We start from the raw sequence: 50,424 nt of genomic DNA, 5'->3' as shown, positions 1-50,424 counted from the left end.
CCAGGGGAAAAGGGCTCTGGATGTAACGGGCTACCTGGGAGGTCGCGTATGCTGTACAAGCTAGCCTTAGGCGCTGGCCTGTTAGGACACGCGCGGCGTAAACGCGACGAAAGTAGAGATGCACTTATGGGACGATGGGCGGGTTGACACGGCGTTGGGGTAAACTATGGCATTAGCGCAACTTCGAGAAAGCCAACGTGAGTCCGTGTTAAGTCCGTGTTATCAGGGCCGCCCGCAACACGATTGATGTTGGGAGAACCTTGGCCTCAGGCACTTCGACCAAAGGATAAGAACTCAAGCGTAGCTCGGAAATGCGCCAGGCCTGAAAGGCGGTGAGAATGTTAGACCTCAAACAACATATCGGTGTGGACGATGAGTTGGAATTGCGCGCCACTTGGCGGGCACTCCGGCTCAATACGGCATGCTCACATTGCTCTTCCTGCTGGGCCTGTGGATGACTCGCTGACATTTACCGGTGACCATAGAAGAGATCGAGCTTGTATGTGCGGCTGCTGTAGATGGCTTATGCGGGAAACGCAAGGAGAAGAGGGTGTCCATTGTATCTTTGAAGAGGCTTCGTTAAGCCTCCCCATGTCAATGTGGCCCAGCAATGCAGGCTGTTCAGTTCCCGCTAGCTGCCTCGGTACTCACAGCCGCTAGTGCAAGTTTCATGGATGCGAATCCGGGATAATTCCGGTATCAGCGGCTTCAGTTTGTCCCACATCCATTTCGCCAGGTTTTCGCTGGTGGGGTTCTCCAGGCCTGGTAAATCGTTCAGATAGTTATGATCAAGCTGTTCGTAAATCGGTTTGAAGATCTGCCGTATCTCGCCAAAATCACGAATCCAACCAGCATGCGCGTCGACCTCACCCTCTAGGTAAATGGCGACCCGGAACGAGTGGCCATGCAGCCGACCGCATTTGTGGCCCTCAGGTACATGCGGCAAACGATGTGCGGATTCGAACGTAAACTCTTTGAATATTTCCACTGGCCCATCCGGAAAGGTAAAAATTTCTGTGGCGGCATTTTACCGTTTTGTATCCAGGGTGTCGCAGTGAAACAGATTAAATGGGCTTGCCTATAAAGCCGGATGTCGTGAAGGGTCTTCGATGCTCCAAAGCTTGATCAGCAGCGAGGAATATCAGAGTGACTTTGCTGATGCACCTTTAGTTCTTTGACACCACAGCAGGGTTGCGGCAAATTACCCGACTTTTTATCGGCATTCGCCGTATCGGGGAGTTGAAATGAATGCAGTAGTGGCCGCAGTCGGCATTATGCTGATTCTTAGCCTGTGCAGAGTTCATGTTGTCGTAGCCTTGATTACTGGCGCCATTGCCGGCGGTATGTTGGGCGGGCTAGGGATCGAAGGTAGCCTTGCTGCCTTCAATAAGGGGCTCGGCGGAGGCGCGACGGTTGCGCTGTCCTATGCGCTGCTCGGCGCGTTTGCGGTAGCAATCGGAAAAAGCGGGTTGGCCCATGCACTGGCCGATAAAGCTCTGGCAATCCTAGGGACGAGAGAGGTGCAATCGGGTGGCTCAGTCAAGTGGATGATGATTGGGCTTCTGCTTGTAGTCGCAGTGTCGTCACAGAATATCCTACCGATTCATATTGCCTTCATTCCTCTGTTGGTTCCGCCCCTGTTGTACGTGCTAAGCAAGCTGCAGATCGATAGGCGATTGATAGCATGCGTGTTGGCGTTTGGCTTGATTACGCCTTACATGTTCCTTCCCGTTGGCTTCGGTAATATCTTTCTAACTGAAATTCTGCTCGCCAATGTCGCTAAGAGCGGTGTTGATATTACGGGGATCAATGTAAGCCAAGCTATGCTGATCCCAGCTCTCGGTATGGCAGCAGGCTTATTGATTGCCATGTTTAGCTATCGCAAGCCGCGGGCGTACGTGCTGGCGAAGTTAGATCAGTCGAAAGTGGAAAGCGTCAGCTATAGCCCTCTCACCTTACTGACTGCAGCGTTGGCAGTTGCGGCAGCGTTCATTGTCCAGCTGTGGCTGGACTCGATGATTATCGGAGCTCTGATAGGTTTCGTTATTTTCTCTGCCTCGGGGGTAGTGCGTTGGCGGGAGGCTGATGACCTCTTCACCGAAGGCATGAAAATGATGGCAATGATCGGTTTCATCATGATCGCTGCCGCAGGGTTCGCAGAAGTCATGCGTGAGACCGGTGAGGTGAAAACTTTGGTCGATGCATCTGCAGAGTGGATAGGTAACAGCAAGGCCATTGGTGCTCTGATGATGTTGGTGGTGGGGCTGTTGGTTACCATCGGCATCGGTTCTTCCTTCTCTACGGTCCCAATCATTGCGGCTATCTTCGTCCCGTTAGGGGTGGAGCTCGGATTCAGTCCCTTGGCTATCGTAAGCCTTGTAGGCACAGCGGGTGCGTTGGGAGATGCAGGTTCGCCGGCTTCGGACTCGACACTTGGCCCAACGGCAGGCCTTAATGCCGACGGCCAGCACAACCATATCTGGGATACCGTGGTGCCGACATTCCTGCATTACAATCTGCCCCTTCTTGCATTCGGCTGGGCTGCAGCCATGATCTTGTGACAGAGTGAACACTAGCCTGTATATCTTTCAAACGCCGTCCTCGTAACGGCGTTTTGATTGTTTCTGCTTCATCGCCGAATCGGCACTCCTCGCGGCAATCGCTGACTAATAAACACAGCCGCAGCGAAAGGATGCAGACAGTGAATTCAACCCTTGAGCAAAAAGTGTTTCTTGCGCTGTTGCTCGTCGTCACTATCGCTTTCGGCTGGATACTTTTCCCTTTCTATGGCGCCGTTTTCTGGGCTGTCATTCTTGCCATCATCTTTGCTCCGCTTCAGCGACGCCTGCATCAATATCTGGGCGACAGACGGAATCTGACTGCTTTTATCACCTTGATGGTATGTCTGATCGTTGCGGTGCTCCCGGTTATTCTGATTACCGGGTTGCTGGTTCAGGAGGGTGCTTCGCTCTATAGGCAGATCGAAAGTGGTGAGTTGGATGTCGGCAGCTTTGTTGGAACTGCAAAGGAATTGCTACCCGCGTCATTGGAGCAGCAATTGCAGCGGTTCGGGCTAGGTGATGTCGACCAGATTCGTGAGCGACTCGCAAGCTGGGCGTTAGAAGGCAGCCAGTTTTTGGCGACCAAGGCCTTTAGCTTTGGTCAGGGTACATTCCAGTTCCTGATCAGTTTTTTTCTAATGCTGTATCTGTTGTTTTTTCTCATTCGAGACGGACGAGACCTGGTCGTTCGGATTCGACGAGCGCTACCTCTGAGCGATAATCAGAAGCGTAGGTTGTTCAGCAAGTTCACCCGTGTGGTCAGGGCTACGGTTAAAGGCAACATCGTGGTTGCAGCTATCCAAGGCTTTCTCGGAGGGGCGATCTTTGCAGTACTGGGAATTCCAGCGGCCGCGCTCTGGGGCGTTCTCATGGCATTCCTGTCGTTGCTTCCGGCGGTTGGGGCAGGGCTAATATGGACCCCGGCAGCACTCTATTTTCTGATGAAGGGCATGGTTCTGCAGAGTGTGATTCTTACGCTCTATGGAATCCTTGTAATTGGCTTGGTCGATAACATCCTGCGGCCAATTCTCGTAGGCAGAGACACCAAGATGCCAGACTATCTGGTGTTGATTTCGACGCTGGGCGGGCTCGCTCTGTTCGGCCTGAATGGTTTCGTGATCGGCCCGCTCATTGCTGCCCTTTTTATGTCGACGTGGGGATTGTTCACTTCACCCGAGGGGAATCGCTAGTTGGCCGCGTCCGACCATGCCGGACGCGGCCGCAAACTAAATCACTCGACCGCCATCGTCACGGCTGATTATCACCGTGGCGGAACGTGGCCGGCGTCCCGCGCCATCGGGCCATGTGCTGGTGTACTCGGTGGAGGTTGAACCTTCGCCCGGGTGTTGGATGTTGACGAACAGCGTGCGGAAATCCGGCGTTGCAGTTATTCCCGTCACCTCGGCGCCTTGAGGACCAACAAGGAATCGCTTGGTTTCGCCTGTTCTGGGATCTGATACCAGCATTTGGTTGTTGCCAAACGGCCCCTCGCTCAGTTGGCTGCCGCTCATATCTGTCTGTATCCAAAGCCGCCCGTCGTTGTCGAACCAGAGTCCGTCAGGGCTCGCCAGTATATTTTCCTCGGTCAACGGTTTGCCGCGAGGATCACGGCTGTCGTTTTGTGGGCCGGCGAGAAGATACAAGTCCCAGTGAAACCGAGCGCCGGAGTGGTTCCTTCCCTCTTCGCGCCAGCGAATGATATGTCCGTAAGGATTCGGCGCGCGTGGGTTTGCCGCGTCGGTGTCCCGCCGAGAGCTATTGTTCGTCAACGTGAAATACACCTCGCCCGTGTCAGGGTGTACGGCTCCCCATTCAGGACGATCCATTTTCGTCGCACCGACAATGTCGGCAGCGAGGCGGGTATTGATCAACACCTCGCCTTGGTCGGCAAACTCAACATTGGCGGCAGCACAAGCCTGTTGAAAATCAGCGTTTTCAATGTCAAGCGGCAGCCAGTCACCGCTGCCGTCTGGGTTGAATCGGGCAACGTAAAGTGTTCCTTCATCAAGGAGCTGGCCGTCGCTGCGCAGCGGGCGATACCTATCGCGGCTTACATACTTGTAGATGTATTCATTCTGCGAGTCGTCTCCTGAATAGCAGACCACCGGCCAGCCAGGCTTGACGGGCGCGAACACCAGTCCTTCATGTGCAAATCGGCCGAGTGCGGTGCGCTTTACTGGTGTGGAGTCGGGGTCGAACGGATCGATTTCGACGATCCAGCCAAATGTATTGGGCTCGTTGCGATAGTCGGCTCTGAAATCCTCTGCCGTTGCCGTTGCGTCGAAGCGCTGGAATTCGTCACCCGGAATTGTTTCCCAGCCGTAACGGCTAGCCGAGGGAAGACCGTAGCGCCGCAGGTGGCGGGGCAGTTCAGAATCGCGACTCGCGAAATAGCCCGCCCAGTTTTCCTCGCAGGTCAGATAGGTTCCCCACGGTGTATAGCCATTCGCGCAATTGTTCAACGTTCCTCGCGCAGATGTGCCGCTTGGGCTGTAGCGGGTCTTCATCAGATCATGACCTCGCGCCGGCCCCTCGATCCGCATGGGTGATGCGCCAGTGATGCGCCGGTTGCGGGCTGATGGCAATACCGCCCATTCGCCGCGGGCGTTGCGGCGAATCTCTACAATCGAAACGCCATGAGCGTTAATTTCCTTACGGACTTCATCGGCGTCGACGCGCTTGCCGTTGACGACAGTGGCGCCGTTGCGATGTAGCAACGGTACATCTATGTATTCATGGTTAAGCGCGAGCAAGCCGTGATCGCTCTTGCGGCCCTTGAATTTGGCATCCATAGGGAAGAAATGCATGCCGTCGTGGTGCATGCCGGTCTGCTGTGCCTGGTCTTCCGCGCTGTTGCTGGCGTCTTCGAGATACGCAGGATAGCTTCCGCAAATCGGCGTGCCCCAAGGAATGAACGCTGTTGCGGAGAAACCGGACGGTACGGTCACCGTGTCAGCTCTGGTAATGCTCACCGCACCAAATGGGAGTCGGGTCCGACGTTGGAAGGGCAAGCCACGATCAGTAGCTGGAGCTGCTGCGTTGGTAATCGCAGGTAGACCGCCGAGAAACGCAAGTGCGCCGACTGCCGCACCGGTGGTGAGCACCTTGCGCCGCCCCGCGTTGATGACATCCTGGATATGGGGATTGGCTGAACGATTGCTCGGCAATTCATCACCATTGCCAAACATGAGGTTGTCGTTATTGTCAGTCACGATGCAGCTCCATAGGTAATCGACGGAACTGCGACGCTAGGCTGAACTCGCGACAGATTAATGACAATCCAATAGCGGCCGACAAGCGGTTCGCTTGATGATTTTTTGAACACAAACAAAAAGCCCCGGTATCTACCGGGGCTCGTTTTTACACCAGCTCGGGCCGAAGCCCGAGTCTGAACCGTTCTTAGTGGAACTGGTTCATGGTGTTATCTTTACCGCTTGCCTTCAGAGCTGCTTCGCCAGCGAAGTACTCCTTATGGTTGTCGCCGATGTCGGAGCCAGCCATGTTCTGGTGCTTGACGCAGGCTATGCCCTGACGCAGTTCTTCACGCTGCACGCCTTTGACGTAGGCCAGCATACCCTGGTCTGCGAAGTACCCTTTGGCCAGGTTGTCGGTGGACAGCGCGGCGGTGTGGTAGGTCGGCAGAGTGATCAGGTGGTGGAAGATACCGGCATGAGCGGAACCGTCCTTCTGGAAGGTGCGGATCTTCTCGTCGGCGATCCGGGCCAGTTCAGTTTCATCGTACTCGACGCTCATCAGCTTGGCGCGGTCGTAGGCGGAAACGTCCTTGCCCTCAGCGGCCATGGCGTCGAACACCTGCTGACGGAAGTTCAGAGTCCAGTTGAACGACGGGCTGTTGTTGTAGACCAGCTTGGCATCCGGAATGGTCTTGCGGATTTCGTTGACCATCTCGGCGATCTGGCCAACGTGCGGCTTCTCGGTTTCGATCCACAGCAGGTCGGCACCGTTCTGCAGCGAAGTGATGCAATCCAGTACGCAGCGCGCTTCGCCAGTGCCTTTGCGGAACTGGAAGAGGTTGGACGGCAGGCGCTTGGGACGCAGCAGCTTGCCTTCGCGCTTGATCACGACGTCGCCGTTGCCCAGCTCGGCTTCGGTGATTTCTTCGCAATCGAGGAAGGAGTTGTACAGGTCGCCCAGGTCGCCCGGCTCTTTGGTCACGGCGATCTGCTTGGTCAGGCCGGCACCCAAGGAGTCAGTACGCGCAACGATTACGCCGTTGTCGATGCCCAGCTCGAGGAACGCATAGCGAACGGCCGCGATCTTGGCGAGGAAGTCGGCGTGGGGAACGGTCACTTTACCGTCCTGGTGGCCACACTGCTTCTCATCCGAAACCTGGTTCTCGATCTGGATGCAGCAAGCGCCGGCTTCGATCATGCGCTTGGCCAGCAGGTAGGTGGCTTCCGGGTTACCGAAGCCGGCGTCGATGTCGGCGATGATCGGAACGATATGAGTTTCGTGGTTGTCGATCTGCGACTGGATTTCAGCAGCCTTGGCGGTATCGCCGGCTTCGCGAGCGGCGTCCAGAGCGGTGAACAGCAGGTCCAGTTCACGGCTATCGGCCTGGCGCAGGAAGGTGTACAGCTCCTCGATCAGGTCGGAGACGGCAGTCTTCTCATGCATCGACTGGTCCGGCAGCGGGCCGAATTCGGAGCGCAGCGCGGCAACCATCCAGCCGGACAGGTAGAGGTAGCGCTTGTTGGTGGTCTTCAGGTGCTTCTTAATGGAGATCAGCTTCTGCTGACCGATGAAGCCATGCCAGCAACCCAGCGACTGGGTGTAAACGGACGAATCGGCATCATACTCAGCCATGTCCTTGCGCATGATGTCGGCGGTGTACTGAGCAATCTCCAGACCGGTCTTGAAACGGTTCTGAGCACGCATACGAGCAACGGATTCAGGGTTGATAGCGCTCCAGCTGCTTCCAGCTACTTCTTTCAGAGCGGCAACGGCCTTGATGTCGTTTTGATAAGCGGACATGGTCAATCCTTTCAAAAAATTCGTGTTTGGTTAAGCACCGACTGTTCCCACCGAAACCTACGTGCTAATCGCATGATGATGCGGGCGACACGCGGCAGAGCGTCGAAATACCGACCGGGACGAGGATTGAACCAAGAGAGGAGAGGTGTGCAGTTACGACCGCTGGAAGATTCGGATAGCTGCGGAATGATCGTGGCATTCCGGCACACAGCGGCTTAGGCCGTTGGGCGACTCAGCAGAACTGGCGTCTTCGAGCTGATGCGTTAATCGCTTCCCCGTCCCTCAGGACGACTCGTTCCAGTCGCAACCTCGTCAGTCCGCCTTGTGGGCAGTACAGTCACGGATCGCCTCAGCTGGTTGGCTAAGTATGACCCGGAGGCCCGTGACAGGGCCCCTGATTAGCGGGAGCGGGGCCATGATGCTCCGGCCAAAATGGTTCGTCAATTGTTTTTGTAGTGAAATTTCTAAGGCACTACATTTTTCTACAAATCATCGAATCTCTCTAAGCCGTTCTATTCCAGCATGTCGACTTTGAGTCGTAGCGACAGATTCTGGCGGCCTCCAGTGGAGTAGCGTCGCAGCGTTGCGCTGTCATTGGAGCTGGCGGATTCGTCGATGCCGCCAAGCGATATCCACTCACCGAGGCGTCCGCTTACACGGGTATCGGTTTGCTGGACATTGATCGTATCCGGCCGATAGGCGCTCATCCGGTCGTTATGGCTGCTAACGGTGACCTGCACTTGATCACCATGAACCGTGGCAGTGGCGTAGAAGCCGCGCGTGACATTCCGATATTGGGTCTGCTGATAGATCTGGCCGTAGCCGTCGGCGCCAGTGGTGGTGATAGGCACGCTTTGGCCGACCTGTATCAGAGCAGGGTAGCCCTCGGTAACCTGAATCTGTTGAACGCCTCCGCCTTGGCTGTTGGTGCTGCGACGGATGATGCGGACCTGATCACCGCCTCTGGCTTCCCCGCGCCCGGTTTGGATTTCCACGTCACCGATACGGGCGGAGCCATCAACTCGATAGCCATTGTCACTACTCATCGCCGAGTTTTGCGTATCGACACTGATGAGCAATCGACGGGGCTCAGTATCGATCTGGGACAGCACATCCTGCAGCTCAGCGATTACAGCGGAAGGCGCGTTCACGATCAGCTGATTCCCGTAAGCGTTTACCTTGCCTTGATTGCCGACTACCGATTGCGCGATTGGCAATACGTCTTCGGCCATACGGAATTCGAGAGGGATTACCTGTGTCGCGGCATGAAGCGAGAGGCTGACGAATGCCAGGAACACGGCGAGGAGATAGCGCTTCATAGCAGAAAACTCCGCAGGTCAGGGTCGGACAGGCTGTGGTCCCAGGCGTTATCGAATAATCGCTGTCGCTGGCGGGCGCGACCGGGATCCCGATATAGCGCATGGCCGGCGAACTGGTCTGGCTCAGGACGAACCAGCAGGCCGCAATCATCGGCTATCAGAAAAGTGCACGTTTGCGCCGGATAGTCCAGATGCAATTTGCGAATCGCCAGATTGCTGGTCAATCGGCGCGCCAGCGTAACGAGGCGATGACCTTGCTTGACGGCGCGGGAGGAGTCGCCGACCAGAATGCGCAGGCGATTGCGTGGGTGCGCTAGAAGAAAATTGGAGCAAGCCTGTTGAATACTGCTGTGGTTGTACAGCCAGGGCTCCAGGTCTTGGGTGTAAATACTCAGAGTGCGTCGGGCCTGTTCGATCAGCGCTAGTGCATGCTGACGAGCCTCAACCGCACTGTTGAAAGTCTGAGCTGGGCTGCTACCCAGTAGGAATGGAGCAGGGCTCCATTGCTCCGGGCCTGTTGGCGGTGCCGATGGGTTGCTGATTTCGAAACGACCCGGTGAATGAAAGTCGATATCTGCCAGCTCTGCGGAGGTGGCTGGTCGATCCGGGTCATTGCGATTCATGGTGGATCAGTCGCTCTTTCGAAGCATATCGACGTGGGGCAGGCCCGCTTCCAGGAACTCGTCGCTGATCACTTCAAAACCGAGGCGTTCATAGAACGAGGTGGCATGGACCTGGGCGGTCAGCCGTTGTTCGCGGAGACCACGACGTTCTGCTTCTTCGATCGCGGCCTTCATCAGCGCGCCTCCAACGTGCATCCCGCGCCAGTCGCGTAGCACGGAGACGCGACCGATATGTCCATCATTCAGCAAGCGCGCCGTGCCTATGGGATAGCCACTTTCAAGGGCGAGGAAATGCACGGCCTCGGCATCGTCCGCGTCCCATTCGAGCTCAGGCGGCACCGACTGCTCGGCGATGAAAACGGTCTCGCGAATTCGACGCAAATCGGCGTTGTCCTGCTGCCAGTCGGCGATGCGAACTTCTATATCACTCATCAGCAAACTCCAGACTTCCCTGCTTGACCAACTGCCACACCAGATTACGCCCATCTTCGTCGTTCAGCCACGGTGCGAGGTTTTCCGCATGTATCGCATCAGCCGAGCAGATCAGTTTCAAAAGATCTTTCAAATGCGAAGGCAGCAAGCGGCTCTGGCCGCTGGCGAACAGCAGAAGACCAATGTCGACCTCGCTCCAGGCCAGGCGCGCGCTGAGATTACGGATCAGGACCGCGCCATCTTCCAGCGCAGCGAGTAGCGCATGTTCCTCTATGTCCGGGCCTTGCACGCGTTCCGGATAGCGAGGTTCGGTCATGAACTGACCAAACCAAGTGAGCAGCAGGCGCTCATCGCCCATGTGTTCGGTGAGCATTGCCCGCAGCCGATCGAGCGCGTCGCTCTGGATCTGGTAGGGATCGTCGGTGGGAGCGAGATCAGCGTCGCTATAGCGTTCCTCGTCGGGCAGGAACTGCGCGAGAAAATCGGTGAAGTGTGTCAGGACTTCAGCGGCGCTGGGCGCTCTGAAGCCGAGCGAATAGGTCATGCAGGCATCTTCGGCGGTGCCGAAATGCGCCAGCCGAGGTGGTAGATAAAGCATGTCGCCGGGTTCCAGAACCCATTCATCAGTGCCTTGGAAATCCGCAAGGATGCGCAAGTCGGGGTGTTGCAGCATGGGACTATCGCCGTCACACATCTGTCCTACGCGCCAACGGCGTCGACCCTGAGCCTGCAGGAGGAAGACGTCATAGTTGTCGAAATGCGGGCCGACGCCGCCTCCAGGGGACGCGAAGCTGATCATCACGTCGTCGATCCGCCAGTTGGGCAGGAAACGGAAATGTTCGATGAGCTCGGCGACTTCTGGGACTAGTTGATCGACCGCCTGGACCAGTAGCGTCCAATCGCGCTCCGGAAGATTCTGGTAAGTATCTTCGCTAAACGGTCCGCGGCGCAGCTCCCAAGGGCTGTCGCCATGTTCGATGACCAGGCGCGACTCGACTTCCTCTTCCAGCGATAGGCCGGCTAGTTCGTCAGGCGAAACCGGACTTTCGAACGAGGGAATCGCTTGACGGATAAGCAGTGGTTTTTTTTGCCAGTAATCGCGCAGGAACTCGCGCGCGCTTATGCCGCCGAGAATTTGCAAAGGAATATCGGAAGTCATGCAGGTACCTTGCTCTGCTACAGAGCTGCAAATAAAAACGCCCGGCACAGCCGGGCGTGCAAAAAGAAGGCGTCGTTCAGATCCGCTTGGCCTGGGCGGCCGCGTTGCCGATGTAGTTAGCCGGAGTGAGCTTACGCAACTCGGCTTTGGCTTCGGCCGGTATATCCAGGCTTTCGATGAAAGTTTGCAGAGCCTCGGGACTGATGCCTTTGCCTCGGGTCAGCTCCTTGAGCTTCTCGTAGGGATTCTCGATGGCGTAGCGACGCATGACGGTTTGGATAGGCTCTGCCAACACTTCCCAGCACGTGTCGAGGTCTTCGGCGATACGCGCCTGGTTGAGTTCGAGCTTGCCGATACCCTTGAGGCTCGCTTCATAGGCGATGACGCTGTGCGCGAAGCCGACGCCCAGATTGCGCAACACGGTGGAGTCTGTCAGGTCGCGTTGCCAGCGGGAGATCGGCAGCTTACTCGCCAGATGCTGGAGCAGAGCATTGGCGATCCCCAGATTGCCTTCGGAGTTTTCGAAGTCGATCGGGTTGACCTTGTGCGGCATCGTCGAGGAGCCGATTTCACCGGCGACGGTACGCTGCTTGAAATAACCTAGCGAAATGTAGCCCCAGATGTCTCGATCGAAGTCGATGAGGATGGTATTGAAGCGCGCCACCGCATCGAACAGCTCGGCGATGTAGTCATGAGGCTCGATCTGGGTGGTATAGGGGTTCCAGGTCAGGCCCAGGTCATCTTCGATGAATTCACGCGCATTGGCTTCCCAGTCGACGTCTGGATAGGCAGACAGGTGCGCGTTGTAGTTGCCGACAGCACCGTTGATTTTACCCAGCAGCGGAACGGCTTCGACTTGTGCGATCTGTCGCTCGAGGCGATAGACCACGTTGGCCAGCTCCTTGCCCAAGGTCGTTGGTGAAGCGGGCTGGCCATGGGTGCGGGACAACATTGGAACATTGGCGTGCTCGACCGCGAGTGCGCGAATGGCATCGGCCAGCTGGCGCATCAAGGGCAGCAGTACGTTGTCGCGGCCTTCACGCAGCATCAATGCATGGGACAGATTGTTGATGTCTTCGCTCGTGCAGGCGAAGTGGATGAATTCGTTTACTTTGGCCAGTTCGGGCAGTTGCTTGGCCTGCTCTTTCAGCAGGTACTCCACCGCCTTCACATCGTGGTTAGTGGTGCGCTCGAACTCTTTGACGCGCTCGGCATGCGCCAACTCGAAGTTTTCAGCCAATTGATTGAGCAGCGCATTGGCTTCCGAGGTGAAGGGCGCGACTTCCGGGATACCGCTGTGCGCGGCCAGACGCTGCAGCCAACGTACCTCGACCTGAACGCGGCAGCGAATCAGGCCGAACTCGCTGAAAATGGGGCGCAGGGCGCTGGTTTTGCCGGCGTAGCGGCCATCGACGGGGGAAACCGCGGTGAGCGTGGAAAGCTGCATAAGAGGTATCTCGGCAGTCGAGCAACGAAAAGAGGGCGCAGATTATACACGAAAGCGACGGGGTGACCGTCGCCGCGCCGCGTCGATGGCGCTTATTCCGACCGGAGCATGGGGTACAGTGCATCGAGGAGTTTGCGGCGGCTGAACACCATTTGCCAACGATGTCCACCGAGCTGGCGCCACAGCCGCGCGGAACGAATTCCGGCCAGAAGCAGCGCGCGGATCTTGGCGGCATTGTCGGTTTGCTGAAGGTGACGCATGTCGCCTTGCACCTGGATGCGCTGCCGGAATGTGCTGAGCGTGTCCTGATAAAGACCGCCGAAGGAGGCGATCACATTTTCATGAGTCAGCCCGAAATGGTCGACCTGCTGTTGTATCTGATCGAGGCGGCTACCTATGACCTGTAGCAAGTCGCTGCGTTTATCCAGCTGACGTTCCAGGTCGATCATGGCCAAGGCATAGCGCAATGGCTCGCGCTGCAGGCTGCTGGTATCGCGCTCCAGCGCACCGACGAGCGCTCGATAGCCATCGCGTAGATTGAGGTCGTCACCGCCATAGATTTCCCGTGCCGGCTTATCCTCCCGAACGAGCAGGCTGCCCAGCATGCTGCCTAGCGCGGCGTTTGGGACCTGACCGGTGCGGGCGATTCGATCGACCAGTGCGGCAGCTTCGAATACCGCACCGAGCGCGACCAGCTGTTCCTGCAGGGGCGTCATGGGCGAACTCCGGCGAACCAGGGTTCGGCAGTTTCGATGACGCCGCCACCGAGGCAGACCTCGCCGTCGTAAAACACCACGGATTGTCCAGGCGTGACGGCGCGTTGAGGTTCATCGAATATGGCTCGATAGCCATTTGCTGTCTGCTCCAGGGTGCAGAGCTGATCGCTCTGGCGATATCGAACCTTGGCGGTGAGGCGTAAAGGTGCGGACAGTTCCAGCGGATTGACCCAATACATCTCGGAGACGAGCAGGGCGCGGGAGAACAGCCAGGGATGATCGTTGCCCTGTCCCACCACCAGTACGTTGCGCTCGAGATCCTTGCTCAATACGTACCAGGGTTCATCGCCAGCATCCTTGAGGCCGCCGATGCCGAGCCCCTGCCGCTGACCGATTGTGTGATACATGAGGCCGTGGTGGCGACCGATGGTTTCGCCATCGATGGTCTCGATATCGCCGGGCTGGGCTGGCAAGTATTGCTTGAGGAAATCGCTGAACCGGCGTTCACCGATGAAGCAGATACCTGTCGAATCCTTCTTTTTCGCCGTCGCGAGGCCGTGTTTTTCGGCCAGGGCCCGGACGGCTGGTTTTTCCAGCTCGCCGACGGGAAACAGTGTCTTGCTCAGCTGCTCGCCGCCTACGGCATGGAGAAAGTAGCTTTGGTCCTTGTTCGGGTCGAGCCCCTTGAGCAGCTCGCTGCGTCCGTCGGTGTCGCGGCGGCGCACGTAATGGCCGGTGGCGATCAGGTCCGCACCCAGCGCCAGGGCATAGTCAAGGAAGGCTTTGAACTTGATCTCGCGGTTGCACAAGATGTCCGGGTTGGGCGTTCGCCCAGCCTTGTATTCGGCCAAGAAATGCTCGAATACGTTGTCCCAGTATTCAGCCGCGAAGTTGGCGGTATGCAGTTTGATGCCGAGCCGATCGCAGACGGCCTGGGCATCGGCCAGATCCTCGCGCGCGGTGCAGTACTCGGTGCCGTCATCTTCCTCCCAGTTCTTCATGAACAGGCCTTCGACCTGATACCCCTGTTCGAGCAGAAGCAGAGCGGAAACCGAAGAATCGACGCCGCCGGACATGCCGACTATGACGCGTGGGTTTTCAGGAGCAACGGACGTTGAATCAGACATAAAAGCTCAGGGCTGACTGCAAAGGATCGGATTCTAACAGGCTGGCCAAGCCTGCGGTTATGCGGATCAGTCGCGTATCACGGCAAGGTCGTACGGCGGTCCCGCCAGGTAATCGTCGATGCAGCGGATGATCAGTTCGCTGCGCCAACGTTCAGGCTGCGCTGTCAATTCATCACGAGACATCCAGTGAGCGCTGACAACACCGTCGTCTAGCTGGCGCTGAGCGTGGTGGTGTACCGGGCTGGCTGCGAAGCAGACACGCTGATAGGTCACACCGTTGCCCGGTGCGGTGTAGAGATAGATGCCGACCACGCCGCTCAGCTCGACATCCCAGCCGGTTTCTTCAAGGGTTTCGCGCACCGCTGCTTGCCGCAGCGTTTCGTTGGGTTCGAGATGGCCCGCCGGTTGATTCAACACCAGCCGGCCACCTTTCGATTCCTCGACCATGAGAAAGCGGCCATCCGCTTCGACGATGGTCGCGACTGTGATGTGGGGATTCCAGGTCATGTTCGTATTCCTAGGTCCTTTTGGCTAAGAGTAGCGCCAGGCTGCGCTGGAGAAACGGAAAACCCCGGCACGGGGCCGGGGTTTCCATACAACGCAACGGCGCTGGTTAGCGCCAGCCGCTTCAGGCCATTGCGGCGAGAGCGGCGTTGAAGGTCGTGCTGGGGCGCATCACCTGGCTGGTCAGCTCCGGGTTGGAGCGGTAGTAGCCACCAATATCTACCGGCTTGCCCTGAACTTCGGCCAGCTCGGCAACGATGACTGCTTCGTTTTCGCTCAGCTGCTTGGCCAGCGGCGCGAAGTGGGCCTGCAACTCCAGGTCTTCGGTCTGTGCTGCCAGTTCCTGGGCCCAGTACAGCGCCAAGTAGAAATGGCTGCCGCGGTTGTCCAGTTCACCGGTCTTGCGCGATGGCGACTTGTTGCTGTCGAGCAGCTTGCCAGTGGCGGCGTCGAGCGCCTTGCCCAGCAGCTTGGCTTTCTGGTTGCCGGTCTTGATACCGGTTTCCTCGAAAGACACGGCCAGTGCGAGAAATTCGCCCAGCGAGTCCCAGCGCAGGTGGTTCTCTTCGATCAGCTGCTGCACGTGTTTCGGAGCCGAGCCGCCGGCACCGGTTTCGTACATGCCGCCGCCGGCCATCAGCGGAACGATGGACAGCATCTTGGCCGAAGTGCCCAGTTCCATGATCGGGAACAGGTCGGTCAGGTAGTCACGCAGTACGTTGCCGGTTACCGAAATGGTGTCCTGGCCGCGAATCATGCGCTCCATGCTGACGCGGATAGCTTCGTTGTAGCCCATGATGCGGATATCCAGGCCGCTTAGATCGTGCTCCTGCAGGTAGGCCTCGACCTTCTTGCGCAGCTCGCGATCGTGGGCGCGCTCAGGGTCCAGCCAGAAGATGGCAGGAGTGTCGGACTGACGGGCACGAGTAACGGCCAGCTTGACCCAGTCGCGGATCGGCGCGTCCTTGGTCTGGCAGGCGCGCCAGATGTCGCCTTTCTCGACTTGGTGCTGCATCAGCACGGTGCCGTCGGCCAGCACGACGCGCATGGTGCCGTCGGCTGCCATTTCGAAGGTCTTGTCGTGGGAGCCGTATTCTTCGGCCTTCTGCGCCATCAGGCCGACGTTCGGTACGCTGCCCATGGTGGTCGGGTCGAAGGCACCGTTGGTCTTGCAGAAATTGATCATCTCCTGGTAGATGCGGGCGTAGGTGCTTTCCGGCATCACCGCCTTGGTGTCCTTCAGCTTGCCGTCCTTGCCCCACATCTGACCGGAGCTGCGGATCATCGCTGGCATCGAGGCGTCGACAATCACGTCGCTGGGGATGTGCAGGTTGGTGATGCCCTTGACCGAATCGACCATTGCCATTTCCGGGCGGCCGGCGTAGCAGGCGTGGATGTCGTCGAGGATTTCTTCCTGCTGAGAGGCGGGTAGCGACTTGATCTTGTCGTAGACGCTGCTGATGCCGTTGTTCGGGTTGACGCCCAGTTCCTCGAACAGCTTGCCGTACTTGTCGAACACGTCCTTGTAATAGACGCTGACGGCGTGGCCGAAGACGATCGGGTGGGAGATCTTCATCATGGTCGCCTTGACGTGCAGGGACCACATGACGCCCGTTTCCTTGCAGTCCTGCAGGGTCTTCTCGAAGAACTCACGCAGCTTCTTGCAGCTCATGAACATGCTGTCGAGGACTTCGCCTTCCTGCAGGGAGAGATGTTTCTTGACTTCGACCTGACCGTCCTTGCCGACGAACTCGAGGCGCACATCACCAGCCTTGGCCATGGTGACGGACTGTTCGCTGGAGAAGAAGTCGCCGCCGCGCATGTAGTCGGCGTGAGATTGCGACGCCATGCTCCACTTGCCCATCGAATGCGGGTGCTTGCGAGCGAACGCCTTGACCGCGGCGGGCGCGCGGCGGTCGGAGTTGCCTTCGCGCAGCACCGGATTCACCGCACTGCCAAGCACTTTGCTGTAGCGAGCGCGTACTTCTTTCTCCGCGTCAGTCTGCGGGTCCTCTGGGAAGTTCGGGATGTTGTAGCCCTGAGCCTGGAGCTCGGCGATAGCGTTGCGCAATTGCGGTACCGATGCGCTGATGTTCGGCAGTTTGATGATGTTGGCTTCTGGCTGAGTCGCCAAAACTGCCAACTTGGCGAGATCGTCATCGATCCGCTTATCGGCGTCCAGTTGATCCGCGAAGGCCGCAAGAATGCGCCCTGAAAGAGAGATGTCACGTGTTTCGACGGAGATGTCAGCGGAAGCGGCAAAGGCTTCTACAATAGGCAGAAGCGAGTAGGTGGCCAGCGCCGGGGCTTCGTCGGTGAAGGTGTAAATGATCTTCGAGCGGGTGGACATGTAGAGTTAACTCTCTCTTGCTGAGCGTGCACAGAATCTCGAAACGCAGGTAGGCGGCCTGGCTACGTTCATTGAGCCAGCATCGAGATTCGCCGCGATGATGTTGGATGCAGCACCACTAGAGTGTTGAGTGTTCGATCCGTCCGGCTGCGGTTGGCAGCCTGGCGGTACAGGGCCAAGGGGTCTCGTTGGCTCCTCATGACTCGTTAGTCACCTAAGCAGTATATCACCGCGGCCCGTTGTCAAAAAATGCCTGTGGCCATAGACCAATGAACAATATGGTTTCGGCTGTTTCAACTGGGTTACTCTTCGGAGATGACCGCTGTTTAATGTTTAACCACAAAAACGGAGTCCAGCATGGGATACCAAAAGATCCAGGTGCCTGCCAACGGTGACAAAATCACCGTCAATGCCGATAACACCCTGAATATTCCCGACAATCCGATCATTCCCTATATCGAGGGTGACGGGATTGGCGTTGATATCAGTCCGGTGATGATCAAGGTGGTCGACGCGGCTGTAGAGAAAGCCTATGGCGGCAAGCGCAAGATCGCCTGGATGGAAATCTATGCTGGCGAGAAAGCGACTCAGGTCTACGACCAAGACACCTGGCTGCCGAAGGAGACGCTAGAGGTTGTTCGTGACTACGTGGTGTCCATCAAGGGACCGCTGACCACGCCGGTTGGTGGTGGTATCCGTTCTCTCAACGTTGCACTGCGCCAAGAGCTGGATCTGTACGTTTGCCAGCGTCCTGTTCGCTGGTTTACCGGTGTGCCGAGCCCGGTCAAGAAGCCGGCCGATGTCGACATGGTCATCTTTCGCGAGAACTCCGAGGACATCTACGCTGGTGTCGAGTGGAAGGCGGGCTCTGCGGAGGCGGAGAAAGTTATCAAGTTCCTCACTGAGGAAATGGGCGTCAAGAAGATCCGCTTCACCGAAAACTGCGGCATCGGCATCAAGCCGGTTTCGCTGGAGGGTACCAAGCGGCTGGTGCGCAAGGCGCTGCAATACGCGGTAGACAATGATCGCAGCTCGGTAACCTTCGTGCATAAAGGCAACATCATGAAGTTCACCGAAGGTGCCTTCAAAGAGTGGGGCTACGAAGTCGCGCGCGATGAATTCGGTGCCGAGTTGCTGGATGGTGGGCCCTGGATGCAATTCAAGAACCCGACCACTGGCAAGAACATCGTCGTCAAGGACGCCATTGCCGACGCCATGCTTCAACAGATTCTGCTGCGTCCGGCCGAGTACGATGTCATCGCCACGCTTAACCTCAATGGCGACTATCTTTCCGATGCGCTGGCGGCGGAAGTGGGCGGTATCGGTATCGCCCCGGGCGCCAACCTATCCGACACCGTCGCCATGTTCGAAGCGACCCACGGCACCGCACCGAAGTACGCCGGTCAGGATAAGGTCAACCCCGGCTCACTGATTCTCTCCGCCGAGATGATGCTGCGCCACATGGGTTGGGTGGAAGCGGCAGAGCTGATCATCAAATCGACCGAGCGCGCGATCGCTGCGAAGACGGTGACCTATGACTTCGAGCGTCTGATGGAGGGCGCGAAACTGATGTCCTGCTCGGAATTTGGCGATGCCATGATCTCGCATATGTAACTGCGCAAGCGACACAAAAAGGCCGATCACAGATCGGCCTTTTTGTTGCCTGGGATCAGGCGTCTACGGTTGCGCTCTGTAAAACAGGTGCCGCTACATCCACAGTGGTCTGCAGCGACCTGATGTTGGTTGCATGCAGGCCCTTGGGGCCTTGCAGAATATCGAACATGACCGCTTGCCCAGCTTTGAGAGTTCTGTACCCTTCCATTTGGATGGCCGAGTAGTGGGCGAACAGGTCCTCATCGCCGCCGTCTGCTACGATGAATCCATAGCCTTTGGCGTTGTTGAACCACTTGACCTTACCGCTTAGCATGCTGTTATCCCTCTGCAAAGGAGTCCATCACTGGAGTAACATCCATTTCATTCCGCGCTGATGCAGCACTTGGCCCATACGCGCAGCCCGTTGCCGTTGTGGCACATTACTGTTTGTATCATCGTTTTGCCGATAGTCAAGGCGACTCGTCAGGTGGCTGTGAAGCCTTTCCACTTACCCGGCCTCGGCGCCCCGATTTAGAACTGTCATACGCATGCGTGCATCTCCAACATTTCAACTAATATTCAATCAGGATCGTCCAAAACCGTTGGATGACGACTCTTCCGGCTTGGCGGTCGAAGAAGCCAAGCCGCAACTGAAGGCACCACCGATGTTCAAAGTTGTCATGTTTAATGACGACTACACGCCGATGGATTTCGTCGTGGAGGTGCTCGAAGGAATTTTCAATCACAATCGGGAGGTCGCCACCAGGATCATGCTGGCGGTTCATACCGAAGGACGAGCCGTCTGTGGTGTTTACACGCGCGACGTCGCAGAAACCAAAGCGATGCAGGTCAATCAATATGCAAGGGAGTGCCAGCACCCGTTGCTTTGTGAGATCGAGAAGGACGGTTAAACCCGACTGCTGGGTAAGAGGTGAAAGCTATGTTGAACCGTGAGCTCGAAGTCACTCTGAATCTGGCTTTCAAGGAGGCTCGTACCAAGCGTCATGAGTTCATGACGGTCGAGCATCTTCTGTTAGCTCTGCTGGATAACGAAGCGGCCGCAACGGTGTTGCGCGCCTGTGGAGCCAGCCTCGATAAATTGCGCCATGACCTACAGGAATTCATCGATTCCACCACGCCTCTGATTCCCCAGCATGACGAAGAGCGTGAAACCCAGCCAACCCTGGGTTTCCAGCGAGTGCTTCAGCGGGCGGTTTTCCATGTACAGAGTTCTGGCAAGCGCGAAGTCACTGGTGCGAATGTGCTGGTTGCGATCTTCAGCGAACAGGAAAGCCAAGCGGTGTTCTTGCTAAAACAGCAGAACGTCGCTCGTATCGACGTCGTCAATTACATTGCTCACGGCATTTCCAAGGTGCCGGGTGATAACGGCAATCCTGACGGCGATTCGGAAATGCAGGATGAGGAGGGTGGTGAGTCCGCCACGTCGGGCAACCCGCTCGATGCCTATGCCAGCAACCTCAACGAACTGGCTCGCCAGGGCCGTATAGATCCACTCGTCGGCCGCGAGCATGAAGTCGAGCGAGTCGCGCAGATCCTGGCGCGTCGACGCAAGAACAATCCGTTGTTGGTTGGTGAGGCTGGCGTCGGTAAGACTGCGATCGCCGAGGGCTTGGCAAAGCGCATTGTGGACAATCAGGTGCCGGAGCTGCTTGCCAACAGCGTTGTTTACTCTTTGGATCTCGGTGCCTTGCTGGCTGGTACCAAATACCGGGGCGATTTCGAGAAGCGCTTCAAGGCGCTCCTGAATGAGCTGCGCAAGCGCCCTCAGGCGGTTCTGTTTATTGATGAGATTCATACGATCATCGGAGCTGGCGCGGCTTCGGGTGGCGTGATGGACGCTTCCAATCTACTCAAGCCGCTGCTTTCGTCTGGAGAGATTCGCTGTATCGGGTCGACCACATTTCAGGAGTTTCGCGGCATCTTCGAAAAGGATCGGGCTCTGGCTCGGCGCTTCCAGAAAGTCGATGTTTCCGAGCCGTCCGTCGAGGACACCATCGGCATCCTGCGTGGCCTGAAGGGACGCTTCGAGCAGCACCACAGCATCGAATACAGCGATGAATCGCTCCGCGCTGCTGCGGAACTGGCTTCGCGTTATATCAATGATCGACATATGCCGGACAAGGCGATCGATGTGATCGACGAGGCGGGCGCGTTCCAGCGCCTACAGCCGGAAGATAAGCGCGTTGCTCGGATCGATGTCGAGCAGGTTGAAGATATCGTTGCCAAGATTGCACGTATTCCACCCAAGCATGTCAGTACGTCTGACAAAGAGCTATTGCGCAACCTGGAGCGTGATCTGAAGCTGACCGTTTTTGGTCAGGACGATGCGATCGATTCGCTCGCCACGGCAATCAAGCTGTCGCGTGCCGGGTTGAAAGCGCCTGACAAGCCTGTGGGCTCATTCCTGTTCGCTGGCCCTACCGGCGTCGGCAAGACGGAGGCGGCGCGGCAGTTGGCGCGGGCGTTGGGTATCGAATTGGTGCGCTTCGACATGTCCGAATACATGGAGCGTCATACCGTGTCGCGGCTGATCGGTGCGCCTCCGGGGTACGTCGGTTTCGATCAGGGCGGGCTGTTGACCGAGGCGATCACCAAGCAACCGCACTGCGTGCTCCTGCTTGATGAGATAGAGAAGGCCCATCCAGAGGTATTCAATCTGCTGCTGCAGGTGATGGATCACGGGACGCTGACGGATAACAACGGCCGCAAAGCCGATTTCCGCAATGTCATTCTGATCATGACAACCAATGCTGGTGCGGAAACGGCAGCGCGCGCTTCGATTGGTTTCACCCATCAGGATCACGCATCCGACGCGATGGAGGTGATCAAGAAGAGCTTTACGCCGGAATTCCGCAATCGCTTGGACACGATCATTCAATTTGGCCGCCTGAGTCACGAAGTCATCAAGAGCATCGTCGACAAATTCCTCATTGAACTGCAGACGCAGCTTGAGGATAAGCACGTCACGCTTGAGGTGTCCGACGCGGCGCGTGGTTGGCTAGCGGAGCGTGGCTACGATGTACAGATGGGCGCGCGACCAATGGCTCGCCTGATCCAGGACAAGATCAAGCGACCATTGGCCGAGGAAATTCTGTTCGGTGAGCTGGCGGAGCATGGCGGTGTGGTGCACATCGATATTCGTGATGGCGAGCCGTTCTTCGAGTTTGAAACCTCGGCTGAATTGGCTTAACGCATCAGTATCGCAACACTGACAGAACGCCCGGCATTGCCGGGCGTTTCTGTTTGGATCATCCGGCGGAATGTAGAACGCGTGGGCTTGCGAGGATTGGTGATTTGGTTGTGGCGGGCACAAACAAAAAAGCCCGGTCATAACCGGGCATTCTTTCTCGCGTACCGTTAACGGGCGCGGTAGGTGATGCGACCTTTGCTCAAATCGTACGGTGTCAGTTCTACGCGAACCTTGTCACCGGTAAGAATCCGGATGTAGTTCTTGCGCATCTTTCCAGAAATATGCGCAGTAACGACGTGCCCATTTTCCAACTCCACACGAAACATGGTGTTGGGCAGGGTGTCGACGACAGTACCTTCCATTTCGAAGCTGTCTTCTTTCGACATTCAGTAAAGCCCTCGGTGTCCAATGATTGACCCGGCGCAAGCAATGCGCGGGTAAAAGCGGCAAGCATTGTGCCTGAAAGGGCTCCGAGAGCCAAGGGCTCAGCTCAGAGTAATCCAGCGCTGATTGACCAGCAGTTCGATTGGGCGGTACTCGGTTTTGTAATTCATCTTGCGGCAGTTCTTGATCCAATAGCCCAAATAGATAGCCTTCAGGCCTAGGCGAGCTGCCTCGTTGACCTGCCAGAGAATGGCGAAGCGTCCCAGGCTGCGACGCTCCTCGTTGGGGTCGTAGAAGGTGTAGACCGCAGAGAGGCCGTTCGGCAGCACATCGGTCACTGCCAGGGCCAGCAGGCGGCCTTCCAAGCGGAACTCGTAAAAGCGGGAGAAGGGGAGGTCGCGGACCAGAAAGGTATGGAACTGGTCCCGGCTTGGCGGGTACATATCCCCGTCAGCATGGCGCTGCTCGATGTAACTTGCATAAAGCGAATAATATTCTTCGGTGAACGAGGGGCGAACGTCCGTCACGGAAAGGTCAGCGTTGCGTTTAAGGATTCGTTTCTGCTGACGATTGAGTTGTAGCCCATCGGCTGGTATCCGTGCGGGGATGCAGGCGGTGCAGCGTTGGCAATGTGGACGGTAGAGATGATCGCCGCTGCGGCGGAAGCCCATTTCGGACAGTTCCGCGTACACCTGTACGTCCATCGGCTGGCTGGGGTCGAGGAAGAGCGTCGTGGCCTGCTCGTCGGGCAGGTAACTGCACGCGTGAGGCTGGGTTGCGTAGAACTTGAGACGAGCCAGTGAAGTCATGGTCAGCTCTCGAAAATCTTGAACTCAGTGTAGGTCAGCTTGGCTTAGTCGACTAGGGCTCCCATCGGGCTGAACTAGGTTCGTCCAGGTACTTAGCAAGCGTCTCGGCGAAGGCCTCGCGGGATATGGGTCGCGCGCCGAAACTGGCCAGATGTTGCGTCGGCATCTGGCAGTCAATCATTTTGAATCCCCAATCTTGGAGGCGTTCCACTAATGCCACGAAACCAATTTTGGACGCATCGGTTGCCCGACTGAACATCGATTCGCCGAAGAATAGTCGACCTATGGCGAGGCCATAGAGCCCGCCGACCAACTGTTGGTCCTGCCAGACTTCAACCGAATGTGCGATGCCGAGTTGATGCAGCCTCATATAGGCGTTCTGCATCGTTGCCGTGATCCACGTGCCGTCGGCATAGCTGCGCGGGGCGGCGCAGCCTTCGATTACTTCTCGAAATGCGCGGTCGAAGGTGACGCTGAATATGCCCTGGCGTAGTTTTTTGCGCAGGCTGCGGGAGATATGCAGTTCCTTTGGATAAAGAACCGTGCGCGGATCGGGTGACCACCAGAGCACTGGTTGCCCGTCCTGATACCAAGGGAAGCAACCATGTCGGTAGGCGGCCAGCAAGCGTTCCGGAGACAGATCGCCTCCGGCGGCGAGCAGTCCGTTGGGCTCGCGCAAGGCCTTTTCTAGCGGGGGGAACGACAAGTCGTCGCGCTGCAGCCAGGTCAGCATTATCGGTGCGTCACGAAGGGGCGGATACGCATACTATCCGCCTGGCTGTGGTTACTGATCCAGATACTTTTCGGCATCGAGCGCGGCCATGCAGCCGGCACCCGCGGATGTGATGGCCTGACGGTATACGTGGTCGGCCACATCGCCAGCTGCGAAGACGCCGGGGATGGTCGTGCAGGTGGCGTCGCCCTCGCTGCCGCCCTTGATCTTGAGGTAACCGTCCTTCATCTCAAGCTGACCCTGGAACAGGTCGGTGTTGGGTTTGTGGCCAATGGCGATGAATACGCCGGACAGTTCCAGCTTCTGCTCCTCGCCCGATACCGTGCTCTTCAGCCGCACGCCGGTAACGCCGCTGGCATCTCCCAGAACCTCTTCCAGCGTGTGATTCCAGTGCAGGCGGATATTGCCGTTGGCGGCTTTTTCCATGATTTTGTCCTGCAGGATCTTCTCCGAGCGCAGCTTGTCGCGACGATGAATCAGGTGCACTTCCTTAGCGATGTTCGACAGATAAAGCGCTTCCTCGACGGCCGTGTTGCCGCCACCGATCACAGCCACTACTTGATTGCGATAGAAGAAGCCGTCACAGGTGGCGCAGGCCGACACGCCGCGGCCGGCAAACGCCTCCTCGGACGGCAGGCCGAGATACTGGGCCGAGGCGCCTGTGGCAATGATCAACGCATCGCAGCTGTAGGTAGCGCTGTCGCCCTTGAGGATGAAGGGGCGTTGCTGTAGCTCAGCCGTGTGGATGTGGTCGAAGACCACTTCGGTATCGAAGCGCTCTGCGTGTTTCTGCATCCGCTCCATCAGTGCGGGGCCGGTAAGACCTTCAACGTCGCCCGGCCAGTTGTCCACTTCGGTAGTAGTCGTAAGCTGACCGCCGGGCTGAATGCCAGTGATCATCACGGGCTTCAGGTTGGCGCGGGCAGCGTATACCGCGGCGGTATAGCCGGCCGGGCCCGAGCCGAGGATGATCAGACGTGAATGCTTGACTTCACTCATAAAAAGCCCTCATAAGCCTTTGTCGCAAATAGAGAAGCGTGCTCCAGTCGAGCCGCGCTGAAAAGCTGGGCGTTTATGCTACACCGAAGCATCGAGAAAAGCCCAAGCGGCACGGAACCGGAATGCCATCGAATCGACAAAGCCGTACAATGTCGGGGTTCAGGCTGACCACGGTTCAATAGAGCGCGCCGCAGGCGCAGGAAATAAAGCGTTTTGAAGAATACCTCCTCTACCGCGCCGGCTTCCGCCTGGCGACAGCAATTGCATTATCGTCTCAAAGAGGGTGCGTTGATCGCGCTCGGCGCTTTGTGTGCCTATTTGTGGATGGCTCTGCTGACCTACGATCCGTCCGATCCCGGCTGGACGCACACTAGCAATGTCGAACAAGTTCAGAACGCGGCCGGCCGTGCCGGGGCTTGGTTCGCCGACGTACTGTTCATGGCGCTTGGCTATTTCGCGTTCCTGTTTCCCTTGTTGCTGGGCATCAAGACCTGGCAGGTGTTTCGTGCGCGTCATCAACCTTGGACATGGAACGGCTGGTTATTTTCGTGGCGGTTGATCGGACTCGTCTTTCTGATTCTGTCCGGCTCTGCGCTGGCTTACATCCATTTCCAGTTCGCCAACAGTCTTCCTGCTTCGGCAGGTGGCGCCTTGGGTGAGAGCCTGGGGCAGCTTGCCGAGGCTGCGCTTAACGTTCAGGGCAGCACGTTGCTGCTACTGGCTTTCTTCCTGTTCGGTCTCACGGTGTTCACCGATCTGTCTTGGTTCAAGGTGATGGACCTGACCGGCAAAATCACGCTCGATCTGGTCGAGCTGATTCAGAGTCTTTTCAGCCGTTGGTGGTCTGCGCGCAACGAGCGCAAGCAGATCGTTGCGCAGCTGCGCGAAGCCGATGAGCTGGTCAACGAAGTGGCCGGATCGCTGCCCGATCATCGTGAGCGCGCCAAGGTGAAGGAGCGTTTGCTCGAGCGTGAAGAGTCGCTGAGCAAGCACATGAGCGAGCGGGATAAGCGTCCTGCTCCGGTGATTCCGCCTGCCGTTGCGCCGAAGCCGGTGGAACAGAGCAAGCGTGTACTGAAGGAAAAACAGGCCAATCTGTTCGTTGATCCATTAATCGAAGGCAGTCTGCCGCCGATTTCCCTACTCGATGCCGCCGAGAAGCAGCAGAAACAGTATTCTCCCGAATCTCTAGAGGCCATGTCCCGGCTGCTTGAAATCAAGCTCAAGGAATTCGGCGTCGAGGTCATCGTTGAGTCGGTGCATCCAGGCCCGGTGATCACCCGTTTCGAAATCCAGCCGGCCGCCGGAGTCAAGGTCAGCCGTATCTCCAACCTAGCCAAGGACTTGGCGCGCTCGCTGGCGGTGATCAGCGTTCGCGTGGTCGAGGTGATTCCTGGCAAGACCACCGTCGGCATCGAGATTCCCAACGAGGATCGCCAGATTGTGCGCTTCTCCGAGGTGTTGTCGTCGGCCCCCTATGATGACGCCAAGTCGCCGGTGACCATTGCCCTGGGTCACGATATCGGCGGCAAGCCGGTGATTGCCGATCTGGCCAAGATGCCGCACCTGCTAGTGGCGGGCACGACCGGTTCGGGTAAGTCGGTGGGCGTCAACGCCATGATCCTGTCGATCCTGTTCAAGTCCGGGCCGGAAGATGCGCGGCTCATCATGATCGACCCGAAGATGCTCGAACTTTCCATCTACGAAGGCATTCCGCACTTGCTGTGTCCGGTGGTGACGGACATGAAGGAAGCGGCCAACGCGCTGCGCTGGAGCGTCGCCGAGATGGAACGCCGCTACAAGCTGATGGCGGCCATGGGCGTGCGCAACCTGGCGGGCTTCAACCGCAAGGTGAAGGAGGCGGAGGAGGCCGGCACGCCGCTGACCGACCCGCTGTACCGCCGCGAGAGCATGGAAGACGAAGCGCCGCTGCTGCAAAAATTGCCGACCATTGTGGTGATTGTCGACGAATTCGCCGACATGATGATGATCGTCGGCAAGAAGGTCGAAGAACTGATTGCGCGTATCGCGCAGAAGGCGCGAGCTGCTGGTATCCATCTGATTCTTGCCACACAGCGGCCTTCCGTGGACGTGATCACCGGTTTGATCAAGGCCAACATCCCAACCCGCATGGCGTTCCAGGTGTCCAGCAAGATCGACTCGCGGACGATTCTCGACCAGGGCGGCGCCGAGCAATTGCTCGGTCACGGCGACATGCTCTACCTGCCGCCGGGCACCGGCCTGCCGATTCGCGTGCACGGTGCCTTCGTTTCCGATGACGAAGTGCATCGTGTGGTCGAAGCCTGGAAGGCGCGCGGCGCGCCTGATTACATCGAGGAGATTCTGGTCGGTGCCGAAGAATCCGGTAGCGGTTTCGATGGCGGGGGCGAGAGCGGCAATGGCGAAGGCAGCGAGGAAGATCCGCTGTACGACGAGGCCGTGCGCTTCGTCACCGAAAGCCGCCGCGCGTCGATTTCCGCCGTGCAGCGCAAACTGAAGATCGGCTACAACCGTGCCGCCCGGATGATCGAAGCCATGGAAATGGCCGGCGTCGTGACTTCCATGAATACCAACGGCTCGCGCGAAGTGCTTGCGCCGCCACCTATGCGCGATTGAGTCGCACCGAGGGCTACATGCAATTGATTCGTTTGTTGTTCGCATCCGCTCTGTTGTTGGCGCTGGTTCCGGCCCAGGCCGACCAGGCCGCCTCCGTCCAGCGTCTGACGGGCCTGCTGCAGAAGGCCGAGACCCTGACGGGCCGCTTTTCGCAGTTGTCCCTCGATGGTACTGGCACCCAACTACAGGAAACCTCCGGCGAGATGGCGCTGAAACGGCCGGGCCAGTTCCGCTGGAAAACCGACGAGCCGATGGCGCAGCTGCTGGTTTCCGATGGCAAGAAGGTCTGGCTGTACGACCCAGACCTAGAGCAGGTGACCATCCAGACCCTGGATCAGCGCCTGACCCACACACCGGCGCTGCTGCTCTCCGGTGACGTTTCCGCCATCAGCGACAACTTCCAGGTCTCACACAAGGAAGCCGGCGAGGTGGTCGATTTCATGCTCGAGCCGAAAGCCAAGGACACGCTGTTCGACAACCTTCGCCTGTCCTTTCGCAATGGCGTGATCAACGACATGCAGATGGTCGACGGCGTCGGGCAGCGCACCAATATTCTCTTTCATGGCGTCAAACTGAACGAGCCGCTCAAGGCGGACCTGTTCACCTTCGAGATTCCCGAAGGGACCGATGTCATATCCGAGTGAGTGGTAGAGCCCTCGATGGATCTGTTCAGCCGCGCCCCCGTCGCCCAACCGTTAGCCGCACGTCTGCGTGCCGCCAGCCTCGACGAATACGTCGGGCAGGAGCACCTGCTGGCGCGCGGCAAGCCGCTGCGCGAGGCGCTGGAGCAGGGCGCGCTGCACTCGATGATTTTCTGGGGGCCGCCGGGAGTGGGCAAGACCACGCTGGCACAGTTGCTGGCCAAAGTATCCGACGCCCATTTCGAAACCGTCTCGGCAGTGCTGGCCGGGGTGAAGGAGATCCGCCAAGCTGTTGAGATCGCCAAGCAGCAGGCGGCCCAGTATGGTCGACGCATGATTCTCTTCGTCGATGAAGTACATCGCTTCAACAAATCCCAGCAGGATGCTTTTCTGCCCTATGTCGAGGACGGCACGCTGATTTTCATCGGTGCGACCACCGAGAATCCGTCCTTCGAATTGAACAATGCCTTGCTCTCCCGCGCGCGGGTCTACGTGCTGAAAAGCCTCGACGAAGCCGCCCTGCGCAAGCTGGTCGAGCGCGCGCTGAGCGAGCCGAAAGGGCTGGGCGACCTGCATCTGAGCCTGCCCGAAGAAAGCTTCCAGATGCTGGTGGCTGCGGCCGATGGCGATGGCCGGCGGCTGCTGAACCTGCTGGAAAACGCCTCGGATCTGGCCGAAGAAGGCGGCGAGATCAGCGTAGAGCTGCTGCAGGATCTGCTGGGCGACAGCCGCCGGCGTTTCGACAAAGGCGGCGAAGCTTTTTACGACCAGATATCCGCATTGCACAAGTCTGTACGCGGCTCCAATCCGGATGCGGCGCTGTACTGGTTCGCGCGGATGCTCGACGGTGGTTGCGATCCGCTCTATATCGCACGGCGCGTGGTGCGCATGGCCAGCGAGGAAATCGGCAATGCCGATCCGCGGGCGGTCAGCCTGTGCCTTTCCGCCTGGGACGTTCAGGAGCGCCTGGGCAGCCCCGAGGGCGAGTTGGCGGTAGCGCAGGCGATCGTCTATCTCGCCTGCGCGCCGAAAAGCAATGCGGTCTACATGGCCTTCAAGGCCGCCAAGCGTGACGTTGCCGAAAGCGGCTCGCAGGAAGTCCCGCTGCATTTGCGCAATGCGCCGACCCGCCTGATGAAGGAGCTGGGCTACGGCAATGAATACCGCTACGCCCATGACGAGCCGGATGCCTACGCGGCCGGCGAGGACTACTTTCCCGAGGCCATGGAGCCGCGCCAGTACTATCATCCGGTGCCGCGAGGATTGGAGAGCAAGATTCGCGACAAGCTGGAACACCTGGCCCGGCTCGATCGTGAAAGCCCACGGCAACGGAGAAAGACATGATCCGCTTGGTACTAGCCGTTGCCGCGGGCGGGGTGATCGGTACGCTACTGCGCTTTGCCCTGTCGACCTGGGTATCGACCCACTGGCCGCGGCATTTCTATCTGGCGACGCTTGCGGTCAACCTGCTGGGCTGCCTGCTGATCGGCTACCTATATGCGCTGTTTCTCGTGCGCCCAGACGTGTCGCCGGAACTGCGCGGTGGCTTGATCCTCGGCTTTCTGGGGGCGTTCACCACTTTTTCAAGTTTCTCTCTCGACGGCTTGCGGCTGTTCGAGAGCGGCCAGCTTGGCACGGCCTTCGGCTACATTGGCCTGAGTGTGTTCGGCGGCTTGCTGGCAACCTGGGCAGGCCTTGCCCTCGGCAGGTTATGAAGCTGGCCGCTATCGCAGTAAACTTCGCTTCCTCTTCGCCTTTCCTCAAAGCTTTCACAGACGAGACTCACCATGCTTGATTCGAAACTGCTACGCACACAGCTGCAAGACGTTGCCGATCGCCTGGCTACCCGCGGCTATCAGCTGGACGTGGCGCGTATCGAGGCGCTGGAAGCACAGCGCAAGACCGTGCAGACCCGCACGGAGCAGCTGCAGGCCGAGCGCAACGCTCGCTCCAAATCCATCGGCCAGGCCAAGCAGCGCGGCGAAGATATTGCGCCGTTGCTCGCCGATGTTGACCGCATGGCTTCCGAGCTGGAAGCCGGTAAGCAGGAGCTCGAAGGCATCCAGGCCCAGCTGGACCAGTTGATGCTGACGCTGCCGAACCTGCCGCACGAGTCTGTGCCGGTGGGCAAGGATGAGGACGAGAACGTCGAGGTGCGTCGCTGGGGCAAGCCGAAGAGCTTCGATTTTCCCGTCCAGGATCACGTCGCACTCGGCGAGCAGCACGGCTGGCTGGATTTCGAGACCGCCGCCAAGCTCTCCGGTGCGCGTTTCGCCCTGATGCGCGGGCCGATTGCCCGCCTGCACCGTGCGCTGGCGCAGTTCATGATCGACCTGCACACCCGCGAGCATGGCTACGAAGAGGCCTACACGCCTTATCTGGTCCAGGCGCCGGCGCTGCAGGGCACCGGCCAGCTACCCAAGTTCGAGGAAGATCTGTTCAAGATCACCCGCGAAGGCGAGGCCGATTTCTATCTGATTCCGACGGCGGAAGTCTCGCTGACCAACATCGTCGCCGGCGAGATTCTCGATGCCAAGCAACTGCCCCTGAAGTTCGTCGCCCATACGCCGTGCTTCCGCAGCGAAGCGGGCGCGTCCGGCCGCGATACGCGCGGGATGATCCGTCAGCATCAGTTCGACAAGGTCGAAATGGTACAGATCGTCGAGCCGAGCCAGTCCTTCGAGGCGCTGGAAAGCCTGACGGCGAGCGCCGAGAAAGTGCTGCAGCTGCTGGAGCTGCCTTATCGGGTGCTGGCGCTGTGCACCGGCGATATGGGCTTCGGTGCGACCAAGACCTACGATCTAGAGGTTTGGGTGCCGAGCCAGGACAAGTACCGCGAAATTTCCTCGTGCTCCAACTGCGGCGACTTTCAGGCACGCCGTATGCAAGCACGTTATCGCAACCCGGAAACCGGCAAGCCCGAGCTAGTGCATACGCTCAACGGTTCCGGTCTTGCGGTGGGCCGTACCCTGGTGGCGGTGCTGGAAAACTACCAGCAGGCGGACGGCAGCGTACGAGTGCCGGAAGTACTGCAGCCCTATATGGCCGGTATCGAAGTCATCGGCTGAAGGCCGATTCCGGTAGGTCCTGAGGTGCTGCTGGTGCGGTAAATTGCCCCGATAGGTGCCGCTTCAGGGCTCGATCCGGACTCCTTGATTCCCGACAAGGGCCACCATCGGCGTAACGGCTGAGATGGCCCTTACTTTCATGGACACCAGGATTCACTGATGGATTTCTTGCCGCTGTTCCACAACCTCAAGGGCCGCTTGGTGCTGATCGTCGGCGGTGGCGATATCGCCCTGCGCAAGGCGCGGCTGTTATCCGAAGCGGGTGCACTGTTGCGTGTGGTGGCGCCCCAGATCGAGGCACAGCTGGCCAAGTTGCTGGAGCAGAGTGGTGGACATTTCTTCAAGCGCGGTTACGCGAGCGAAGATCTTGCTGGCTGCGTCTTGGCGGTGGCTGCCACTGATGACGAGCCGCTCAACGCGCAGGTGTCACGGGATGCAAAAGCATTCGGCATTCCGGTGAATGTGGTGGATTCGCCGGAGCTGTGCACGGTGATTTTCCCCGCCATCGTCGACCGTTCACCCCTGATGATTGCCGTCTCCAGTAGCGGCGACGCCCCGGTGCTGGCGCGTCTGGTTCGTGCACGGATCGAAACCTGGATTCCTTCGGCGTACGGACAGCTGGCCGGGTTGGCAAAGAAGTTCCGTGCCCAGGTCAAGGCGTCGTTGCCAGACGTGCAGCAGCGTCGGGTGTTCTGGGAGGACGTTTTTCAGGGGACCATCGCCGAGCGTGCGCTCGCCGGACAGGAGCGGGAAGCCGAACGGCTGCTACAGGCCAAACTGTCAGGCGCGGCCCCTCGAAGCCTGGGCGAGGTCTATCTGGTCGGCGCCGGCCCTGGCGATCCCGATCTGCTCACTTTCCGCGCCCTGCGCCTGATGCAGCAGGCGGACGTGGTGCTCTACGACAGGCTGGTGGCACCTGCGATTCTGGACATGTGCCGGCGTGATGCCGATCGCATCTACGTGGGCAAGCAGCGCGCCGATCATGCGGTTCCGCAGGAGCAGATCAACCAGCAGCTGGTAACGCTGGCCAGGCAGGGCAAGCGGGTGTTACGGCTGAAGGGTGGCGATCCCTTTATTTTCGGTCGTGGGGGGGAGGAGATCGAAGAGCTGGCGGCCAATGGCATCCCCTTCCAGGTCGTGCCGGGCATCACCGCCGCCAGCGGTTGTGCAGCCTATTCCGGTATACCGCTGACCCATCGTGATTATGCGCAGTCGGTCCGTTTCGTCACCGGGCATCTCAAGGACGGCAGTTGCGATCTGCCTTGGGCCGACCTGGTAGCGCCGAGCCAGACCCTGGTGTTCTACATGGGCCTGGTCGGCTTGCCGGTGATCTGCCAGCAACTGATCGCCCATGGCCGTGGCGCTGGCACGCCGGCGGCGCTGATCCAGCAGGGCACCACCAGCAAGCAGCGGGTATTTACCGGAACGCTGGGTAATCTACCCGAGCTCGTCGCGAGCCAGCAGGTTCAGGCGCCGACCTTGGTGATCATCGGCGAGGTGGTGACGCTTCGCGACAAGCTGGCCTGGTTCGAGGGAATGGCGGACCCCGCATAGATCAGTGCGACCAAATTCCCTTGCCTGGCAACCGTTCACGATCATGGTCGCGATCCAGCGCTAACTGCGGTCCCTTGGGGACAATGCCGTTGGCGTTGATGTGCCGATGGCTTGCGTAGTAATGGCTCTTGATGTGGGTGAAGTCGACGGTTTCGGCGATGCCTGGCCACTGGTAGAGCTCGCGTAACCAGTTGGACAGGTTCGGATAATCCTCGATGCGCCGCAGGTTGCACTTGAAGTGGCCGTGATAGACCGCATCGAAGCGAACAATCGTGGTGAAGAGCCGCCAGTCCGCCTCGGTGAGGAATTCGCCGGTCAGGTAGCGTTGTTGCGCAAGGCGCTGTTCCAGCCAGTCCAGTTCGCTGAAAACTTCGTCGAAGGCCGCTTCGTAAGCCTTCTGCGTAGTGGCGAATCCGGCTCGGTAGACGCCGTTGTTGATCCTGGGATAAATCCGCTCGTTGAGGCTGTCGATTTCCGCGCGTAACGGTTCGGGATACAGATCCAGTTTCGAGCCGGTCAGTTCGTCGAAGGCCCGATTGAAGATACGGATCAGCTCGGATGATTCGTTATTGACGACCCGCTGCTGCTGGCGATCCCAGAGCACCGGCACTGTCACGCGGCCGGTGTAGTTTTCATCATCATCGGTGTAGCGCTGGTGAAGGTACTGCAGCCCATCGAGCGCATCGCCGCTTGAGCCGGTGCTCTGGTCGAACGTCCAGCCATGCTCGGCCATCAGCCAGCTGACCACTGAAACCTTGATCAACGGCTCGAGGTTTTTGAGCTTGCGGTAGATCAGTGTGCGATGTGCCCAGGGGCACGCGAGCGAAACGTAGAGATGAAAGCGCCCGGCTTCGGCCTTGACCGCCGGCCGACCATCGGGACCGGGCGAGCCGTCCGCGGTCACCCAGTCGCGACGTTGCGCCTGTTCGCGCTGGAACTCGCCGTCATCGCTGTTTTCGTACCACCGATCCTGCCACTGACCATCGACCAGAAGTCCCATGACTGCCTCCTCGTTATGAACGTTAGGGGCACTCTAGGGGACAATGTTCGATGGATGGGACGTAATGACGGGACAAATCCATCGTTCAGTTCGATGAATTCCTGTGCTGCCAATACTGCCTTGCCATCGCGAATGCCTGTTCCCGTGGTTGGCCCAGGCCGCGCAGGGCCAGCGCCATGGTCGCCACGACGGCCAGTTCGCCATAGGCGTCCTCGGCGCCGTTCCACACGGCCAGCAGATGCTGCGGGTCCAGGTGCGCGGGCTTTACGTGACGCTGCGGCGATAGGGCAGGCCAGTCCTCATCCCAGCTGTCGCCGGTTTCGGTGCCGTACAGGTGGGCAATGCCGTCCGGGTTGACTTCGATTTCACCGCCTTCGCCTTTGATGACGATCGCGGTGTCGCCCAGCAGGCGGCTGGCTTCGCGGTGATTGGCCTGGTAGTCGGGATGGAAGATGCTCTGCAGGCCGCAACGGGCACCCAGTGGATTGAGAATGCGCGCCAGCGAGTGAATTGGCGAGCGCAGTCCGAGCACGTTGCGCTGATCGATCATTCGCTGCAGCACGGGCATCCAGGCGCCCAACGGCATGAAGGCCACCTCGCCACGATCCAGCGTGGCGGCGACCGTTTCCCAGTCTTCGCAGCGGGTGATACCGAGCAGGTCGAGCAATTGCTCGGTATACATGCGCCCCGCAGTGTGGGCGCCGCCGCCATGCATCAGGATACGCACGCCGTTGCGCGCCAGGCATTTCGCGGCAAGCAGGTACCAGGGCAGGTGGCGTTTCTTGCCGGCATAGGTCGGCCAGTCGATGTCCACGGCAATGGCGGGCGCCTGGATGCGCTCACGAACGGCTTCGGTGAAGCCGGCAAGTTCTTCGGCGCTTTCCTCCTTGTGGCGCAGCAACATCAGGAAGGCACCGAGCTGGGTGTCCTCGACCTTGCCGTCGAGCAGCATGCCCATGGCTTCACGCGCTTCCTCGCGGGTCAGGTCGCGTGCACCGCGCTTGCCCTTGCCGAGAATCCGAACGAAAACGGCGAAGGGATGTTCTGCTGGCGTGACGGTGCTCATATGCAGTTGCTCGGTTTCGGCAGGCCTGCGAGCTTGGCAGCGAGCTTTGCTGGCGTGCCCTTGAATAGACGGTTGAGGTGCATGCTGTTGCCCTTGTCGGCGCCGAGTTTCAAGGCGGTGTATTTGATCAGCGGACGCGTTGCGGGCGACAGCTGGAACTCATCATGAAAAGCACGCAGCAGACGCAGGATTTCCCAGTGCTCGTCTCCCAGCGTCAGATCTTCCTGCCGGGCTAGGGCCTCGGCTACCGGCTCGCTCCAGTCGTTCAGGTCAGCCAGATAGCCTTCCTGGTCGACTTCGATGGGCCGGCCGTCGACGATCAAGGTGTTCATAGCCAGGCATTGGTCCGGTCATAGCGACAGCAGAGTTCGACGAAGCCGGCATAGTCGATCGCTTGCAATCGTTCGGGTAGCGCCGCCAGGCCGCGCGCGACGACATCTTCCTCCAGGGCGAACAGCGCGATGCTGCCAGGCATCGAGTCCAGGGCTTGTCGCTGGGCCGCGCCGGCCTGCAGCGCATAAACGGCATCGCCACTGAGCAGCAAGGCATCCTCCGCGGCCAGCAGTTGTAGGCAGCTGGCCAGGCGGTTGTCGGCGAAAGGGGAGTGCGAAAGCAGGTGCAAGGTGGCCATTAGAGCGTTATCACCTGGTCGTAGCGGTTGATGAGGGCGCGCAGGGCGGCGTCGTCCAGGACTTCTACCGGTAGCGACAACGCGTTCTGGTCCAGGCCGCGTTCCTGGAGGCTGCGCTGGGCTGCGTACAGCGAGTCGACGCCAAACATGGGCAATGCCTGCAGGTTGGCAGTGAGATCTTTCTGCTGCAGTTGCGCTGATTGCTGCGCCTGCACCAGCTGGAACACGCCATCATCGAGAAACAGCATGCCCAGGGGTAGCTCGAAGGCGCCTCCGGCCAGCGCGATATCCAGCGCTTCGCGCGCCGATGGGCCGGACCAGGGCGATTGTCGAGTAATGATCAGCATGGAGCGCGCCATCAGTGGCCTCCGAAGCAGACGAGGCGGTCGGCTTGTTGCGCCGCTTCGTGCAGCTGGCCCAGGCCGGAAAGCTCCCAAGCGGGTGAGAGATTGGCAGCGGGCCGCATATGGCGTTTGGCTTCCTGTGCGTCAAGCACGCCACGGCGCAGGCCGGCGGCGATGCAGACGACGCCGTCGAGCGCATGGCTACGAACAAAACACTCCCATTCACCGACCAGGTCGAGCTCATCCTGTGCGGTCACGATATTGGCCGACGCACTGTGCACGCCGTCTTGATAGAGAAACAACCGGGTGATTTCGTGCCCACCGGCAAGCACGGCCTCGGCGAAGCGCAATGCGCGCCGCGAAGCGGGGGAGTGAGCTGGTGAAAACAGAGCGATTACGAATTTCATGGCGCACCTTGCTAGCTGAGCGACATGATACGCCAGCTGCAGAAACGAAAAAGCCCGCCGAAGCGGGCTCGTTCACTGACTAGCGATCAGTCGTCGCCGCCCATGATACCCATCAGCTGCAGCAGGCTGATGAACAGGTTGTACAGCGAAACGTACAGACCGATGGTGGCCATGATGTAGTTGCGCTCGCCGCCATGGATGATGGCGCTGGTCTGGTAGAGGATGCAGACCGAGGAGAACAATACGAAGCCGGCGCTGATCGCCAGTTGCAAGCCGCTGATCTGGAAGAAGAAGCTTGCGACCATTGCGCCCAGCAGGACGAAGAAGCCGGCGGTGATGAAACCGCTGAGGAAACTCATGTCTTTGCGGGTTATCAGCACGAAGGCGGACAGACCGAAGAACACCAGCGCCGTCATCGATAGCGCCGAGGCGATCAGCTCACCCCCGTTGGCGGTACCCAGATACATGTTGAGAATCGGGCCGAGCGTATAACCCATGAACCCGGTCAGCGCGAAAGTTGAAAGCAGACCCCAGGCTGAATTGCGCAGCTTCGCTGTGAGGAAGAACAGGCCGTAGAAGCCGATCAACACCACGAAGATGTTCGGGTAGGCCGCATTGGCCTGCATGGCCATGTAGGCGACTAGGCTACTGAAGCCGAGGGTCAAAGCCAGAAGGCTATAAGTGTTGCGCAAGACGCGGCTGACTTCCCGTTGTTCAACCTGCGTGTGCGTAGATGCGTACTGTTGCTTGAGCATTGCGACACTCCTGTAGATGTCTTCAGCCTGAGGCGAATTGACTCGGATCATAGCAGAGCTTTTGTTGCAGCCTAACAACAGAGTTTGACAGTGTGTTTCGTTTCGGTACTATTGCGCCCGCTCTCTGCGGAGGAGTGGCAGAGCGGTTGAATGCAACGGTCTTGAAAACCGTCGAAGGGGAAACTCTTCCGTGAGTTCGAATCTCCCCTCCTCCGCCATATCTAACGTGAAGGCCCCATTTCTGGGGCCTTCAGCGTTTCTGGGAAGACGAAACACCTGTGTGAGTGCTCCATCTTCTTCCCATGCGCGACAGAGCATCAGGCTATGCGTCCTCACCGGCTTTTTGACATTGGTGCGGTAGGAATTCCGAATGTCCATATGGGGTTGCGGCGGGATGCGCGACAAATGTGACCCGCCATAGCGATATGCCGTCTAGATCGGACTGTAGAGAGGTAACCATGCGCGATCCTTTTGAAGAATCCTTGCGTGACATGCTTAACGCTCAGACCGCACATGATGACGACGCTTGTCTGGATCGCGTGTTGAAAACCGCCAACCGCCAGGTTGGCGCCGGCGACCTGTTCGGTCTGATGGGCCATTGTCTGCAGGCCGTGCTGATTGCTTTCAGCAGCGGTGCACCACACGCCTCGACTGTCGCGCGTCGCCGTTCTTCGTCTCATTCTTCTTTCGATAGGGCTGACTGATCATGGAACTCGATCCCTGGAGCCAGAGCTTGCTGGGTGCGATGAGCGCGCTTTGGGCTCCTATTGCTGCATTCATACCGCGTTTGTTTGGTGCGTTATTGGTCGTAGCTGTCGGTTTTGTGGTTGCCAAGTTGTTGGACACCTTGCTATCCAAGGTTCTGGCGAAAGTGGGTGTGGATCGACTCGTTGCTGGCACCGGAGTAACCAAGTTGCTCGGGCGTGCCGGGATACGCCTGCCGATATCGGCCCTGATCGGAAAGATTGTTTATTGGTTCGTGCTGTTGATATTCCTGGTGTCGGCTGCCGAATCTCTGGGCCTCGCTCGTGTTTCCGCGACACTCGATATGCTCGCGCTGTACGTCCCGAAGGTCTTCGGCGCAGGAGTGATCCTCCTTGTCGGTGTGCTACTGGCCCAGTTGGTCAATGGCCTGGTTCGTGGCGCTGCAGAGGGTGTTGGTCTCGAGTATGCCAGCGGTCTCGCGCGGATCGCTCAGGGACTGGTGATCATCATCATCATTTCGGTCGCAATTGGTCAGCTCGAGGTCAAAACCGAGCTGCTCAACTATGTGATCGCGATTGCTCTGATCTCCGTTGGCCTGGCCGCAGCGCTGGCGCTGGGCCTCGGTAGTCGTGAGCTGGTCAGTCAGATCCTTGCCGGCATTTATGTGCGTGAACTGTATGAGGTCGGCCAGCGGGTACGTCTTGAGGGGTCGCAGCTGGAAGGGGAAATAGAAGAGATCGGCACAGCCAAGACCTTGTTGCTCACCGATGAAGGTGAGCTGGTCTCGGTCGCAAATAGAGTGCTGCTGGAGCAGCGCGTGAGCAGCCGTTAGGCCCGGTAATCTGCTAAAGTGCGCCGCCCCTTTTCGATGTCTACCGTGAACGGCGGCCACGACTTTTGCCGGTTCGAAGCGTCTTGACTAAAACCCATCCATCCATCACGAGCTACGATCCGCGCCAGCTTTCCGACGAAGAGCTGGTGCAGCGTGCCCATGCCGAGCTGTTCCATATAACGCGCGCTTACGAAGAGCTGATGCGACGGTATCAGCGTACTCTTTTCAATGTATGTGCTCGTTACTTGGGAAACGACCGAGACGCGGATGATGTTTGCCAAGAAGTAATGCTCAAGGTTCTGTACGGTTTGAAGAACTTTGAGGGCAAGTCAAAGTTCAAGACCTGGCTGTACAGCATTACCTACAATGAGTGCATTACCCAGTATCGAAAAGAGCGGCGCAAGCGGCGCTTACTTGATGCGCTAAGTCTCGATCCGGTCGAAGAAGCCTCCGAGGAAAAAGCGCCGAACATCGAGGAAAAGGCGGGGCTAGACAAGTGGCTGGTTCATGTGAACCAAATTGATCGGGAGATTCTGGTTCTGCGTTTCGTAGCGGAGCTCGAGTTTCAGGAAATTGCCGATATTATGCACATGGGTTTAAGCGCAACGAAGATGCGATACAAGCGCGCACTGGATAAGCTGCGCGAAAAATTTTCGGGAATCACTGAAACTTAACGGCAACAAGCTGTCCTATTGATAGCGAACAGCTTGGGCCTACAGACAGCCGGTTTCCTTAGATTGTTCTGATACTCACCACCAGATGGGGATTTACGGATGAAACTTAAAAACACCTTGGGCGTTGTAATTAGCTCTATGGTTGCAGCCACTTCGCTTAGCGCGCTTGCCCAAGGGCAGGGTGCAGTAGAGGTGGAAGCATTCGGCAAGCACTACTTCTCCGACAGCGCCCGTGGCTTCGAAGACGAAGGCGAGCTTTATGGCGCTGGCGTCAGCTATTTTCTCACCGACGACGTCTCCCTGGGCCTGTCCTATGGTGAGTATCACGACGTCACTTCGGACGATCCGGTAACCGCCGGCGGCGGCCACAAGAACATCAAGGGTAGCCTGACCTCCCTCGACGCGGCCTACCACTTCGGTCAGCCGGGTGTCGGACTGCGGCCTTACGTATCCGCTGGTATGGCTCACCAGAGCATCGGCCAGGCTGATCGTAGCGGTCGTAACCACAGCACCTTTGCGAACATTGGTGCCGGTCTGAAGTATTACTTCACCGAGAACTTCTTCGCCAAAGCCAGCGTTGACGGCATGCACAACATCGATGCTGGTGACAGCGAGTGGATGGCTGGCGTAGGCGTTGGTCTGAACTTTGGTGGCGGCGCGCAGCAGCAGGTTGCCCAAGTCGAGCCTACTCCTGAGCCTGCACCGGCTCCGATCGTCGACAACGAGCCAGAGCCGGAACCAGAGCTGGTTCGCGTTGAGCTCGACGTCAAGTTCGACTTTGACAGGGCCCGCGTACGCGAAGAAAGCTACAGCGACATCAAGAATCTGGCTGACTTCATGCAACAGTACCCGCAGACCAGCACTACCGTTGAAGGTCACACTGACTCCGTCGGTACCGATCAGTACAACCAGCGCCTGTCCGAGCGTCGTGCTCAGGCTGTTCGCGAGGTCCTGGTCAACCAATACGGTGTCGAAAGCCAGCGTGTTGACTCGGTTGGTTATGGTGAAGCTCGTCCGGTTGCCGATAACAGCACCGACGAAGGTCGTCAGATCAACCGCCGTGTAGAGGCCGAAGTCGAAGCACAGGTTCGTTGATTCGTATCTGACTTCACGAAGCCCAGTGCCATAAGGCTGTTCCTCAGGTAGAACGGCCTTATGGTTCATCAAGTGGGTATTCGGCACTTGACCGTCCTTGGTCTTGAGGCCTTGGACGGTGACCAAACAGCACTCTGATTCCTCCCTCCTGCGCTGCCCAGTTCGGGCAACCATCACGATCACTACGGTGCTCGCTCATAGCAAAACCGCAGATCCTGCGGGCATTGCCGTAACCGTTTTCGTCCCCCAACTGCTCGCCCAGGCCTTTTTGCGCTCCTGCAATGAGCGGCACGTTTGCTTCCAACGCCACACCACAACGACGTGCGCCACGTCTTGCTCCAGTCCCGTTTCATATTGTTGAAAAGCCCGTAGCTTCACGCGGCGACCAGGCGACGCTCATGCAAACGCGCTTCAACAACGAGCCGGTCTGCCTGCGAGTTCGGTGTCCGTCTGGAAGACCATTTTTATATGAGCCGGACCGAGCCATGTCGCTCACCAAGCCGAGCCACAGTTCGTTGATCCCTTCGGCTCGACCAGATGGCCGAGGCGCGACCGGGAAACTGCACCGCTAAACAAAACGCTCACTGTGCTTATTGTCCTGGCTGCGGCTATCTAGAATGGCTGCTCAAATGCCCGCACCACGGTCTTTCTCATGCCTTCGCATCGCTCATCGTTGCTGCTCGTGGGTGCGTTCATCGCGCTCTATCTGGTTTGGGGTTCTACCTATTTCGTGATCAAGATAGGTGTGCAATCTTGGCCGCCTATGCTTCTCGCCGGGCTGCGTTTCGTCATTGCTGGTGGGCTTATGTTTGCCTGGCTGCGGTGGCGTGGTGTGCCTGTTCCGACCGGCAAAGAGTGGCGGTCATGCGCCATCGTCGGTTTCCTGCTGCTCAGCTGCGGCAACGGTGGTGTAACCATTGCCGAGCATCTGGGCGTAGCCTCGGCAGTGGCTGCGCTTGCGATCGCGACGGTGCCGCTGTTCGCGCTGCTGTTCGGGCTGATCTGGGGCCAGCGCACCACTGGGCTGGAGTGGGGCGGCATTCTGCTCGGTCTGATCGGAATCGGCCTGCTCAATCTCGGTCATAACCTGCAAGCCAGTCCCTTGGGCGCAATGCTGGTGCTGATCGCGGCGGCGAGCTGGGCGTTCGGCTCGATGTGGAGCCGGCATCTCAGCCTGCCGGGCGGCGCGATGGCGAGCGCTGCGCAGATGCTTGTCGGCGGAGTGGTATTGCTTCTCGGCAGCGTCGCGAGCGGTGAGCGCATGCAGCAGGCACCTGATTTCGCCGGCTGGCTTGCGCTTGCCTATCTGACGCTGTTTGGCTCCATCGTCGCGTTCAGCGCTTATCTCTACCTACTCAAACATGTACGACCCGCCGCAGCTACCAGCTACGCCTATGTCAATCCGGTGGTTGCGGTACTGCTAGGCATCACTTTTGCCGGCGAGCGGATCGGTGCAGAGGAGTGGTTGGCGATGACGGTCATCGTAAGCGCCGTCGTGCTGATTGGATTACCGCAATGGCGCCGACCGAGGGTTGCGGCTAGCGCGAAGTCTGCCTGACGCGCTGGTGTCACCAGCGCGCAACGGTTGTATGATGAGTTCGCTTTTCTGTGATTGAGCCTTCCGTGCCACTGTCTGGATAGCACTCGTCCGGCCTTGTTACCTAATTCGCGTTTCATCACCTCGACAGGCGAATCGATGCCCACTGCGAAATCTCCCGCCAACGACACGTTTTTCATCCTGTCGCTAGTTGTCTTCAACTTCATTTCCTTCATTTCCATCGGTATCCCACTCGCATCGCTACCGGCCTATATCCATGAAAACCTGGGTTTCAGCACTGCCGTCGCGGGCATCGTCATTGGTGCGCAGTACCTCACTACCTTGCTCTGCCGCCCCTTGGCTGGGCGCCTTGCGGATGAGCGGGGCGCGAAGAAAACCGTGCTGATCGGCATGGCGTCCGGGCTTGTCAGCGGTGTGTTGCTACTGATTTCAGCGTTGCTCGAATCCTGGCCGATGGTGGGTATCGGCGTGATGGTCATGAGCCGGCTGGTGCTGGGCTTCACGCAAAGCTTGATCGGTATTTCCGCGATCAGCTGGGGCATCACCCGTCTCGGACCGCAAAGCACGGCACGTATGATTTCCTGGAACGGTATCGCGGCTTATGGCGGCGTCGGTATCGGCGCGCCGCTGGGTGTGTTTCTTGCTCAATCGCTGGGGCTGTGGAGTCTGGGGGCGGTGACCATGCTGTTGGCTGCGCTCGGCTTGGCGCTGGCCTGGCGACGGGAGGATGCGCCGCTCAATCCGGGGGAGCGGCTACCGTTTGGCAAGGTGCTGTGGAAGGTCGCGCCGCCTGGCATCAGTCTGGCGTTGGCCACCATCGGTTACGGGACGTTAACGGCTTTCATTGCGCTGTATTACAACGCGCGAGGTTGGGATGGGGCCGCTTGGTGCCTGACGGCCTTCGCCTTCGCCTTCATCGGGACACGGCTGCTATTTCCCAATCTGATCAACCGAGTGGGCGGCTACTCCGTCGCGGTGATCTGTTTAGCCGTAGAGATTCTTGGCTTGGTCATGCTTTGGCTCGCCGAGGCGCCGGGCGTTGCACTGGCCGGGTCGGCGCTGACCGGGTGTGGCCTGTCCTTGCTCTATCCGGCGTTGGGCGTAGGGGTGGTGTCGCGTGTTGGGGTCGCTAACCGCAGTTCGGGACTCAGCGTGTTCGCCATGTTCTTCGATCTGGCACTAGGGTTGTCCGGCGCGATCATGGGGGCGTTGGCCGTTTACATCGGTATGCAGAGCATCTTTCTCGGTGCAGCTGCCATGGCAGTCGCCAGCCTGGGGATCGTATGGCTATTGCTGAAGCAGGAGCGCAGGGCAGAGGTCAACTAGTGCCGGCTTCTCACGGCTCGCTGGCGGATGCCGTCGATACATCGTCGTGTTCAAGCTGCCCCAGGGCGATGGCTCCGAGATCGGCTTGCAGCTTACTCAGGTAGTGCAGAAAGTTGACGCTGTCATCGAAGCTGAAGCCCTTCAGCCCTTGCTCATAGAACTCCTGGATGCGTACCTGCAGTGTGTCCCAATAGGCTCGGCCTTGAGCGGTCAACCTGACCAGCCGTGCGCGTCCATCGTCCGGATGCGGCACGCGCTGCACATGGTGATCGCGCTCCATGCGCTTGAGCACTCCATCCAGGCTCTGACGGCTGACCACCAGATACTCGGTGAGCTGATTGAACGAAATGCCATCCTCGTAGCCTGGCCGCGATAAAGCTCCAAGCACGGCCCATTGCACGGTGCTGATGCCCATCTCTTTCTGCACCTGTCGCTGCAACACGTTGCCGGTTTGAAACAACCGGAAGAAAAGCCGGTTGGGAATGCTCTTGGTTTCAATCGCGGTCATTTCGTTTCCTTGCGACCCATAACGGCGCGCGGCGACGCGCAGCCGGCATGAAGGGCGGGGTTATCGGGGCAGGTATTCACGGGCGATGATATTTTTCATGATCTGCGCCGTGCCGTCACCAATCTGTAGCCCCAGCACGTCACGCATGCGCTGAGCGAAGGGCAGATCCTCGCCCCATCCGGTGTGGCCGTGGGCGAGCATGCACTGTTTGACCGCGTCGAACGCCAGTTTCGGTGCCCACCATTTGTTCATCGCGGCTTCGGCATTGTGCCGCTGACCGGAATCTTTCAACCACAGCGCATAGAAGCATTGCAGACGAGCCGCCTGCACGTAGGTCTGGTACTCGGCGAGCGGGTGAGTCAAGCCCTGGAACGCCGCCAATTGCTGGCCGAACGCCTGTCTCTCGGTAAGCCACTGCCAGGTTTCGTCCAGCGATTGCTGAGCCACTGCGAGGCATTGCAGGCCAATCAGTGCGCGGCTGTAGTCGAAGCCCTGCATGACTTGCTTGAAACCCTTGCCCTCATCACCCAGACGATGACTGGCGGGCACCTCGACGTTGTCGAAGAAGATCGAGCCCCGTCCGATGGCGCGCTGGCCGGCATCTTCGAAACGGGTGGTGCTGATACCGGGCAGGTTCATGGGGACGAGAAAGGCGCTGATGCCGTTGGCACGCGATTCCTGGCTGCCGGTGCGGGCGAATACCACCGCGACGTCCGCCTGGTCGGCCATGGAAATGGAGGTTTTTTCACCGTTCAGAATGTAGGTGTCGCCCCTGTTTTCGGCTTTCATGCGCAAACTTGCCGCGTCGGAGCCGCCGCTGGGCTCGGTCAGTGCAATGCAGACGACCCGACGCCCGGCAGTGATCTCGTTCAGCCATTCGCCGGCCAGTTCCGGGCTGGCGTGCTGGCTGATGATCTGGCCGTTGAGCGAGGCTAGCAACGGGATGTAGCCGACATTAAAGTCGCCACGGGAAATTTCTTCGATGATGATTCCGGCGGTCACGCAATCCAGCCCGCTGCCGCCATACTGCTCCGGCAGCTCGCCGCCGAGCAGGCCCATGTCACCCATTTGCTGGATGACTTCACGCTCGATGACGCCCGTCTGGTCGCGTTTGCGATAGCCGGGGGCGAGCACTTCGGCACTGAAGCGAGCGACGCTATCGCGGATGGCGTTCTGTTGTTCGTTGAAGGCGAAATTCATAAGGTTCTCCAGCACTGCTGCGCCGCTGTTCGATCGATTCGACCGGGCGCCCCGGTTCCCGGAGCATCCGCGAGGCCGAATACACGGCGTTATTTGTAGAACTTGCGGAAGTCCGGCTTGCGCTTTTCCTTGAACGCGGCGGTGCCTTCCTTTGCCTCGTCGGTGTCGTAATACAGACTCAGCGCCTGCATGCCGAGCCCGCCGATACCGGCGATGTTTTCGCTGTCGGCATTGAACGAGCGCTTGGCGATGGATAGCGCAGTGGGACTCTTCTCGAGGATCTCGTCGCACCATTTCTGCACTTCGGCATCAAGCTCTTCGTGCGGCACCACGGCATTCACCAGCCCCCATTCCAGCGCCTGCTGAGCGCTGTATTTGCGGCACAGATACCAGATTTCCCGGGCGCGCTTTTCACCGATGACGCGCGCCAGGTAGGCGGTACCGTAACCGGGATCGACCGAGCCGACCTTGGGCCCGACCTGGCCGAAGACGGCCTGATCCGAGGCGATGCTGAGATCGCAGACCACGTGCAATACATGCCCACCACCGATGGCGAAGCCGTTGACGCGAGCGATGACCGGCTTGGGCACTTCACGAATCAGCCGCTGTAATTCCTCGACCGGCAGGCCGATCAGCCCGCGGCCGTCGTATTGGCCCGCATGAGCACTCTGGTCGCCACCGGTGCAGAACGCCTTGTCGCCAGCGCCCGTGAAGATGATGACGCCAACGGACTTGTTCCAACCCGCGCGGTTGAAGGCGTCGATCAACTCCATGCAGGTCTGGCCGCGAAAGGCGTTGTAGCGGTCTGGGCGATTGATGGTGATGGTCGCGACGCCGTCGTTTTCGGTGTAGAGAATGTCTTCGTAATTCATGATGAGTCTCCTGTTTAGCCGGCCATGGTCAGGCCGCCGGACACGCTGATGACCTGTCCGGTGATGAAATCGGCGTCGTCGCTGGCGAGCAGGCAGACGATGCCTGGATAGTCTTCCGGCTGGCCGAGGCGACGCTTGGGTACGGCGTTCTTGAAGGCTTCGAGCAGTTTTTCCGGATTGTTCGAAGTCGCCGCCACGCTTTTCAGCAGCGCCGTGTCGGTGGGGCCGGGGCAGACCACGTTGAAATTGATATTCTTGCTCGCCAGCTCACGGGCGAGGGTTTTCGAAAGTCCGATCAATCCAGCCTTGCAGGCGGCATAGACCGCCTCGCCGGACGAGCCGACACGTGCGGCATCGGAGGCGATGTTGATGACCTTGCCGCCGCCGGCTTCGAGCATCTTCGGCAGCACCACGTGGTGCATGTTGAGCGCGCCGGTCAGGTTGATGTCGATCAGTTGCTGCCATGAGCTGGGTTCGGTCTTGAGGAAGGGCATGAAACGATCGAAACCGGCGTTGTTGACCAATATGGTCGGCACGCCCAGTTCGCTTTCCACACGGTTCACCGTCTCGACGATCGCGGCGTAGTCGGTGATGTCGGCGGCGTAGGCCTTGGCCTGGCCAGCCGCTTCGACAATCAGTTCGGCGGTCGTTTGAGCGGCCGCTGCGTCGCGGTCGAGCACCGCGACACGGCTGCCCTCAGCGGCGAAACGCAGGCACAGGGCACGGCCAATTCCGCCGCCGCCGCCGGTGATGATCACGGTTTTTTCACGTAGGCCTTTCATGTGCGTACTCCAGTTGAATGCGTGTCAGGTCAGGCAGGTTTTGCCGCTGGGAAGGCAGATGTCCTTAGCCTGTTCGCGCAGTTTGAATTTCTGGATTTTTCCCGAAGGCGTGCGCGGCAATGCCGGGAGCACTTCGAGGTATTCGGGCAGGTAGTTGCGGGTGAGTTTTTGCTCGAGGAGAAAACTGACCACGTCCTGCAGGCTCAACGATTGATGGCCTTCATGCAGCGTGACGTAGGCGCAAAGGCGTTCGCCCAGACGGGCATCGGGGCAACCGACCAGCGCCACGGCGGAGATGGCCGGGTGCTTGTAGAGCAGGTTTTCGATCTCTACCACTGGCACGTTTTCGCCGCCTCGGATCACCACGTCCTTGGTTCGGCCGGTGATGCGGATGTAGCCCTGCGCGTCCATGCGCGCCAGGTCGCCGGTGGGAAACCAACCGTGCTCGTCCACGTTGTAGAGGTCCGGGCGTTTCAGATAACCGATGAACAGGCTGGCGCCCCGCACCAGGAGATTGCCTTCCGTGCCGTGCGGCACCGGTTCGCCGTGCTCGTCGACGACACGCACCTCCATGTAAGGCAGGGCCACGCCATCGGTGCCGATAGCCCGTTCCGGCTCGTCTTCCGGGTGCGTCATGGTCACCGCGCCGTTCTCGGTCATCCCCCACGCGGAGACGATCCGGGCATTGATGGCGGCACCGGCTCGCTCGACCAGTGCGCTCGGTATCGGCGCACCGGCGGAGACGAAGATGCGTAGTGAAGCCAATTCTTCCTGGTGCTGAGGTGCGACCTCGATAAGATCGGCCAGAAAAGGCGTGGAGGCCATGGTGAAGGTCGGCCGCTCTGCCTTGGCGACCTGGACGGCATAAGCCGAATCCCATACGTCCTGCAGCACGCATGCGCCGTTCAGGTAGATGGGCATCATCAGGCCGTAGAGAAAGCCGGTCTGATGAGCCATCGGTGAGGCCATGAAGACGATGTCCGCGTTGCTCAGATGCAGGCGATCGGCATAGGGGCGGATGTTGCTCCATAGCGTATTGCTGCTATGCAGGACGCCCTTCGGCTCGCCCGTGGTGCCAGAGGTGTAGAGCAGCTGCACGACATCGTCGCCGTGCGGACGTCGCTCGGCGAACAGCGCCTGGGTATCGAGTTCTTCTTCCCAGGCGCGATCCAGCAAAACCCGTTGAAAACAGCGATTTTCGTCCTGACTGTCGATTACCAGCACATGCTCGAGCGCTGGCAGCTCGCCGCGCAGACTATCCACCATCGCCGCGTAGTCGAAACTGCGAAACGATTGAGGGATTACCAGCACGCGGCTCTGGGCGTAGCTGAGCATGAAGCGCAGCTCTCGTTCGCGAAAGATCGGCATCAGCGGATTGAGTACAGCGCCGATGCGCACGCAGGCGAGGTGCAGCGCGGTCATCTGCCACCAGTTCGGAAGCTGGCAGGACACCACTTCTCCCTTGTTCACGCCAAGCGAAGCCAGGCCGGCAGCCATGCGATTAACGATTTGATTCAGTTCCGCATAGCTGAGCGCGCGGCGTTCCTTTTGATTCACGCGATAGGCGATGATGGCGGGGGAGTCGGCTGCGCTGGCTACGGCTTGGTCGAGATAATCCGTAATGATCATGTCATTCCAGGCGCCCAATCCGAGCATCGATGCGCGGCGTTCGGCTGACACCGTTGCGGTGATATTCATGGATAAACCACCTCTTGTTTTGGGTAGCGTTGTTCTTGTCGTGGGCGAAGGGAACTACTGATCGCTGAGGTGGAAGATAAGATCGCATAGATAACTATGTCAACATGTTGTCTTTATCTTGGGCGTGGCTAAACTCGTTGCAACCGCTCAGCCACGCCCGTGCAAAGCGGGACAACGGGAGATACTCATGGAATACAACAACATCCTGACCGAACGGCACGGTGCCGTTGGGCTCATTCGATTGAATCGCCCGCGGGTACACAACGCATTGAACGATCGGCTGATGACCGAACTGGGTACCGCGCTGCGCGGGTTTGAAAGCAATAGCGAGATCCGAGCAATGGTCATCACAGGTAACGAAAAGGCCTTTGCCGCAGGTGCAGACATCAGCGAGCTGCAGCACAAGACGTTCGCCGAGGCTTACCTGGAAGATTTCGTCACAGCCAACTGGGAGGAAGTCACGCGCTGCCGCAAGCCGGTCATCGCAGCGGTCGCCGGCCTGGCGCTCGGAGGCGGCTGCGAGTTGGCCATGATGTGCGACCTGATCATTGCGGCGGAAACGGCGCGCTTCGGCCAGCCCGAAATCAAGCTGGGCACTTTGCCAGGAGCCGGCGGGACCCAGCGACTGACCCGTGCGGTAGGGAAGGCCAAGGCGATGGACCTGTGCCTGACGGGCCGCACCATGGATGCCGAAGAAGCCGAGCGCTGTGGGCTAATCAGCCGTGTGGTGCCGGCAGCCGCCCTGCTGGAAGAGGCCATGCAGGTTGCGACACTGATTGCCGGCTACTCGGAAGTAGCGGTGAAATTGAACAAGGAAGCCGTCAACCAGGCCTTTGAAACTACCTTGAACCAAGGCGTGAAATTCGAGCGCCGGCTGCTGCACGCAAGCTTCGCCACGGCGGACCAGAAAGAAGGGATGCAAGCGTTCACGCAGAAGCGAGAACCTCGGTGGGCTCACCGCTGAATCGGCGCCACCCGCTGCCCGAGCAACTGCAAGGCAGCGGATGCGGCAGGGCTATCTTCCCGTCGCGCACATGCCGAGATCCAGAGAGGCGCGTCTGGCCAGCGCTGCGGCGCTCGGGCGACAACTGCTCTTGCCTCGTTGCAGTTGCTTCCAGAGCTCAAGCGGCTGATTGACGCTCAGGTCAGACTGCTTCACCAGATTTTCCAGGGTCTTGCTGTTCATGCGGCCTCCAATAGCTCAATCCGAGTGGTTGGTGGTCCTTAAAAAAGTCGCGTCCTTGCGCCAGCCGTCGCGGCTTTCCATTGATGCTGAGAATGCTTGCGGCGGGTTACAGCTTGTTGACAGCGTCATCGACCTCTTGGCCGACGGACGAACGGTCGTACGGTCGTACGGAAAAACGCCTATGCCACGCGGGGAAAGGAGAGGGGCATACACGCAAAGGCTGATCAGTTCTGGTATTGCCGCTTCGTTGCTATTGAAATGCAACTAACAAAGTGACTTGCATAGGTTTATCTCGCCGGTTGGTTTCGTTTGGCTTATTTAAACCGTTCATCGTTTGTCGTGATTGTTTTCGAACTCTTAAGCGTGTGACGCCCTCGGAGATAGGGAGGCGACTGCACTGCAGGCGTCAGTTTATTTAGCATTTATTCACACTGGAGATAGATCTCATGTCGAATGATAAGAGCGGAAATCCGGGTAACTTTGCAAACGATCGCGAGAAGGCTTCCGAAGCCGGACAAAAAGGCGGTCATAACAGCGGCGGCAATTTCGCCAACGACCCGCAGCGCGCTTCCGAAGCTGGTCAGAAAGGCGGCCAGAACAGCGGCGGTAATTTCGCAAACGACCGCGAGAAGGCGTCCGAGGCTGGCCAGAAAGGTGGCCAGAATAGCGGCGGTAATTTTGCGAACGATCGCGAGAAAGCCTCCGAAGCAGGCAAGAAGGGCGGCCAAAACAGCCACGGCGGTGGCCGTAACTCCTGATTATTAGTATCAGCTAATAGTCGGTAAAGCGGAGCTCGTTAAGCGAGCTCCGCTTTTTTTGCGTGTCTAAAAAGGCTGGCGAGAATTATAGAACCAAAATTCAATTCAAACTAACTGGCACAGATCGCGTTATGTATTGGCAGAATATGCTTATGTCGCTTTATTTAATTCGTTAATTTGTGATGC

Annotated in this window: 49 protein-coding genes and 1 tRNA gene; 20 read left to right on the top strand and 30 right to left on the bottom strand. The window is 58.7% G+C overall.

Translation table 11 applies throughout. The annotated features are described in order from the left end of the window. Nucleotides 1-631: 631 nt before the first annotated feature. The gene (gene queD, locus NA645_RS14320) at nt 632-988 is read right to left on the bottom strand and encodes a 6-carboxytetrahydropterin synthase QueD (RefSeq protein WP_256049436.1); all 357 of its coding nucleotides are present in this window, start codon (nt 986-988) and stop codon (nt 632-634) included. A 256-nt stretch (nt 989-1,244) separates the two neighbouring features. Here queD and NA645_RS14315 point away from each other — a divergent pair, with 256 nt between their 5' ends. Continuing rightward, nucleotides 1,245-2,561 (top strand): Na+/H+ antiporter family protein, encoded by a 1,317-nt coding sequence (locus NA645_RS14315; RefSeq protein ID WP_256049435.1) that lies wholly within the window; start codon nt 1,245-1,247, stop codon nt 2,559-2,561. A gap of 131 nt (nt 2,562-2,692) precedes the next feature. Next, the gene (locus NA645_RS14310; protein WP_256049434.1) at nt 2,693-3,751 is read left to right on the top strand and encodes an AI-2E family transporter; all 1,059 of its coding nucleotides are present in this window, start codon (nt 2,693-2,695) and stop codon (nt 3,749-3,751) included. Nucleotides 3,752-3,787: 36 nt separating this feature from the next. Here the strand turns inward: NA645_RS14310 and NA645_RS14305 are convergent, their stop codons facing one another. From NA645_RS14305 to NA645_RS14255, 11 genes are all read right to left on the bottom strand, one after another. After that, nucleotides 3,788-5,749 carry a PhoX family protein gene (locus NA645_RS14305; RefSeq protein WP_272892072.1) on the bottom strand — a complete coding sequence of 654 codons (1,962 nt, stop codon included), beginning with the start codon at nt 5,747-5,749 and terminating at the stop codon, nt 3,788-3,790. A 211-nt stretch (nt 5,750-5,960) separates the two neighbouring features. Next, a complete protein-coding gene (locus tag NA645_RS14300; RefSeq protein WP_256049433.1) occupies nt 5,961-7,556 on the bottom strand; it encodes an isocitrate lyase in 1,596 nt (531 codons plus the stop codon). A gap of 512 nt (nt 7,557-8,068) precedes the next feature. Continuing rightward, complete coding sequence (locus tag NA645_RS14295) at nt 8,069-8,875, bottom strand: secretin N-terminal domain-containing protein (protein WP_256049432.1); 807 nt, start codon at nt 8,873-8,875, stop codon at nt 8,069-8,071. Further along, nucleotides 8,872-9,498, bottom strand: coding sequence for a histone acetyltransferase HPA2 (locus NA645_RS14290; RefSeq protein WP_256049431.1), 627 nt, complete (start codon nt 9,496-9,498; stop codon nt 8,872-8,874). The genes NA645_RS14295 and NA645_RS14290 overlap by 4 nt, the downstream gene beginning before the upstream one ends. Before the next feature lie 6 nt (nt 9,499-9,504). After that, a complete protein-coding gene (locus NA645_RS14285; protein WP_256049442.1) occupies nt 9,505-9,930 on the bottom strand; it encodes a GNAT family N-acetyltransferase in 426 nt (141 codons plus the stop codon). Continuing rightward, a complete protein-coding gene (locus NA645_RS14280) occupies nt 9,923-11,089 on the bottom strand; it encodes a cupin domain-containing protein (protein WP_256049430.1) in 1,167 nt (388 codons plus the stop codon). Before NA645_RS14280 ends, NA645_RS14285 begins: the two co-directional genes overlap by 8 nt. Nucleotides 11,090-11,165: 76 nt before the next feature. After that, nucleotides 11,166-12,536, bottom strand: a complete 1,371-nt coding sequence (purB, locus tag NA645_RS14275; protein ID WP_256049429.1) for an adenylosuccinate lyase — start codon at nt 12,534-12,536, stop codon at nt 11,166-11,168. Nucleotides 12,537-12,628: 92 nt separating this feature from the next. Then, on the bottom strand, nt 12,629-13,252 hold the full coding sequence (gene hflD / locus NA645_RS14270; protein WP_256049428.1) for a high frequency lysogenization protein HflD: 624 nt from the start codon (nt 13,250-13,252) through the stop codon (nt 12,629-12,631). Next, a complete protein-coding gene (gene mnmA / locus NA645_RS14265) occupies nt 13,249-14,379 on the bottom strand; it encodes a tRNA 2-thiouridine(34) synthase MnmA (protein WP_256049427.1) in 1,131 nt (376 codons plus the stop codon). The genes hflD and mnmA overlap by 4 nt, the downstream gene beginning before the upstream one ends. Nucleotides 14,380-14,445: 66 nt before the next feature. Next, on the bottom strand, nt 14,446-14,886 hold the full coding sequence (locus NA645_RS14260; RefSeq protein ID WP_256049426.1) for an NUDIX hydrolase: 441 nt from the start codon (nt 14,884-14,886) through the stop codon (nt 14,446-14,448). Nucleotides 14,887-15,007: 121 nt separating this feature from the next. Next, nucleotides 15,008-17,233 (bottom strand): NADP-dependent isocitrate dehydrogenase, encoded by a 2,226-nt coding sequence (locus tag NA645_RS14255; protein WP_256049425.1) that lies wholly within the window; start codon nt 17,231-17,233, stop codon nt 15,008-15,010. 357 nt (nt 17,234-17,590) lie between these two features. Here NA645_RS14255 and icd point away from each other — a divergent pair, with 357 nt between their 5' ends. Next, a complete protein-coding gene (icd, locus tag NA645_RS14250) occupies nt 17,591-18,847 on the top strand; it encodes an NADP-dependent isocitrate dehydrogenase (RefSeq protein ID WP_256049424.1) in 1,257 nt (418 codons plus the stop codon). 55 nt (nt 18,848-18,902) lie between these two features. Here icd and cspD read toward each other — a convergent pair whose 3' ends face one another. After that, the gene (gene cspD / locus NA645_RS14245) at nt 18,903-19,160 is read right to left on the bottom strand and encodes a cold shock domain-containing protein CspD (RefSeq protein ID WP_131651968.1); all 258 of its coding nucleotides are present in this window, start codon (nt 19,158-19,160) and stop codon (nt 18,903-18,905) included. A gap of 214 nt (nt 19,161-19,374) precedes the next feature. Between cspD and clpS the strand changes: the two genes are divergently transcribed. Next, nucleotides 19,375-19,737, top strand: a complete 363-nt coding sequence (clpS, locus tag NA645_RS14240; protein ID WP_131651969.1) for an ATP-dependent Clp protease adapter ClpS — start codon at nt 19,375-19,377, stop codon at nt 19,735-19,737. Nucleotides 19,738-19,766: 29 nt separating this feature from the next. After that, nucleotides 19,767-22,037, top strand: coding sequence for an ATP-dependent Clp protease ATP-binding subunit ClpA (gene clpA / locus NA645_RS14235; protein ID WP_131651970.1), 2,271 nt, complete (start codon nt 19,767-19,769; stop codon nt 22,035-22,037). Between the two features lie 167 nt (nt 22,038-22,204). Here clpA and infA read toward each other — a convergent pair whose 3' ends face one another. The 4 genes from infA to trxB form a co-directional block, all read right to left on the bottom strand. Further along, nucleotides 22,205-22,423, bottom strand: coding sequence for a translation initiation factor IF-1 (gene infA, locus NA645_RS14230; protein ID WP_002553999.1), 219 nt, complete (start codon nt 22,421-22,423; stop codon nt 22,205-22,207). Nucleotides 22,424-22,522: 99 nt separating this feature from the next. Continuing rightward, on the bottom strand, nt 22,523-23,230 hold the full coding sequence (locus NA645_RS14225) for an arginyltransferase (protein WP_256049423.1): 708 nt from the start codon (nt 23,228-23,230) through the stop codon (nt 22,523-22,525). 52 nt (nt 23,231-23,282) lie between these two features. After that, nucleotides 23,283-23,963 (bottom strand): leucyl/phenylalanyl-tRNA--protein transferase, encoded by a 681-nt coding sequence (aat, locus tag NA645_RS14220; protein WP_256049422.1) that lies wholly within the window; start codon nt 23,961-23,963, stop codon nt 23,283-23,285. 51 nt (nt 23,964-24,014) lie between these two features. Continuing rightward, nucleotides 24,015-24,962 carry a thioredoxin-disulfide reductase gene (trxB, locus tag NA645_RS14215; protein WP_256049421.1) on the bottom strand — a complete coding sequence of 316 codons (948 nt, stop codon included), beginning with the start codon at nt 24,960-24,962 and terminating at the stop codon, nt 24,015-24,017. A 213-nt stretch (nt 24,963-25,175) separates the two neighbouring features. Between trxB and ftsK the strand changes: the two genes are divergently transcribed. The 6 genes from ftsK (at nt 25,176) to cysG (ending at nt 32,841) form a co-directional block, all read left to right on the top strand. Then, nucleotides 25,176-27,578 carry a DNA translocase FtsK gene (gene ftsK, locus NA645_RS14210; RefSeq protein WP_256049420.1) on the top strand — a complete coding sequence of 801 codons (2,403 nt, stop codon included), beginning with the start codon at nt 25,176-25,178 and terminating at the stop codon, nt 27,576-27,578. 17 nt (nt 27,579-27,595) lie between these two features. Continuing rightward, on the top strand, nt 27,596-28,222 hold the full coding sequence (gene lolA / locus NA645_RS14205; protein ID WP_256049419.1) for an outer membrane lipoprotein chaperone LolA: 627 nt from the start codon (nt 27,596-27,598) through the stop codon (nt 28,220-28,222). Between the two features lie 15 nt (nt 28,223-28,237). Then, the gene (locus NA645_RS14200; RefSeq protein ID WP_256049418.1) at nt 28,238-29,563 is read left to right on the top strand and encodes a replication-associated recombination protein A; all 1,326 of its coding nucleotides are present in this window, start codon (nt 28,238-28,240) and stop codon (nt 29,561-29,563) included. Next, complete coding sequence (gene crcB, locus NA645_RS14195; RefSeq protein ID WP_256049417.1) at nt 29,560-29,934, top strand: fluoride efflux transporter CrcB; 375 nt, start codon at nt 29,560-29,562, stop codon at nt 29,932-29,934. Before NA645_RS14200 ends, crcB begins: the two co-directional genes overlap by 4 nt. 72 nt (nt 29,935-30,006) lie before the next feature. Continuing rightward, nucleotides 30,007-31,287 (top strand): serine--tRNA ligase, encoded by a 1,281-nt coding sequence (gene serS / locus NA645_RS14190; RefSeq protein WP_256049416.1) that lies wholly within the window; start codon nt 30,007-30,009, stop codon nt 31,285-31,287. 159 nt (nt 31,288-31,446) lie between these two features. Continuing rightward, on the top strand, nt 31,447-32,841 hold the full coding sequence (cysG, locus tag NA645_RS14185) for a siroheme synthase CysG (protein WP_256049415.1): 1,395 nt from the start codon (nt 31,447-31,449) through the stop codon (nt 32,839-32,841). A 1-nt stretch (nt 32,842) separates the two neighbouring features. Here the strand turns inward: cysG and NA645_RS14180 are convergent, their stop codons facing one another. The 7 genes from NA645_RS14180 to NA645_RS14150 form a co-directional block, all read right to left on the bottom strand. Then, nucleotides 32,843-33,841 carry a glutathione S-transferase family protein gene (locus NA645_RS14180; RefSeq protein WP_256049414.1) on the bottom strand — a complete coding sequence of 333 codons (999 nt, stop codon included), beginning with the start codon at nt 33,839-33,841 and terminating at the stop codon, nt 32,843-32,845. An 85-nt stretch (nt 33,842-33,926) separates the two neighbouring features. Next, nucleotides 33,927-34,907: a glycosyl transferase family protein gene (locus tag NA645_RS14175; protein ID WP_256049413.1), complete on the bottom strand. Its 981-nt coding sequence runs from the start codon at nt 34,905-34,907 to the stop codon at nt 33,927-33,929. Then, the gene (locus tag NA645_RS14170; RefSeq protein ID WP_256049412.1) at nt 34,904-35,239 is read right to left on the bottom strand and encodes a TusE/DsrC/DsvC family sulfur relay protein; all 336 of its coding nucleotides are present in this window, start codon (nt 35,237-35,239) and stop codon (nt 34,904-34,906) included. The genes NA645_RS14175 and NA645_RS14170 overlap by 4 nt, the downstream gene beginning before the upstream one ends. Then, the gene (gene tusB / locus NA645_RS14165; RefSeq protein ID WP_256049411.1) at nt 35,236-35,538 is read right to left on the bottom strand and encodes a sulfurtransferase complex subunit TusB; all 303 of its coding nucleotides are present in this window, start codon (nt 35,536-35,538) and stop codon (nt 35,236-35,238) included. The genes NA645_RS14170 and tusB overlap by 4 nt, the downstream gene beginning before the upstream one ends. Beyond that, on the bottom strand, nt 35,538-35,897 hold the full coding sequence (gene tusC / locus NA645_RS14160; protein ID WP_256049410.1) for a sulfurtransferase complex subunit TusC: 360 nt from the start codon (nt 35,895-35,897) through the stop codon (nt 35,538-35,540). Before tusC ends, tusB begins: the two co-directional genes overlap by 1 nt. After that, a complete protein-coding gene (gene tusD / locus NA645_RS14155) occupies nt 35,897-36,289 on the bottom strand; it encodes a sulfurtransferase complex subunit TusD (RefSeq protein ID WP_256049409.1) in 393 nt (130 codons plus the stop codon). Before tusD ends, tusC begins: the two co-directional genes overlap by 1 nt. 86 nt (nt 36,290-36,375) lie before the next feature. Beyond that, nucleotides 36,376-37,044 (bottom strand): Bax inhibitor-1/YccA family protein, encoded by a 669-nt coding sequence (locus tag NA645_RS14150; RefSeq protein WP_256049408.1) that lies wholly within the window; start codon nt 37,042-37,044, stop codon nt 36,376-36,378. 128 nt (nt 37,045-37,172) lie between these two features. Between NA645_RS14150 and NA645_RS14145 the strand changes: the two genes are divergently transcribed. The 7 genes from NA645_RS14145 to NA645_RS14115 all read left to right on the top strand — a co-directional run bounded on the left by NA645_RS14145 (nt 37,173) and on the right by NA645_RS14115 (nt 43,234). Continuing rightward, nucleotides 37,173-37,262: transfer RNA gene (locus NA645_RS14145), tRNA-Ser, on the top strand. A gap of 240 nt (nt 37,263-37,502) precedes the next feature. Continuing rightward, nucleotides 37,503-37,748: a CrfX protein gene (locus tag NA645_RS14140; RefSeq protein WP_256049407.1), complete on the top strand. Its 246-nt coding sequence runs from the start codon at nt 37,503-37,505 to the stop codon at nt 37,746-37,748. A gap of 2 nt (nt 37,749-37,750) precedes the next feature. After that, nucleotides 37,751-38,581, top strand: a complete 831-nt coding sequence (locus tag NA645_RS14135; protein WP_256049406.1) for a mechanosensitive ion channel family protein — start codon at nt 37,751-37,753, stop codon at nt 38,579-38,581. Between the two features lie 83 nt (nt 38,582-38,664). Continuing rightward, nucleotides 38,665-39,255: an RNA polymerase sigma factor SigX gene (sigX, locus tag NA645_RS14130; RefSeq protein ID WP_256049405.1), complete on the top strand. Its 591-nt coding sequence runs from the start codon at nt 38,665-38,667 to the stop codon at nt 39,253-39,255. 99 nt (nt 39,256-39,354) lie between these two features. Continuing rightward, nucleotides 39,355-40,350, top strand: coding sequence for an OmpA family protein (locus NA645_RS14125; protein WP_256049404.1), 996 nt, complete (start codon nt 39,355-39,357; stop codon nt 40,348-40,350). 652 nt (nt 40,351-41,002) lie between these two features. Next, nucleotides 41,003-41,908, top strand: a complete 906-nt coding sequence (yedA, locus tag NA645_RS14120; RefSeq protein ID WP_256049403.1) for a drug/metabolite exporter YedA — start codon at nt 41,003-41,005, stop codon at nt 41,906-41,908. A 138-nt stretch (nt 41,909-42,046) separates the two neighbouring features. Further along, nucleotides 42,047-43,234, top strand: coding sequence for an MFS transporter (locus NA645_RS14115; RefSeq protein WP_256049402.1), 1,188 nt, complete (start codon nt 42,047-42,049; stop codon nt 43,232-43,234). Nucleotides 43,235-43,244: 10 nt separating this feature from the next. Here the strand turns inward: NA645_RS14115 and NA645_RS14110 are convergent, their stop codons facing one another. From NA645_RS14110 to NA645_RS14090, 5 genes are all read right to left on the bottom strand, one after another. After that, a complete protein-coding gene (locus NA645_RS14110; protein ID WP_256049401.1) occupies nt 43,245-43,742 on the bottom strand; it encodes a MarR family winged helix-turn-helix transcriptional regulator in 498 nt (165 codons plus the stop codon). 60 nt (nt 43,743-43,802) lie between these two features. Next, nucleotides 43,803-44,942, bottom strand: a complete 1,140-nt coding sequence (aliB, locus tag NA645_RS14105; RefSeq protein ID WP_256049400.1) for a cyclohexanecarboxyl-CoA dehydrogenase — start codon at nt 44,940-44,942, stop codon at nt 43,803-43,805. A gap of 89 nt (nt 44,943-45,031) precedes the next feature. Continuing rightward, entirely contained in the window at nt 45,032-45,814 is a 783-nt protein-coding gene (locus NA645_RS14100) for an enoyl-CoA hydratase-related protein (RefSeq protein ID WP_256049399.1), read from the bottom strand. A 14-nt stretch (nt 45,815-45,828) separates the two neighbouring features. Further along, nucleotides 45,829-46,596, bottom strand: coding sequence for an SDR family NAD(P)-dependent oxidoreductase (locus NA645_RS14095; RefSeq protein WP_256049398.1), 768 nt, complete (start codon nt 46,594-46,596; stop codon nt 45,829-45,831). A 24-nt stretch (nt 46,597-46,620) separates the two neighbouring features. Further along, nucleotides 46,621-48,294, bottom strand: coding sequence for an AMP-binding protein (locus tag NA645_RS14090; protein WP_256049397.1), 1,674 nt, complete (start codon nt 48,292-48,294; stop codon nt 46,621-46,623). 187 nt (nt 48,295-48,481) lie between these two features. Between NA645_RS14090 and NA645_RS14085 the strand changes: the two genes are divergently transcribed. After that, nucleotides 48,482-49,258 carry an enoyl-CoA hydratase gene (locus NA645_RS14085; protein WP_256049396.1) on the top strand — a complete coding sequence of 259 codons (777 nt, stop codon included), beginning with the start codon at nt 48,482-48,484 and terminating at the stop codon, nt 49,256-49,258. A gap of 51 nt (nt 49,259-49,309) precedes the next feature. On the opposite strand, the gene NA645_RS14080 is transcribed toward NA645_RS14085, so the two are convergent. Beyond that, nucleotides 49,310-49,480: a hypothetical protein gene (locus tag NA645_RS14080; RefSeq protein WP_256049395.1), complete on the bottom strand. Its 171-nt coding sequence runs from the start codon at nt 49,478-49,480 to the stop codon at nt 49,310-49,312. Nucleotides 49,481-49,926: 446 nt separating this feature from the next. Here NA645_RS14080 and NA645_RS14075 point away from each other — a divergent pair, with 446 nt between their 5' ends. After that, entirely contained in the window at nt 49,927-50,238 is a 312-nt protein-coding gene (locus tag NA645_RS14075) for a general stress protein (RefSeq protein ID WP_019339525.1), read from the top strand. The last annotated feature ends 186 nt before the right edge of the window (nt 50,239-50,424 follow it).

Source organism: Stutzerimonas stutzeri, assembly GCF_024448955.1.
GTDB classification, from domain to species: domain Bacteria; phylum Pseudomonadota; class Gammaproteobacteria; order Pseudomonadales; family Pseudomonadaceae; genus Stutzerimonas; species Stutzerimonas stutzeri_AQ.
Note: the sequence above shows the minus strand (reverse complement) of the source record. Positions and strands in the feature narration are given on the sequence as shown.

Coding starts and splice junctions, on each gene's coding strand:
- NA645_RS14310 (WP_256049434.1), top strand. CDS start 2,693: ATGCAGACAGTGAATTCAACCCTTGAGCAAAAAGTGTTTCTTGCGCTG.
- infA (WP_002553999.1), bottom strand. CDS start 22,423: ATGTCGAAAGAAGACAGCTTCGAAATGGAAGGTACTGTCGTCGACACC.
- tusD (WP_256049409.1), bottom strand. CDS start 36,289: ATGAAATTCGTAATCGCTCTGTTTTCACCAGCTCACTCCCCCGCTTCG.
- NA645_RS14135 (WP_256049406.1), top strand. CDS start 37,751: ATGGAACTCGATCCCTGGAGCCAGAGCTTGCTGGGTGCGATGAGCGCG.
- NA645_RS14255 (WP_256049425.1), bottom strand. CDS start 17,233: ATGTCCACCCGCTCGAAGATCATTTACACCTTCACCGACGAAGCCCCG.
- NA645_RS14110 (WP_256049401.1), bottom strand. CDS start 43,742: ATGACCGCGATTGAAACCAAGAGCATTCCCAACCGGCTTTTCTTCCGG.
- NA645_RS14305 (WP_272892072.1), bottom strand. CDS start 5,749: ATGTTTGGCAATGGTGATGAATTGCCGAGCAATCGTTCAGCCAATCCC.
- crcB (WP_256049417.1), top strand. CDS start 29,560: ATGATCCGCTTGGTACTAGCCGTTGCCGCGGGCGGGGTGATCGGTACG.
- NA645_RS14180 (WP_256049414.1), bottom strand. CDS start 33,841: ATGGGACTTCTGGTCGATGGTCAGTGGCAGGATCGGTGGTACGAAAAC.
- NA645_RS14280 (WP_256049430.1), bottom strand. CDS start 11,089: ATGACTTCCGATATTCCTTTGCAAATTCTCGGCGGCATAAGCGCGCGC.
- NA645_RS14300 (WP_256049433.1), bottom strand. CDS start 7,556: ATGTCCGCTTATCAAAACGACATCAAGGCCGTTGCCGCTCTGAAAGAA.
- NA645_RS14085 (WP_256049396.1), top strand. CDS start 48,482: ATGGAATACAACAACATCCTGACCGAACGGCACGGTGCCGTTGGGCTC.
- NA645_RS14075 (WP_019339525.1), top strand. CDS start 49,927: ATGTCGAATGATAAGAGCGGAAATCCGGGTAACTTTGCAAACGATCGC.
- NA645_RS14080 (WP_256049395.1), bottom strand. CDS start 49,480: ATGAACAGCAAGACCCTGGAAAATCTGGTGAAGCAGTCTGACCTGAGC.
- NA645_RS14115 (WP_256049402.1), top strand. CDS start 42,047: ATGCCCACTGCGAAATCTCCCGCCAACGACACGTTTTTCATCCTGTCG.
- tusC (WP_256049410.1), bottom strand. CDS start 35,897: ATGGCGCGCTCCATGCTGATCATTACTCGACAATCGCCCTGGTCCGGC.
- aat (WP_256049422.1), bottom strand. CDS start 23,963: ATGCTGACCTGGCTGCAGCGCGACGACTTGTCGTTCCCCCCGCTAGAA.
- serS (WP_256049416.1), top strand. CDS start 30,007: ATGCTTGATTCGAAACTGCTACGCACACAGCTGCAAGACGTTGCCGAT.
- NA645_RS14285 (WP_256049442.1), bottom strand. CDS start 9,930: ATGAGTGATATAGAAGTTCGCATCGCCGACTGGCAGCAGGACAACGCC.
- clpS (WP_131651969.1), top strand. CDS start 19,375: ATGCGTGCATCTCCAACATTTCAACTAATATTCAATCAGGATCGTCCA.
- mnmA (WP_256049427.1), bottom strand. CDS start 14,379: ATGTCTGATTCAACGTCCGTTGCTCCTGAAAACCCACGCGTCATAGTC.
- NA645_RS14125 (WP_256049404.1), top strand. CDS start 39,355: ATGAAACTTAAAAACACCTTGGGCGTTGTAATTAGCTCTATGGTTGCA.
- NA645_RS14175 (WP_256049413.1), bottom strand. CDS start 34,907: ATGAGCACCGTCACGCCAGCAGAACATCCCTTCGCCGTTTTCGTTCGG.
- trxB (WP_256049421.1), bottom strand. CDS start 24,962: ATGAGTGAAGTCAAGCATTCACGTCTGATCATCCTCGGCTCGGGCCCG.
- NA645_RS14200 (WP_256049418.1), top strand. CDS start 28,238: ATGGATCTGTTCAGCCGCGCCCCCGTCGCCCAACCGTTAGCCGCACGT.
- yedA (WP_256049403.1), top strand. CDS start 41,003: ATGCCTTCGCATCGCTCATCGTTGCTGCTCGTGGGTGCGTTCATCGCG.
- NA645_RS14290 (WP_256049431.1), bottom strand. CDS start 9,498: ATGAATCGCAATGACCCGGATCGACCAGCCACCTCCGCAGAGCTGGCA.
- aliB (WP_256049400.1), bottom strand. CDS start 44,942: ATGAATTTCGCCTTCAACGAACAACAGAACGCCATCCGCGATAGCGTC.
- NA645_RS14260 (WP_256049426.1), bottom strand. CDS start 14,886: ATGACCTGGAATCCCCACATCACAGTCGCGACCATCGTCGAAGCGGAT.
- NA645_RS14100 (WP_256049399.1), bottom strand. CDS start 45,814: ATGAATTACGAAGACATTCTCTACACCGAAAACGACGGCGTCGCGACC.
- NA645_RS14170 (WP_256049412.1), bottom strand. CDS start 35,239: ATGAACACCTTGATCGTCGACGGCCGGCCCATCGAAGTCGACCAGGAA.
- NA645_RS14315 (WP_256049435.1), top strand. CDS start 1,245: ATGAATGCAGTAGTGGCCGCAGTCGGCATTATGCTGATTCTTAGCCTG.
- cspD (WP_131651968.1), bottom strand. CDS start 19,160: ATGCTAAGCGGTAAGGTCAAGTGGTTCAACAACGCCAAAGGCTATGGA.
- lolA (WP_256049419.1), top strand. CDS start 27,596: ATGCAATTGATTCGTTTGTTGTTCGCATCCGCTCTGTTGTTGGCGCTG.
- cysG (WP_256049415.1), top strand. CDS start 31,447: ATGGATTTCTTGCCGCTGTTCCACAACCTCAAGGGCCGCTTGGTGCTG.
- clpA (WP_131651970.1), top strand. CDS start 19,767: ATGTTGAACCGTGAGCTCGAAGTCACTCTGAATCTGGCTTTCAAGGAG.
- NA645_RS14295 (WP_256049432.1), bottom strand. CDS start 8,875: ATGAAGCGCTATCTCCTCGCCGTGTTCCTGGCATTCGTCAGCCTCTCG.
- NA645_RS14095 (WP_256049398.1), bottom strand. CDS start 46,596: ATGAAAGGCCTACGTGAAAAAACCGTGATCATCACCGGCGGCGGCGGC.
- icd (WP_256049424.1), top strand. CDS start 17,591: ATGGGATACCAAAAGATCCAGGTGCCTGCCAACGGTGACAAAATCACC.
- purB (WP_256049429.1), bottom strand. CDS start 12,536: ATGCAGCTTTCCACGCTCACCGCGGTTTCCCCCGTCGATGGCCGCTAC.
- hflD (WP_256049428.1), bottom strand. CDS start 13,252: ATGACGCCCCTGCAGGAACAGCTGGTCGCGCTCGGTGCGGTATTCGAA.
- NA645_RS14150 (WP_256049408.1), bottom strand. CDS start 37,044: ATGCTCAAGCAACAGTACGCATCTACGCACACGCAGGTTGAACAACGG.
- NA645_RS14090 (WP_256049397.1), bottom strand. CDS start 48,294: ATGAATATCACCGCAACGGTGTCAGCCGAACGCCGCGCATCGATGCTC.
- NA645_RS14225 (WP_256049423.1), bottom strand. CDS start 23,230: ATGACTTCACTGGCTCGTCTCAAGTTCTACGCAACCCAGCCTCACGCG.
- tusB (WP_256049411.1), bottom strand. CDS start 35,538: ATGGCCACCTTGCACCTGCTTTCGCACTCCCCTTTCGCCGACAACCGC.
- NA645_RS14140 (WP_256049407.1), top strand. CDS start 37,503: ATGCGCGATCCTTTTGAAGAATCCTTGCGTGACATGCTTAACGCTCAG.